The organism is Dyella sp. (assembly GCF_036746095.1).
Lineage (GTDB): Bacteria > Pseudomonadota > Gammaproteobacteria > Xanthomonadales > Rhodanobacteraceae > Dyella_B.
In genome coordinates, this window is sequence record NZ_DAIOEU010000018.1 from 1 (window position 1) to 46,320 (window position 46,320).

General features: G+C 60.4%; 34 protein-coding genes and 3 pseudogenes. 20 read left to right on the plus strand and 17 right to left on the minus strand.

Annotation, left to right across the window (positions count from 1 at the left end; translation table 11 throughout):
• Nucleotides 1–57: 57 nt before the first annotated feature.
• From V7M64_RS09765 to tadA, 4 genes and pseudogenes are all read left to right on the plus strand, one after another.
• Nucleotides 58–183: pseudogene (locus V7M64_RS09765) on the plus strand (YgjP-like metallopeptidase domain-containing protein); the annotation flags it as partial.
• Nucleotides 184–389: 206 nt separating this feature from the next.
• Nucleotides 390–872 carry a helix-turn-helix transcriptional regulator gene (locus tag V7M64_RS09770; RefSeq protein WP_333678948.1) on the plus strand — a complete coding sequence of 161 codons (483 nt, stop codon included), beginning with the start codon at nucleotides 390–392 and terminating at the stop codon, nucleotides 870–872.
• 221 nt (nucleotides 873–1,093) lie between these two features.
• The gene (locus V7M64_RS09775; protein WP_333678950.1) at nucleotides 1,094–2,149 is read left to right on the plus strand and encodes a HipA domain-containing protein; all 1,056 of its coding nucleotides are present in this window, start codon (nucleotides 1,094–1,096) and stop codon (nucleotides 2,147–2,149) included.
• Between the two features lie 293 nt (nucleotides 2,150–2,442).
• Nucleotides 2,443–2,934 carry a tRNA adenosine(34) deaminase TadA gene (gene tadA, locus V7M64_RS09780; RefSeq protein ID WP_333678951.1) on the plus strand — a complete coding sequence of 164 codons (492 nt, stop codon included), beginning with the start codon at nucleotides 2,443–2,445 and terminating at the stop codon, nucleotides 2,932–2,934.
• Between the two features lie 73 nt (nucleotides 2,935–3,007).
• On the opposite strand, the gene V7M64_RS09785 is transcribed toward tadA, so the two are convergent.
• Complete coding sequence (locus tag V7M64_RS09785; RefSeq protein WP_333678952.1) at nucleotides 3,008–3,850, minus strand: NAD-dependent protein deacetylase; 843 nt, start codon at nucleotides 3,848–3,850, stop codon at nucleotides 3,008–3,010.
• A 224-nt stretch (nucleotides 3,851–4,074) separates the two neighbouring features.
• On the opposite strand from V7M64_RS09785, the gene V7M64_RS09790 reads away from it, so the two are divergent.
• On the plus strand, nucleotides 4,075–4,512 hold the full coding sequence (locus tag V7M64_RS09790) for a universal stress protein (RefSeq protein WP_333678954.1): 438 nt from the start codon (nucleotides 4,075–4,077) through the stop codon (nucleotides 4,510–4,512).
• Between the two features lie 6 nt (nucleotides 4,513–4,518).
• Here the strand turns inward: V7M64_RS09790 and V7M64_RS09795 are convergent, their stop codons facing one another.
• The 3 genes from V7M64_RS09795 to V7M64_RS09805 all read right to left on the minus strand — a co-directional run bounded on the left by V7M64_RS09795 (nucleotide 4,519) and on the right by V7M64_RS09805 (nucleotide 7,679).
• Complete coding sequence (locus V7M64_RS09795) at nucleotides 4,519–5,343, minus strand: CHAD domain-containing protein (RefSeq protein ID WP_333678956.1); 825 nt, start codon at nucleotides 5,341–5,343, stop codon at nucleotides 4,519–4,521.
• Nucleotides 5,344–5,526: 183 nt separating this feature from the next.
• A complete protein-coding gene (locus V7M64_RS09800; protein WP_333678958.1) occupies nucleotides 5,527–6,888 on the minus strand; it encodes an alpha-L-fucosidase in 1,362 nt (453 codons plus the stop codon).
• A gap of 17 nt (nucleotides 6,889–6,905) precedes the next feature.
• Entirely contained in the window at nucleotides 6,906–7,679 is a 774-nt protein-coding gene (locus tag V7M64_RS09805; RefSeq protein ID WP_333678960.1) for an IclR family transcriptional regulator, read from the minus strand.
• Nucleotides 7,680–7,871: 192 nt separating this feature from the next.
• Between V7M64_RS09805 and fucP the strand changes: the two genes are divergently transcribed.
• The gene (gene fucP / locus V7M64_RS09810) at nucleotides 7,872–9,149 is read left to right on the plus strand and encodes an L-fucose:H+ symporter permease (RefSeq protein WP_333679007.1); all 1,278 of its coding nucleotides are present in this window, start codon (nucleotides 7,872–7,874) and stop codon (nucleotides 9,147–9,149) included.
• Entirely contained in the window at nucleotides 9,149–9,502 is a 354-nt protein-coding gene (locus V7M64_RS09815; RefSeq protein ID WP_333678962.1) for an L-rhamnose mutarotase, read from the plus strand. Before fucP ends, V7M64_RS09815 begins: the two co-directional genes overlap by 1 nt.
• 212 nt (nucleotides 9,503–9,714) lie before the next feature.
• Here the strand turns inward: V7M64_RS09815 and V7M64_RS09820 are convergent, their stop codons facing one another.
• From V7M64_RS09820 to V7M64_RS09830, 3 genes are all read right to left on the minus strand, one after another.
• Entirely contained in the window at nucleotides 9,715–11,016 is a 1,302-nt protein-coding gene (locus V7M64_RS09820; RefSeq protein WP_333678964.1) for an ammonium transporter, read from the minus strand.
• 73 nt (nucleotides 11,017–11,089) lie between these two features.
• Nucleotides 11,090–11,428, minus strand: coding sequence for a P-II family nitrogen regulator (locus V7M64_RS09825; RefSeq protein WP_333678965.1), 339 nt, complete (start codon nucleotides 11,426–11,428; stop codon nucleotides 11,090–11,092).
• Between the two features lie 56 nt (nucleotides 11,429–11,484).
• On the minus strand, nucleotides 11,485–12,234 hold the full coding sequence (locus V7M64_RS09830; protein WP_333678966.1) for a TorF family putative porin: 750 nt from the start codon (nucleotides 12,232–12,234) through the stop codon (nucleotides 11,485–11,487).
• Nucleotides 12,235–12,965: 731 nt separating this feature from the next.
• Between V7M64_RS09830 and V7M64_RS09835 the strand changes: the two genes are divergently transcribed.
• On the plus strand, nucleotides 12,966–13,631 hold the full coding sequence (locus V7M64_RS09835) for an HAD hydrolase-like protein (RefSeq protein WP_333678967.1): 666 nt from the start codon (nucleotides 12,966–12,968) through the stop codon (nucleotides 13,629–13,631).
• A gap of 47 nt (nucleotides 13,632–13,678) precedes the next feature.
• On the opposite strand, the gene V7M64_RS09840 is transcribed toward V7M64_RS09835, so the two are convergent.
• The 7 genes and pseudogenes from V7M64_RS09840 to V7M64_RS09870 form a co-directional block, all read right to left on the minus strand.
• On the minus strand, nucleotides 13,679–14,167 hold the full coding sequence (locus V7M64_RS09840) for a DoxX family protein (RefSeq protein ID WP_333678968.1): 489 nt from the start codon (nucleotides 14,165–14,167) through the stop codon (nucleotides 13,679–13,681).
• 82 nt (nucleotides 14,168–14,249) lie between these two features.
• Nucleotides 14,250–15,458, minus strand: coding sequence for an alpha-hydroxy acid oxidase (locus V7M64_RS09845; RefSeq protein ID WP_333678969.1), 1,209 nt, complete (start codon nucleotides 15,456–15,458; stop codon nucleotides 14,250–14,252).
• On the minus strand, nucleotides 15,455–16,774 hold the full coding sequence (locus tag V7M64_RS09850) for an L-fuconate dehydratase (protein WP_333678970.1): 1,320 nt from the start codon (nucleotides 16,772–16,774) through the stop codon (nucleotides 15,455–15,457). The genes V7M64_RS09845 and V7M64_RS09850 overlap by 4 nt, the downstream gene beginning before the upstream one ends.
• Nucleotides 16,775–16,828: 54 nt before the next feature.
• On the minus strand, nucleotides 16,829–17,683 hold the full coding sequence (locus V7M64_RS09855) for a fumarylacetoacetate hydrolase family protein (RefSeq protein ID WP_333678971.1): 855 nt from the start codon (nucleotides 17,681–17,683) through the stop codon (nucleotides 16,829–16,831).
• A 15-nt stretch (nucleotides 17,684–17,698) separates the two neighbouring features.
• Nucleotides 17,699–18,445, minus strand: a complete 747-nt coding sequence (locus tag V7M64_RS09860) for an SDR family oxidoreductase (RefSeq protein WP_333678972.1) — start codon at nucleotides 18,443–18,445, stop codon at nucleotides 17,699–17,701.
• Nucleotides 18,446–18,546: 101 nt separating this feature from the next.
• Nucleotides 18,547–19,377: pseudogene (locus V7M64_RS09865) on the minus strand (amidohydrolase family protein); the annotation flags it as partial.
• Nucleotides 19,374–20,402 carry an aldo/keto reductase gene (locus V7M64_RS09870; protein ID WP_333678973.1) on the minus strand — a complete coding sequence of 343 codons (1,029 nt, stop codon included), beginning with the start codon at nucleotides 20,400–20,402 and terminating at the stop codon, nucleotides 19,374–19,376. The pseudogene V7M64_RS09865 and the gene V7M64_RS09870, both read right to left, overlap by 4 nt.
• A 390-nt stretch (nucleotides 20,403–20,792) precedes the next feature.
• Between V7M64_RS09870 and V7M64_RS09875 the strand changes: the two genes are divergently transcribed.
• From V7M64_RS09875 to V7M64_RS09920, 10 genes are all read left to right on the plus strand, one after another.
• The gene (locus V7M64_RS09875) at nucleotides 20,793–21,863 is read left to right on the plus strand and encodes a glucokinase (RefSeq protein WP_333678974.1); all 1,071 of its coding nucleotides are present in this window, start codon (nucleotides 20,793–20,795) and stop codon (nucleotides 21,861–21,863) included.
• Nucleotides 21,864–21,932: 69 nt separating this feature from the next.
• Nucleotides 21,933–24,569 carry a TonB-dependent receptor gene (locus V7M64_RS09880; RefSeq protein WP_333678975.1) on the plus strand — a complete coding sequence of 879 codons (2,637 nt, stop codon included), beginning with the start codon at nucleotides 21,933–21,935 and terminating at the stop codon, nucleotides 24,567–24,569.
• 339 nt (nucleotides 24,570–24,908) lie between these two features.
• On the plus strand, nucleotides 24,909–26,513 hold the full coding sequence (locus V7M64_RS09885; protein ID WP_333678976.1) for an alpha-L-fucosidase: 1,605 nt from the start codon (nucleotides 24,909–24,911) through the stop codon (nucleotides 26,511–26,513).
• A 1-nt stretch (nucleotide 26,514) separates the two neighbouring features.
• A complete protein-coding gene (locus V7M64_RS09890) occupies nucleotides 26,515–27,564 on the plus strand; it encodes a glycosyl hydrolase family 18 protein (protein WP_333678977.1) in 1,050 nt (349 codons plus the stop codon).
• 201 nt (nucleotides 27,565–27,765) lie between these two features.
• The gene (locus tag V7M64_RS09895) at nucleotides 27,766–30,369 is read left to right on the plus strand and encodes a glycoside hydrolase family 3 C-terminal domain-containing protein (RefSeq protein WP_333678978.1); all 2,604 of its coding nucleotides are present in this window, start codon (nucleotides 27,766–27,768) and stop codon (nucleotides 30,367–30,369) included.
• Between the two features lie 110 nt (nucleotides 30,370–30,479).
• The gene (locus V7M64_RS09900; protein WP_333678979.1) at nucleotides 30,480–32,327 is read left to right on the plus strand and encodes a glycoside hydrolase family 35 protein; all 1,848 of its coding nucleotides are present in this window, start codon (nucleotides 30,480–30,482) and stop codon (nucleotides 32,325–32,327) included.
• 118 nt (nucleotides 32,328–32,445) lie between these two features.
• Entirely contained in the window at nucleotides 32,446–33,471 is a 1,026-nt protein-coding gene (locus V7M64_RS09905; protein ID WP_333678980.1) for a sialidase family protein, read from the plus strand.
• A gap of 231 nt (nucleotides 33,472–33,702) precedes the next feature.
• Nucleotides 33,703–34,821 carry a glucokinase gene (locus V7M64_RS09910; protein WP_333678981.1) on the plus strand — a complete coding sequence of 373 codons (1,119 nt, stop codon included), beginning with the start codon at nucleotides 33,703–33,705 and terminating at the stop codon, nucleotides 34,819–34,821.
• Nucleotides 34,822–35,055: 234 nt separating this feature from the next.
• A complete protein-coding gene (locus V7M64_RS09915; protein WP_333678982.1) occupies nucleotides 35,056–38,091 on the plus strand; it encodes a TonB-dependent receptor in 3,036 nt (1,011 codons plus the stop codon).
• Nucleotides 38,092–38,290: 199 nt separating this feature from the next.
• On the plus strand, nucleotides 38,291–40,540 hold the full coding sequence (locus tag V7M64_RS09920) for a family 20 glycosylhydrolase (RefSeq protein ID WP_333678983.1): 2,250 nt from the start codon (nucleotides 38,291–38,293) through the stop codon (nucleotides 40,538–40,540).
• Between the two features lie 380 nt (nucleotides 40,541–40,920).
• Here V7M64_RS09920 and V7M64_RS09925 read toward each other — a convergent pair whose 3' ends face one another.
• Nucleotides 40,921–42,093 (minus strand): glycosyl hydrolase family 28-related protein, encoded by a 1,173-nt coding sequence (locus tag V7M64_RS09925; protein WP_333678984.1) that lies wholly within the window; start codon nucleotides 42,091–42,093, stop codon nucleotides 40,921–40,923.
• Nucleotides 42,094–42,830: 737 nt separating this feature from the next.
• On the opposite strand from V7M64_RS09925, the gene V7M64_RS09930 reads away from it, so the two are divergent.
• Together V7M64_RS09930 and V7M64_RS09935 are read left to right on the plus strand one after the other, a co-directional pair.
• Nucleotides 42,831–43,205, plus strand: coding sequence for a hypothetical protein (locus V7M64_RS09930; RefSeq protein ID WP_333678985.1), 375 nt, complete (start codon nucleotides 42,831–42,833; stop codon nucleotides 43,203–43,205).
• A 31-nt stretch (nucleotides 43,206–43,236) separates the two neighbouring features.
• Nucleotides 43,237–44,292 (plus strand): hypothetical protein, encoded by a 1,056-nt coding sequence (locus tag V7M64_RS09935; protein WP_333678986.1) that lies wholly within the window; start codon nucleotides 43,237–43,239, stop codon nucleotides 44,290–44,292.
• A gap of 188 nt (nucleotides 44,293–44,480) precedes the next feature.
• Here the strand turns inward: V7M64_RS09935 and V7M64_RS09940 are convergent, their stop codons facing one another.
• Both V7M64_RS09940 and V7M64_RS09945 read right to left on the minus strand, forming a co-directional pair.
• The gene (locus V7M64_RS09940; protein ID WP_333678987.1) at nucleotides 44,481–45,929 is read right to left on the minus strand and encodes an FkbM family methyltransferase; all 1,449 of its coding nucleotides are present in this window, start codon (nucleotides 45,927–45,929) and stop codon (nucleotides 44,481–44,483) included.
• 177 nt (nucleotides 45,930–46,106) lie between these two features.
• Nucleotides 46,107–46,320: pseudogene (locus V7M64_RS09945) on the minus strand (capsular biosynthesis protein); the annotation flags it as partial.

The following is a 46,320-nucleotide window of genomic DNA, read 5'->3' on the forward strand; positions in this document are numbered from 1 at the left end:
TGATTTCCATCGTCGAAGTATACGGTCAAGCATCTATAGTGTTAACACGCCCTAGTTCATCTGTTGGAGCCGACCCATAACGAGCGTTTCAAGTCGCTGATGCGAACTTTCCTGCCTGAGTGGGAGGCGCGACGACGTGAATTGAACCAGCTGCCGGTTAGGCATGAGGAGTGGGGTTACTGAATAAGCTCGTTCATCGTGTGAGCTTGTCCAAAATCCTTGGTGCAGCCTTTGCTGAGGGAAGCCAGTTCACTGGTCTATCGGAAGAGAGGCGCGAGACCATTCAGCTGTATTTGCCGCTTTGATGCCAATAACCAGTAGCCTGGGCCGGTGAAAAAAAGGATAATATTTTTTCCTTTTTAGCAACTAAAGGTGGTAATATTGCCCCTATGGCCAAGAAAACCGCCCCTTTGCTGCCTGCCACCGAGCTGCGCCTGCAGCAATTCGGCAAGCGCTTGCGCTTGGCGCGCCTGCGCCGACGCCTGACTGGCAAGCAGGTCGCCGAGCGAGCTGGCATGACGCCGGTAACGCTGCGCAGTCTTGAGCGGGGAAGTTCCGGCGTCACGATGGGAGCTTATTTGGCAGTGATGCAAGTGCTGGGTGCAGAAGGGGATCTGGATCTTCTGTTGAAAGACGACCCTATCGGCCGGGATTTGCAAGATGCCTCACTGACACGAAGCCCGCGTGGTGTCAAAAGGAAGGCGACCGCGATACCGCGCACGACAGACTCACCTCCTGTACAACGCGCTCTGAAAAAGAAGGAGCAGGCCACCACTACGGAGTGGGCCGCAGACGGTAACTTCATCAGTGCCGATAGTCTGGCTTCGCTTATAAAGCCACCCGTACCGAACGCGAAGGGGCGCCGGCAATGAGTGACACGTTTATCGCTGCCTATGCTGATTGGTATGAGCTGACCGAACCCCTGCTGCTTGGTCGCCTGTACACGCATCGCGCAGCCGTGCGCGAAGTTTTCGAGTTCGAATTCGATGACGCGGTACTGAAACGACCGGATATGGTCGGGTTCAAACTCGATCCGCGCCTTGGCCTGTACGCGGGCCGCCAATATCCACCGCAAGGCCAAGAAAACTTCGGCATGTTCGCCGATGCCAGCCCGGACCGCTGGGGACGTCTACTCATGCGTCGCCGTTTGGAGCGCGCGCAGCGTGCCGGCTTGGTCGGCTCCAACGCGCGGTTGTACGAGTCGGACTATCTGCTGGGCGTGCATGATATGTACCGCGTAGGAGCACTACGCTTTCGGCGTAACGATCAAGGCCCTTTTCTGGACGATCATCACGACACGGCTGCTCCACCGTTCGTGCAGCTGCGCGCATTGGAAGCCGCAAGCCTTGCACTGGAACGTGACGAACACAACGTGGCTAGCGAGGCGGATCAGTGGTTGCGCATGCTGATCGCTCCGGGTGGTTCGCTAGGTGGCGCACGCCCCAAGGCGAGCGTGGTCGACCCTGAAGGCCAGCTGTGGATCGCCAAATTTCCTAGCGTCCGTGACGAGCACGATGTCGGGGCCTGGGAAATGGTGGTGTACACGCTCGCCAAAGCGTGCGGACTGAACGTGCCTGAAGCGCTGGTTCGCCGTTTCGGCGGTGATCACCACACCTTCCTGGTGAAGCGTTTTGATCGTACGCCCCAAGGAAAGCGGCGGCATTTTGCTTCAGCCATGAACCTCACGGGCCACCAGGATGGCGATGACGCATCGACCGGCGCCAGCTATCTGGAAATGGCGCGCGTGCTGATGACCGATGGAGCGAGTACTGATGCCGATCTGCGCGAGCTGTGGTCGCGCATCGTCTTCAATGTGCTGGTATCCAATACCGATGATCATCTTCGCAACCATGGTTTCTTATTGGAACCTGGCAGAGGATGGGTGCTTTCCCCGGCATTCGATATGAATCCGGTTGCACATGCCAGCGGGCTCAAGCTCAACATCAGCGAAACCGACAACGCTTTGGATCTGGAGCTGGTTCGGTCGGTAGCCCCTTATTTCAGGGTCTCTGCCGAACAAGCCCACACGATTATCTCGAACCAAATACAAATCGTTTCACAGTGGCATGTGCTTGCTGATTCGCTAAAGATCCTGGCAAGAGAACAACAGCAGATGGAAGCGGCCTTTCGCGTTGCTGCGGTCGCCTGAATATCAGGCAGACCCCAACGCAATCCGCATTTTTTTTCACCGTTCCCGCGCACAAGGGAAAGCACCCCAATTGTGCAGCAGTCCGCTGCACAGATTACAGCTTACTATCGAAGACCTGTATGAAACGCGCTGAAATCGAGGAGCAAAAAACCAGTACCTGCTGAACTTGATCTGCCGGCTGCCGGCAATCCTGCGCCAGCCTGGGGAATGAGGAATGCATGCCGCGGGGCGACTATCCACCGCGGCCGGGCGATAATGCCCATATCAGCGCATCCCCTTGAGCTTTCCCAGGCATGACAGACTTGGTCCCGGACAATACGCCATCCCATTTCAGCCCCGAAGACGAAGGCTACATGCGCCGCGCGCTGCAGCTCGCCGCGCACGCGCGCGACGCCGAAAACGAAGTACCGGTGGGCGCAGTGTTGGTGCAGGACGGGCAAATCGTAGGCCTGGGTTGGAACCGCAACATCACCTTGCACGATCCGACCGCGCACGCGGAAATCATGGCCTTGCGCGCGGCAGGCGAAAAACTCGCGAACTACCGCATCGGTGGCGCCACGCTGTATGTCACCCTCGAACCATGCGCGATGTGTTCCATGGCACTCGTGCATGCGCGCGTCGGGCGTGTCGTTTACGGCACCACCGATCCCAAGACCGGTGCTGCCGGCAGTGTGTTCGATACGTTGATTTCCGAGCGCCACAACCATCGTGTCGAGGTGCAAGGCGGCTTGCTGGCAGAGGAATCGGCAACGCTGCTACGCGATTTCTTCCGCGCACGACGTTAGGCATGAACCTGCCTCGTCCCTCTGCGCAGGTTGGAGCGAAACCCCAGCATCCTCATGCCAATAAAGTTGGGATTCATTCCAGCCTACAAAACGCCAGGGCATCAGCGCAGGAACGTTCCACCTTCAGGCTCAACAGCGGATCGGCACGCGTGCGTCCCAGGTTGACGGCGGCAATCGGCTTGCCTGCCTTGGCGGCCGCATGCGCGAAGCGGTAGCCGGAAAACACCATCAAGGATGAGCCGACCACCAGCATCGCATCCGCCGCGTCCAATGCTTGCATGGCGGTTCCCACGCGCTCGCGCGGCACGTTCTCGCCGAAGAACACCACGTCCGGCTTCAGCACGCCGCCACAGTGCGGGCAGGGCGGCACGATGAAGCTGCTGAAATCATGGCCGTCGAGATCGGCGTCGCCATCCGGTGCGTCGATCGCATCGAGCGTGGCCCAGGCCGGATTGAGTTGCAGCAACGTCCGTTGCAAGGCGTGACGCGGCGAACGCGCTTCGCAGTCCATGCAGCGCACCGTATCCAGCCGCCCGTGCAGATCCACCACACGGCGGTTTCCCGCCCGCTGATGTAGGCCGTCCACGTTCTGCGTGAGCAGCAGCTCCAGCTTGCCAAGTTCTTCCAGGCGAGCCAGCGCGCGATGCGTGGGGTTCGGCAAGGCTTTGCCGAAGCGGCGCCAACCCACCAGGCTGCGCGCCCAATAGCGCTTGCGGGTCAATTCCTCGCCCATGAAGGCCTGGTAGGTCACCGGCTGGGAGCGTTTCCAGCTGCCGTCGGCATCACGGTAGTCAGGGATGCCCGAATCCGTGCTGCAGCCGGCGCCGGTCAGTACGAACAGGCGGCGATGCTTGTCGACGAAGCTCTGCAGTTCGTCATCGCTCCCGGTCTGCGGCACCGCTTCTGCCAGCGTCATGATTATCTCTGTGTGTAAGGACTGCCAAGAAATGGGGCGCCGGGTGGATTAACACAAGCGAAAAGCTGCCCGGCTGCCACGAAACATGTTCCATGCCCTGCCGTTTGCGGGGTGTAAAATCCAACTCAAGTCGGGCCAGGTCGGCGATTTGCCTGTCGCAGCCATGGCCGACGCAACCGAAGAAAACAATGCGCTCGGTAGGGTTCTGTCCCGAAGGAGGCATCATGTTTTCGCATATCCTGGTTCCCACCGATGGCTCCGAGCAAGCCATGCATGCCGCGCAAGTCGGTATCGAGTTGGCGCACGCGCTGGGGGCGCGCATCTACGCATTTCATGTGCTGGCGCCGCTTGCTGCGGTGGCGTATTTCTCCGACGTTATCCGGCATGCGCAGGATTCGCACGAGGAGCGCGCCATTACGCGCGCGCAGCAACGGCTGGCGGAGATCGAGGCGATGGCGAACGAGGCTGGTGTGGAATGCCATGGCGGTTATGCATTTGACCGCCGTCCCTACGTAGCCATAGTCGGCGCGGCCAAGATGCAGCATTGCGACTTGATCGTGATGAGCATGCATGGCTACGCCACGCTGGATCGCATGTTGCTGGGCAGCGAAACGAACCGGGTCTTAGGCTGCTGCGATATTCCCGTGCTGGTGTGTCATTGACCGCCTCTACGCATGCGGCTCGGCCTTTGACCAGCTTGCCGATTTCGATTTCAGTTCACGGCGCAATGCCATTACCTTGGCCGACTCCGGCAACGCTTCGACGGCGCCCAGGAAAATCTGGAAATCCTGGCGCCAGCCGAGCTGGTCGGTCAGCATGGAAAGGTATTTGGCCCGTTCGCCATAGCGCTGCGTGCGTGGTTTTTTCATGCCTGCCATGCGGCGCGCCTTGCGCACGAAGTCGAGCTGATAACGCAACGTCCGAGCGCGTCGCCGCCACCGATGCGACGCTGGCGGCGTGCGCAATGCAAGCGCTTTCTTGCGCGCTTTCTTTACGCGCCGCTTGCTGTGCTTGAGGGTTTGCCTGGCCGATGAAGGCCGGATGTCCTGCCATTGAAGTGCCTGGATCGAGGCTGCGATGCGCTGTGCTTCGGCGCGTCGGTGGCGCCACTGCGGATCCTGCTTGAGCGCGGCGTCGATCATCTGCTCGCAACGCTGGTCGAGTGTCTGCAACACCTCGGGCGTTACCGACCTTGCATGGGCCGTCGCCAGCAGTTTCGCCGTGCGTGCCGCGATATAGGCATCACGCATCGGCCCAAGGCTACGCGCCAGTTCCTGTAGGCCCTGATCCACGGCGTCAATCCGCGGTCCCGGTGGTAGCAAGGGCAAAATGCTGCGCAGGCGGCGGCAGGATTTGCGCGCCTCATGGATGCCTTCCTGCCGTTGCTTGCGCATGCCGAGTGCGCGCAGCAATCGGCGGCACTCACGCCCTGCGAGCGTGCCCAGGGCTGAGCCGATGGTGGGCAGGTTGTCGTGCTTGGCTTTGTTGATCATCCCAGGCTGGCTCCGGGAATACGCCCGAGCGTGCTGCCCGGGCGGCCATCATAAGTCGCCGTTGACCTTGTCTGCAGATGTGGGGGCAGTTTGCTGCCGCCGGGGTAGCTAGGATCGGGCACATTACAGCTCATTCCCAGGCCCCGGCTTGCGCCGGGGCGACGAACTGGTAACCCAGGAATATCAGCGTTTCTGCCCAACGTTGAACAACTGGAACTCTCGAATGCGCGGCGTGCAAGCACTCGAAAGAATGTTCAGTCGCACCTTGGCCGCAGTCACCGGCGCAAAGCGATCGATCTTCATGTGGCCGATTGCCTGGGCGCTGGCGACGGCCTTCCACGCGCCGTTCACCCAGGCTTCCATGGCGTATTTCTGCACGCACTGGCCATCGTTCAACCACTCCATCGTCAGTGCATGATCGAACGTGATGGGCTGCGGGAAATTCGCCTCGAGCACGGCATTGCGCGCACCTTCAGGCGCGGACCAGAACGTGTCCTGGTCACCATCCAGTGCGGCGCTGGTATTGGCATCGGTGAAGGCATGTTTGCGCACTAGGTTCTTGTCCGCGCCATAACGCGCCTGCAACGCTTCACCAAATTCCTTCAGCCGCTTCACATCGGCATCCGGCAACAAGCCACGGCGATTCGGCGCCAGGCCAAGCATCAACTGGCCACCGAGGCCCACGCTGTTTTCCCAGATATCCATCAACTCGTCGACGCTCTTGAGCGTCTTGTCGCTATCCGGATGCCAGAACCATTGCAGCTTGTGCAGCGGCGTATCCACTTCCACCGGACGCCAGCGCAAGTCGCCGTGGCGATCGATCACGTTCCAGTTTTCCCCGTGTATATGGCCATCTTCCTGGCCGACCCAGCGAATGTCGCCGTAGCCGAACAGCGCGACGTCGGCAAACACCATCGTGTTCGATTGATAGGTGCGCAGTTCTTCCAGGTATTTCTTGAAGTCGTACACGTGGCCTGCGCTGCCGGCGCCATCCAGCCACCATTCCACCAATGGGCCATAGTTCTGCACGAGCTCGTCCATCTCCGCCATGTAGTACTTGTCGTAGGCGGCCGAATCCTTGTAACGCGGCTCATGGCGATCCCATGGCGATAGATACACGCCGAATGCCATGCCTTCCTTGCGCACCGCATCGGAGGTCATTTTCACCAGGTCGCCTTTGCCGCCCAGCCATGGGCTGTTCTTTACCGAATAATCGGTTTGCGCAGTGGGCCACAAGGCGAAGCCATCATGATGCTTGGCGACCAGCACCAGGTATTTCGCGCCGGCGGACTTGGCCGCGCGCGCCCATTGATCGGGATCGACATGATCGGGGTTGAATACCTTTGGATCGGCCGTGCCATCACCCCATTCGCGATCCAGGAACGTGTTGGTGCCGAAATGCACGATCACGCCGAATTCCAGGTCCTGCCAATGCGTTTGCTGCGGCGAGGGTTTGACGTCGGCAAAGTTCTGCGCCGCGGCGCTGCCGGCGAGGAGGGTGGCGGCCATCGCGGCGGCCAGCAAAACGCTACGGCGTATCTGCATGGTTTCAATACTCGCTTTCAGGTGGTGCGTGGGGAACCGAACTGCAATGCTTCGGAAATCTCACGCGTGGCGTGGAGCAGGGCGGCGATCACGTCGTCCATGCTCTGCGAAGCGTTCTGCTGTTCGATGTAGGGAATGGTCAGTGCGCACACGGCGCTGCCGTGTTGAAGCACCGGTGCGGAAAGATCGGTGACGGCGTCGACCACGTGGCTGCGTTCGCAGGCATAGCCGCGCGTGCGCAACTGGTTCACCAGCCGCATCAGTTTCTTGCGGTCCAGCGCGGGTTCGAAGCGCGTGATCAGGTCCAGCCAACGCTCGCGCGTCTGTTCTTCCTGAAAAGCCAGCAGCACATGCCCGGAAGTGGATTGCGACATCGGGCGGCGATGGCCCACGCGCACCACCAGGGCGACTTCGCCGGGCGGATCGACGCGCGCCACCACCACGATCTGCTCGCCGGACGGCACCACCAGATGGCAGGCCTGGCCGCAGGTATCGGCCAGGTGGTGCATCACCGGCATGGCGGTTTCGATGGCGCTCTTCACCGGCGGCTGCTCCATGCCGAGGCGGAACAAGCGCGGCGTGACCGAGTAACCCACGTCGCCTTCGCCACGGGCGATGTAATCGCGCTCCTCCAGCACTTGCAGCATGCGGAAGATTTCGCCGCGGGAACGCCCCACGCCCTCGGAAATTTCTGCGATGCTCAGCGGGCGGCTCGATCCAGCCAGCAGCTCCAGGATATCCAGCCCCTTGTCGAGCGCCGGGGCGCGATACTTGGGTGTTTGAGTAGCCATGACTCTCCCCTTGTTCGATTTATTCACATCGCGCCATCTTGCCCAAAATCCGACCCATGTTGCAGCGCGACTTGTGCTATCTATGAATAACCGTTTCATATTTGCACAAATGAGCAGGGTCGTCACCCCGGGGACCTGCTGAACGTGTAGGAGAACCAGGTGGAAGCGCAAACCGTGCCCGAAGACGCCCCCATGCCAGCCACCGATGCATCGCAAGCAGGCCGCATCTGGCTGCCGCTGGTGTTGATCGTCAGCCTGTTTTTCCTATGGGGCGGCGCCAACAACCTCAATGACGTGCTGATCGCGCAATTCAAGAAAGCCTTCGTGCTCAGCGATTTCGAAGCTGGGCTGGTGCAGAGCGCGTTTTACCTCGGCTACTTCCTGATTGCCATGCCGGCCGGCATGTTCATGCGCCGCTTCGGCTACAAAAGTGCGGTGGTGTTCGGGCTCATGCTTTACGGCATCGGCGCGCTGCTGTTCTGGCCGGCGGCGGAAAAAGCCACCTACGGCATGTTCCTGTTCGCCTTGTTCGTGATCGCCAGCGGCCTGGCCTTTCTGGAAACCTCGGCCAACCCGTTCGTGACCTTGCTCGGATCACCGCAAACCGCCACGCGCCGGCTCAACCTGGCCCAGGCATTCAATCCGCTTGGCTCGATCGCGGGCATATTGATCGGCCAGCATTTCATTTTTTCCGGTATCGAACACACGCCCGAACAATTGGGCGCGATGAGCGAGGTTGAGCGCACGGCGTACTACGTCAGCGAAACCAAGGCGGTGCAATGGCCATATCTGGTGATCGGCCTGGTGGTACTGGCGTGGGCGGTGCTGATCCTTGCCACGCGTTTTCCCAAAAGCGCGGCACCGCGCGCCGCGGCAACGCCTGCAGCGGGCTCCGGCGTACTGAGCCGGCTGCTGCGCGACAGGTTTTTCATCGGCGCCATGCTGGCGCAGTTTTTCTACGTCGGTGCGCAAGTGGGTGTGTGGAGCTACACCATCCGCTATGTGCAGGCCACCATGCACGGCACGTCTGCAAGGATGGCGGCCAACTTCCTCACCGCCGAGCTGGTTTGCTTCATGGTCGGCCGCTTTGCCGGCGCCGCCTTGATGAAATACGTGGCACCGGTGCGGCTTCTGTTTACGTTCGCGGCGATCAATGTCGTATTGACGCTATACGCGGTGCTGCACCCCGGCAGCAGTGGCGCTTACGCGTTGGCAGCGTGCAGCTTCTTCATGTCGGTGATGTATCCCACCATCTTCGCGTTAGGTGTGGAAGGCCGCAGCGACGATGAACGCAAGCTTGGCTCGGGTTTGCTGGTGATGACCATCATCGGTGGTGCGGTACTCACCGCAATCATGGGCGCTGTCTCTGATCACTCCAGCATGTCCGACGCCATGATTGTGCCGGCCTGCAGCTTCGCCGTCATCGCCTTGTTTGCCTGGCGCCGCCGCACCGTACGGAGTGCCATCTGATGCAACGCCATTACTACGCCCTGGATCTCAAGGACGATGCCGCAGCTATCGCCGAATACGAATACTGGCATCGTCCCGGCGTGGTCTGGCCGGAGATCGTCACGTCCATTCGTGCGGCAGGCATCGAGGACATGGAAATCTTCCGCACCGGCAATCGTTTGGTGATGGTGGTGAAAATGGCCGACGACTTCGTGCCCCCTGCAAAACGGGAGGTGGGTGACGATGAGAAAACGCAGGCATGGGAAGCGCTGATGGATCGCTATCAGCAACGGCTGCCATGGGCCGAAGCGGGGCAGAAGTGGGTGCTAATGGGGCGCATCTTTTCGCTGCAGGAAGCGCTCAAAGCGCTGTGATCGCCGTTGTCCGTGCGCTCGCGCAAAAACATAGGTTGCGGCGAGACGCAGCCGAATCCCAACGTGGCTTGCAAGCATTCGGGAATGTTGGGGTTCGCGTTCCGCTCCCCCAACCTACGCGGCCATCGCTCGTCTCGGATGCATCAGGTTCGCGTATTGCGAGCATATCGAAAAAGGGCTCGACGAACCCTTTTTCGACACGCTATCGCGGCTCAGCTCTCGTAGGCACTCTCGCCGTGCGAGGTGATGTCAAGGCCTTCACGTTCGGCGTCGGCACTCACCCGCAGGCCGAAGATCGCCCTGACCACGAGGTAGGCAAGCACCGAGACCACGCCGCTCCACACCAGGGTCACGCCCACACCCAGCGCCTGGACGCTGACTTGGTGGCCGATGGAGAAATCGGCGGCGCCAGTGCCGCCCAGCGACGGCGCGGTAAACACGCCGGTAAGGATGGCGCCGACGATGCCGCCCACTCCATGTACGCCGAACACGTCCAGTGCATCGTCGGCACGCAGGATCTTCTTCAATCCGGTGACACCCCACACGCACGCCATGCTGGCCAGCGCGCCGATCACCAGCGAGCCCATTGGACCCACTGTGCCGCACGCCGGCGTGATGGCGACGAGACCGGCCACGGCGCCGGAAGCGCCGCCGACCATCGACGGCCTGCCCTTCAACACTGCTTCTATCAGCAACCACGCCAGCATGGCCGCCGCGGTCGCTACCAGTGTATTGATGAAGGCAAGCGCCGCACCCGCATTCGACTCCAGGTTGGAACCCGCATTGAAACCGAACCAGCCTACCCACAGGATCGCCGCGCCGACCATGGTGAAGGTGACGTTGTGCGGCTTCATCGACTGGTGCCCAACGCCGATGCGCGGACCGATCATGTAGGCGCCAACCAGCCCGGCAATGCCGGCGTTGATATGCACAACCGTGCCGCCAGCGAAGTCCAGCGCACCCTTGGCGAACATGTAGCCGCTGGGGCCGTACCAGACCATGTGGGCGATCGGCAGATAGGCGAAAGTGAACCACAGTGCACAAAACACCAGCACCGCGCGAAAGCGCATGCGTTCGGCGAATGCGCCGACGATGAGCGCGCCAGTGATGCCGGCGAAAGTCGACTGGAACACCACGAACACGTATTCCGGCAGGGAAACGCCCGTGGTGAAGGTCGCCGCCAGGGAATCCTTGGTCACGCCCTTGAGAAACAGCTTGTCGAAGTTGCCGATGAAGGCGTTGCCGCCGTTGAAAGCAAGCGTGTAGCCGTAGATCACCCACAGCACCACGATCATCGAGAACACCGTCATCACTTGCATCAACACTGAAAGCACGTTCTTGGAACGCACCAGTCCGCCGTAGAAAAGCGCCAGCCCCGGCACCGTCATCATCAGCACCAGCAGCGTGGAGGTCAGCATCCACGCCACGTCACCCTTGTCCACCACCGGGGTGGCGGTGGCCGCGGCATGGGAATCCGGCGCCAACAGCAGCAGGCATGGCAGCAGTATCGTCATGACCCACGCCGGAATAGTGCGCGCGGGACGGGAAAGCAGCATTTCTTTCATGGAAAGCCTCGCAGAGGGTGGGTTAAAGGGCGTCGGCGTCGAGTTCGCCGGTGCGGATACGCATGACCTGATCCACCGTGCTCACGAAGATTTTTCCGTCACCCACGCTGCCGGTTTTGGCCGCCTGCTGGATGGCATCGAGCACGCCGTCGAGCAACTCGTCGGATACCACCACCTCGATTTTCAGCTTGGGCAGGAAGTCGACGACGTATTCCGCGCCGCGGTACAACTCGGTGTGTCCCTTCTGGCGGCCGAAGCCGCGCACTTCGCTCAGCGTGATGCCGCTGGCGCCGGCGACGGTGAGCGCGTCGCGCACTTCATCAAGCTTGTATGGCCGGATGATGCAAGTGATCAGTTTCATGCAGGTCTCCCGATGGAAAACCGCAGCCGCAAAGGCTGCGGCAATGGCGGTTCAGGTCAGAACGATTTGCTCAGCGTGAGGATGCCGGTGGCGCGGCCGACGAAGTGGCCGTAGGCATTGGTGTAGACGCTCCGCGAGGCATTGGTGTCGTAGTAGCCGAGCGACACCGAATAACCATGGTTGAAGGCCTTGCTCACGCTCACTCGCCAATCGCTGTAGGAGGCGCCGTCGACGTTGTGCACCTTCTGATGGCCTACATGCGCACCCACCGTCCAGCTTGGCGTGAACTCGTAGCTGTAGGAAAGATCGACGTAGCCGCTGTTCTTGCTGTGGGCGAAGCCGAACAGGTTGGTGAACGCATGCGAGTACTTGAGCGTGACGCCCTTGAAACCGATCGATGCATAAGCCTCGGTGGTATAGGGACGGGTAAAACCGCTCGGGTAGGTGCCCGGGTAGTAGTACTCGTAGAGACCGACGTCGTAGCTCCAGTCGCCGGTGATTTTGCCGCGGAAGCCGGTGTAGAAATCGAGTTCCACGCTGCTGGAAATGGGTGCGGCATCGCTGGATGCATCGGAAAGCCAACTGATGTTGCTGCCCCAGGCGCCGACATACCAGCCGCTGGCATGGTCGTATTCGATGCCCGGCTGCACCGCGGGTTTCCAATTGGTCTGGGAAAGCCCGCGGAACAGATAGTCATTGATCACTGCCACGCTTCCCGCCACCGTGCTGACAGGCGCTTCTTCCGCGCTCGCCTGCATTCCCATGGCTGGTGCGATCAGCGCCACAGCCAGTGCAACCTGCCTCATACATCGTTTCATCGGATACTTGTCTCCCGAACGTTTGCCGTGCATGAATGTGGATCGTATGGACGTATAGACGTCCAATGGCCTCCACGCTTGGCCAATCCCCGGGCAGCCACAACCGCGCTCGGTCGCGCAATTGACGACCGAACTTGCCGCGCTGGCAGGCGCGAACATTCCGGGAAACTCCGGCGAAGGCGACAAAGCAAGATTCAAGAAGAAGCGGCCTGACCAAACGGTCGGTCGTGGAGCGGGGACGCTCGCCGGTTCAAGCGCGGCGGGTCGTAATGCTGGCAGTGCGATGGCGAGGTCAAGCAACGGCCACGGCGCGGATGTCGCGCGCGCTTCTCGTTTGATTCCCCGATCTACCAGCCCTGCGGCACAGCGGGCGCGCCATGGGCGCTGCCACAAAAGTGCGGGCCGGAATCCCGACTGCGCTTTGATCCTATTCCCTGATGCTGCTGCATTGCAATACCGTTACACCATCGGCGTTATCACATTTTTTCTTAAGCCCGTTGCACTGCAGCAGTGCGGCGGCGGTTCGGAGGATGCTCGCTGTGCGTAATGTGCTTTCCAGGCGTATTGCGGCAGATGTATTGGAAAAACGGGACGGCAATTCCAGCCGCTATTAGTTAGATAGCGGTGCCCGCCTGATGCTCAGCTTGAATCACGGGTTAAGCCACAACTTCGATTTGTTTCTTACCCATGCGCAGTGGATCGGCTATCACGCAGTTTGGATGATGGTTATCCTCACAGCCATGACCATCGAGCTTGCCATCTTCGATTTCGACGGCACCTTGGCCGACAGCTACCCGGTGTTTGCCGATTCCGTCAACGTGCTGGCGGCACGGCACGGATTCCGGCAGGTGCAACTGCACGAGCAACACACGCTGCGCGGGATGAGTGCGCGGGAATTGATGCGCGAGTTGCATTTGCCGGCGTGGAAAGTGCCGGCCGTGATGGCGGATTTTCGCGGCATCCTGCAGCGGCGCATTCACGACGTGCATCCATTCCCCGGGGTGCTCGATGCCTTGCATGCGTTGCTGGACAAGCGCATGCAGCTGGCCCTGGCCACCTCCAACACGCTGCAGAATGTGACTGCCGTACTGGGGGAGGCGCTGACCAGTCGCTTCGCCACGCTTGAATGCGGCACCAGCCTGTTCGGCAAGTCGCACCGCTTGCGCCGCATCCTCAAGCACACGCGCATGGCCACGACGGAAGCCATCTATGTCGGCGACGAGATCCGCGACGCGGAGGCGGCGAGTGAAGCGGGCATGATGTTCGGCGCGGTGGCCTGGGGCTACACCACGATGGAAGCCTTGCTGCGCACCAAGCCGGGAAGGATGTTTCGGCTGCCGGCGGACATGCTAGAGCTTGAGGGCTGCGATCGTAGGCTGGAATGAACTCCAGCCTTGATTGGCATGGCGATGCCGGCATTTTTCATCCCAGCTTACGCATTGCGCCGCTTGCTGAGCCAGCCATCCAGCGACAGCGGACCCGCTCCGCCGACGCACAAGGCCAGCAGGCAGGCCAGATAGAGCAGGTCGGTCTCGTAACCGGGCTGCCCAAAGTGTGCGCCTGCGGCGTCATACGACATCAACTTGATCGAACTGAAGCCATAAGGCAGGTGCACGGTGAATATGGCGACCAGCAGGACCACGATCATCGGAACGCTGGCCACTGGAACAAAGGCACCCACGAAGATCATCAGGCCGCCCAGCAGCTCGATGACGATCGTCGCCCATCCGAGCAGGTCGGCAAACGGCATGCCGATCGCATGGAGTATTCCAATGAAAGCGTCTGGACCACGCACCAGCTTGGCGTAGCCATGTTCCATGAATCCGAAGCCAGCGATCAGCCTGAGCGGCAGCGCATACCAGCCATAGGGAAGAGGGAGGGGAGCAATCGCGAGTCTACGAAGGAGGTTTGCTTTGGACATGATCCTTACTGCGCTGTAGCGAGTTTCGTCAGTAAGGGCATTCGACGCGGCGTGTGCCGAGGTTACAGACCAATAAGCGTTTTTACTTACGGCAAGGAACGCCCGGGTCCTCGAACTGCGTGTTGACGACAGGGAACAAGCCATCGCCAGGTTTGCGCCAGATGATGTCTGGCGAAATGCTACGCGCATCGGTCTGCCCGGTCAGCGCCATGCTCACGCTCAGCTCTTTGCGGATCAGCTCGATGGCCTTGCTTACTCCGGCTTCGCCCATCGCGCCGAGGCCATAAAGAAAGGCTTTGCCGATCAGTCCGGCATGCGCGCCGCAGGCCAGCGCCTTGAGCAAATCCTGTCCGCTCTGGATGCCGCTATCGAACAGCACCTGCATGCGATCGCCGACCGCCTGCACGATGGAGGGCAGTACGTCGATCGTGGCGGGCGCACCATCTAATTGGCGGCCGCCATGGTTGGAGACGACGATGGCGTCGACGCCAAGGCTAGCCGCGATGCGTGCATCGCGCGGATCGAGGATGCCCTTGATGATCAGCTTGCCGGGCCACAACTCGCGAATCCATTCCAGGTCTTTCCATTCCAGCGTGGGATCGAACTGGTTGGCGATCCACTGCGCCAGCGTGGTGAGGCTGTCGGTGTTCTCGATGCGTCCTTGCAGGTTGCCGAAGGAGCGGCTCGGTGCACGCAGCATGCTCCACGCCCAACGCGGCTTGCTTGCCATGTCCAGGATATTGCGCAAGGTAATCCTGGGCGGCACCGACAAGCCGTTCTTGATCTCGCGATGGCGCTGGCCTTGCACGGTGAGATCGGCGGTGAGCATCAAGGCGGAACATCCGGCGTCCTTGGCGCGCCGGATCAGGTCGCGCGTGAAGCCGCGATCGCGCATCACGTACACCTGGAACCAGAACGGCTTTGCCACTGCGGCGCGCACCTGTTCGATCGAGCAGATCGACATGGTGCTCAGGCAGAAGGGGATGCCGGCTTTTTCCGCCGCACGCGCACCGAGGATTTCGCCAGCACCGTGCTGCAATCCAGTGAGCCCCGTCGGTGCGATCGCCAGCGGCATCGATACCGGCTGGCCGACGATATCGGTGGCCAGCGAACGGTTGTCCACATTGCTCATCACCCGTTGCCGTAACGCAATGCGCTCGAATGCGGCGCGATTGGCGCGCAGCGTGACTTCATCGTATGAGCCGCGATCGGCGTATTCGAAGAAGGCACGCGGCACGCGGCGCTTGGCGAGTTCGCGCAGGTCGGCGACGTTGGTGATCGGTGTCGTCATGGGACGGTTGCGGTATCCAGCGGTTGGCACCACACGGGGCCATCCGGGAAACGATACTGCGCCAGCGTCTCGGTGTGCATCTGCGCGGAAAAACCCGGCGCGGTAGGTACTATGTAATGTCCGTTGCGGATCACCACCGGATCGACGAAATGCTGGTGCAGGTGATCGACGAACTCGATGGCGCGATCTTCCTTCTTGCCGGTGATCGCCACGAAATCGGCCATCGCCAGATGTTGCACCAGCTCGCACAGTCCGACGCCGCCGGCATGCGGATACACGCGCACGCCGAACTTGGCCGCCAGCAGCAGGATCGCCAGGTTTTCGTTCACGCCGCCGACGCGTGCGGCATCGATCTGCACCAGATCCACCGCACCGGCCTGGAACAGCTGCTTGAAGATCACCCGGTTCTGCGTGTGTTCGCCGGTCGAGATCGGCACGGGGGCCACCGCGCGGCGGATCGCGGCGTGGCCTAGCACGTCGTCCGGGCTGGTCGGCTCTTCCACCCATTCCAGGCCTACGTCCTTGAGCCGGCTCAACCAGGCGATCGCATCGGGCACGTTCCAGCGCTGGTTCGCATCGACGGCAATGGCGATGTCCGGCCCCACCGTGGCGCGCGCGAGACGGCAGCGGCGCACGTCGTCTTCCACGTTCATGCCGACCTTGAGTTTGATCGTGCGGAAACCCGCCGCCACCGCTTCGCGCGCCAGGCGCTGCATTTTTTCGTCGGAGTACCCCAGCCAGCCGGGCGAGGTGGTGTAGGCGGGGTAGCCTTCGGCCAGCAACTGCTCGATGCGCGTGGCCTTGCTGGGCGCAGCGGCGTACAGCATGGTCAATGCTTCTTCCGGCGTGAGTGCGTCGGTGAGATAGCGGAAATCAATGGTGGCGACGAGCTGTTCCGGTGTCATGTCGGCAATAAAGCGCCACAGTGGCTTGCCGGCCATGCGCGCGGCAAGGTCCCACGCCGCGTTGACCACGGCGCCGATCGCCATGTGCATCACGCCTTTTTCAGGCCCCAGCCAACGCAGCTGCGAATCGCCGACCATGCGCATCGAAAAGCCGCCGAGATCATTGACGACGTCCTGCAGATCCAGGCCGACGACATGGTCGGCCAGCGCATCGATCGCCGCCTTCTGCACGTCGTTGCCGCGGCCGATGGTGAACGCCAGGCCATGGCCGGCCAGGCCGGGCTGGTCCGTGCGCATGACGACGTACGCCGCGGAATAGTCCGGGTCAGGGTTCATGGCATCCGAGCCATCCAGTTCGCGCGACGTCGGGAAGCGAACGTCGTAAGTATCCAGCGCCGTGATCTTGCTCATCGAGTGGCTGTCCTTGCATCCAGGAAATGTGGTGTGGGTGCGGTCATGCGCGGCTTATCGGTCATTCGGATGCGCGAGCACGCGCTGCCGCTGCGTACCGAGTCCGTCGATGCCCAATTCGATCTTGTCGCCAGGACGCAGATACACCGGCGGTTTCAGGCCCAGGCCGACGCCGGAAGGCGTGCCCGTGCTGATCACGTCGCCGGGCAGCAACGTCATGTAGCGGCTGATGTAGCTCACCAATTGCGCCACGCCGAAAATCATCGTGCGCGTATTGCCGTTCTGGTAGCGATGCCCGTTCACTTCCAGCCACAGGCCGAGCTGCTGCGGATCGGACACTTCGTCGGTGGTGACCAACCAGGGGCCGATCGGGCCGAAGCTGTCGCAGCTTTTGCCCTTTACCCATTGGCCGCCATGTTCGAGCTGGAATTCGCGCTCGGAAAGATCGTTCACCACCACGTAGCCGGCCACGTGCGCCAGGGCGTTTTCCACGCTGACGCTGCGCGCGGTTTCGCCGATCACCACGCCGAGCTCCACTTCCCAGTCGGTTTTCACCGAGCCTTGCGGAATGATCACATCGTCGTTGGGGCCGTTGAGGGCGCTGGTGGCCTTCATGAAAAGAATCGGCTGCTCCGGAATCGGTGCGCCGGTTTCGGCCGCGTGCTCGCTGTAGTTGAGCCCCACGCAGATGAATTTGCTGACGTGCGCCACCGGCGCGCCGTAGCGGTGCTCGCCGGAAACCAGCGGCAAGCTGCGCGGATCGATCGCGGCAAGCCGTGCGCGGCCTTCGCGGCTGAGCGCTTGCGCATCGATGTCAGCGATGACGGCAGACAGGTCGCGCAGTGCGCCGTCCTGGTCGATCAGGCCGGGCTTTTCCTGGCCGGCGGTGCCATAGCGTACGAGTTTCATGGCGTGTCTCTTGGATCAGTTGGACCAGCCGCCGTCGATGACGTGCACGGTGCCGGTGGTGAAGGACGATTCGTCGGAGGCGAGATACAGCGCCAGCGCGGCGATTTCTTCGGGCTCGCCCAGGCGGCCCATCGGCTGGCGCTGCACGAAGCTGCGCCAGTTGCTGTCTTCATCGCCAGCCAGCGCACGCACGCGATCGCCGAGCGAGGGCGTTTTCACCGTGCCGGGGCAGATCGCATTGCAGCGCACGCCGCGCGTGACGTAGTCGGCGGCGATCGAGCGGGTGAGACCGATCACGGCCGCTTTCGTCGCGGTGTAGGCGAAGCGGTTCGGCACGCCCTTGATGCTGGAAGCCACCGACGACATGTTGATGATGCTGCCCTTGCCACGCTCGAGCATGCTGGGCAGCACGGCTTTGCAAAGATGGAACATGCTGTCGACGTTGATGGCGAACGAGCGGCGCCAGCTCACCTCATCGGTATCCAGGATGGTGCCGGCGTGCACGTAGCCGGCGCAGTTGAACAGCACGTCGAACGGTGCGCTTTCGGTGACCAGCGCCTGGATCTGCTCTGCTTGCGTCACATCGAGCGTACGCGTGGCGATCGACGCGTGCTCGGCGGCAAGGCTGGCCAGTGCCTCGGCGTTGATGTCGGTAGCCAGTATCTTCGCGCCTTCTTTTGCAAAGGCGAGCGCCGTCGCGCGGCCGATGCCGGCGCCTGCGGCGGTGATGAGTGCGTATTTGCCTGATAGGCGGCCGCTCATGGGTTTTTCTCCTTGCTTTGGTGCGCGAGCGAAGTCGCTGGGTCCTGGCTTTCGCCGGGACGAGGGTTCAAGGTCTTCGGCTGGGATTCCAGATCGACGTCCAGCGCATAAAAGCGCGCCGCATTGGCCGCAAACACTTGTGCCTGCGCGCCGCCCGCATAGCGCGCGGTCAAGATCATGGCGACGTGCAGCCAGTGCGCATAGCCGGCGCGCATGGTCACCACCGGCCAATCGCTGCCCCACATCAGGCGTTCGCTGCCGAAGTGCGCAAACAGGTCGGCGACATAGGGTTCGATGGCATCTTCATGCACCGGCTCGCCAAGCAGTGTAAGCAGGCCGGAAAACTTGCAATGCAGCGATGGATGCTGCGACAGCTCGTCGATCCAGCACGTCCACTGGTCGAAACGCCCATCATCGATCGCCGGCTTGCCGGCATGGTCCAGCACCACCTTCAACTGAGGATGGCGCTTCAACCGCCGCAGCAGGGCAGGGAAATGACGCATGTCCACCAGTGCGTCGAAGCTGAGACCGGCATCCTGGATGCAATCGAACGCGCGATCGAGCGATGGTTTGGCCAGCCATTCCGGATCGGCAAGGTCCTGCGCCATCGGGCGCAAGCCGCGCAACAGGCCGTTGCCGTCGCGAACCAGCGCATCGATGCTCGCTTCGACGTCGCTCGCTTCCATATCGACCCAGCCGACCACGCCTGCGATGCCGGCATCTTCACGCGCGAGCTCGAACAGATAGCGTGTTTCCGCTTCGGTCGGCGCCGCTTGCACCAGCACGCTGTATCGCACGCCGGCTGCCGTGCGCTGCGCACATAGATCACGTGGCAGAAACGCCCGTTGCAGCATGGCCGGCGCTTGCGCGAGCCAGCCGTAATCGCCGCGCTCGGGTTGCCAGTAATGCTGGTGGGCGTCGACGATGATCATGGCGTCGGCACGCTCTCCTGCAACAGGCCGGCTTCGCGCAGGGCGCGCCATGCGTCGGCGGGAATGGAGGCCTGGATGCGTGCCGCAGCCTGGTCGACTTCCTCGATCGAACGCAAGCCGCACACCACGCTCGCCACCGCCGGATGCGCCAGCGGAAACTGCAAGGCTGCCGCGCCCACGTCGGTATGCGTGCGGGCGAACACGTCATAGAAGCGTTGTGCGCGCGCCACCGTTGCTTCATCGGCAGGCGCGTAGTTGTAGAACTTGCCAGGACCTTGTGCATCGCCAAGCAAGCCGGAGTTGTACGGCCCTGCGGCCAGCACGGCGACACCGCGCGCTTGCGCCTGCGCCATCACGGCGTGGCTGTCTTGCTGCTCGAACAAGGTGTAGCGACCGGCGAGCATGATCACGTCGAGCGGAAAGCGTGGCATCACTTCCAGGCACACCGCTTCTTCGTTCACGCCAATGCCGATCGCGCTACACAAACCTTGTGCACGCAGTTCCGCCATCGCCGGCAGCGCTTCTTCCAGCGCCTGGCGCAAGATCGCTGCGTGATGCTCGCCATGCGTGAGTGCGCCAATGTCATGCAGCAGCAATGCGTCGATATGGTCGGTGCGCAAACGCTGCAGGCTTGCTTCGAACGAACGCAGCACACCGTCGCGGCTGTAGTCGAAGCGCGCGCGATGGCCGTCGACGATAAAGCCATCGCTGTGGCTGGTTTGTTGCGCATCGTCTTCGATCAGGCGTCCCACCTTGGTCGACACGGTAAAGCTCGTGCGCGGCACGCCGCTCAATGCGGTGCCGAGCCTGCTTTCGCTGAGGCCGTAGCCGTAGTAGGGCGCCGTATCGAAATGCCGGATGCCGCGTTGCCATGCATGCGCAATCGTGGCGGTGGCGGATGCATCGTCTACCGATGCGTACAGATTGCCGACCGGTGCGCCGCCGAACGACAGCGCTGAAGCGAGCCAGGCATGTTTCCGAGTGCTGGCTTGGTCCAGATCCGGCTTGGTCGTTGATACCGCCATTCGTCCTCACGATGACTTGCTGAGCCGCCCACGGCAAGGCGGTTTCCTCGCCTTGCCATCCCCTTATCCGCGCATCATCGCGCATCTCTTTACCTGTGTATATATAAACAATTGATTTACAGGTGCTGAGGCCTGTCCTTGTAGGCCAACTGAAAAAAGTTGTTGCAATTGGGTTTTGCTCGATCTAAAACATATATGAAATTCCATTTTGCTAATGAACATGTGGCGGCGAGAGATCGCCAGGCGGGGGCGGGAGAAGGGCAGTCCTATGCGATTTTCGAGAGAAAGGCCCGGCCATGGCGCCGTTTTGGGCGTTCCAGCACGTGGTGTCGAGGCCTGAACAAGATGGCCGCGACCGCGCTACGGCTGGCTCCCCCGACCAATCACCGGATGGCTCTTGGCAATGCGGCTGCCGCAAACGGCTGCGAGGACAGCTTTCTGGCCGCCGATATCGGCGGTACCCATGCCCGGCTCGCCCTGATGACGCGCGCAACGGGGCAACTCCCGAGCATGGCCGCCTATCGGGTCTATCCATGTGCCGATCATCCTCATCTGGAAGACATCGTTCGTTGCTTCTGCGCTGATGTCGGGGTGCAGCCGCGCGAGCTGGTGCTGGCGTGCGCCGGCTACGTGCATGCCGGTTCGGTGATCAACAAAAACCTCGCATGGCCGGTGCTGTTGCATGCGCTGAAAGAGCGGTTGCGGCTGGACCGCGTCTGGTTCCTCAATGATCTGGAAGCGCTCACCTATGCCATCGGCCATGGGGCTGTGAACGATGCCGCCGTGCTGAAAGCGCCGATGGCGAGCGAGGCCGTTGCCGGACCGGTGGTGGTGATTGGACCTGGCACCGGTCTTGGCGCTGCCGTATGGCTGCCAGGCAAACCGTCGCGCGTCATGGCCACCGAGGCCGGGCAGGCGCAACTGGCTGCGCGCATCGGCAGGGAGCAGCAGGTGCTGGCGCATCTGGCGCAGCCCGATACGCACGTCTCGTATGAAACGGTGCTGTCAGGTCCTGGCGTACATCGCATCTACCTCGCGTTGTGCGCCATCCATGATCGCTATCCCTCCTTGCATGAGCCTTCTGCGGTAACCGCCGCGGCCATCGCCGGTCGCGACGAGATAGCGCGCGAAGCGCTCACTTTGTTCTGTGGCTGGCTAGGTTCGTTCGCGGCGGATCTGGCCATGCTCTACAGCGCCACCGGCGGCATCCACCTCGCCGGTGGTTTTCTTTTTCAGATGACCGATTTCTTGCGCAGCAGCCCGGTGCTCGAGCGCTTTCTCGACAAGGGCGTGATGCGTCCGTTCTTGCAAAACGTACCGATCCGCGTGATCGACCACAGCCATCACGGCGTGATGGGCGCAGCAGGTTGGCACGTCGATACGCATAACGACGCTCGTACGGGAGACGAGCGCAACGCCTGCATCGGCCACAACGATGCAGTTTTCACTCCAGGCCGCTGAGCCGGTCGCGGGGACACTCGACAGCCTGGATCAACTAGCAGAAGTACTTAAGCTCGGGGAGAGTAAGGTATGACGTTTCGCAGGTCGGTTTTGACCGTAAGCATTCTTTGTGGGTTGAGTCTCGGAGTTCACGCGCAGGACGCGGCACAAAACACCAGCAGCACCACCAACAACACCTCGTCACAACAGCAGCGCGAGAAAGACACCAAGACGCTGCAGGCGGTCGTCGTCACCAGCTATCGCGGCAGCTTGGACAAGGCGCTGAACATCAAGCGCGAAGCCGGCGCCATCGTGGATGCCATCAGCGCGGTGGATATCGGCAAGTTCCCCGATACCAACGCGGCCGAATCGCTGGCGCATCTGCCTGGCATCACGGTCGATCGCCAGTTTGGCGAAGGCGAGAAAGTAAGCATCAACGGCACTGATCCGGCATTGAACCGTGTGTTGCTCAATGGACAGACCATCGCCTCCGGCGACTGGGGCGGCAACCCTACCGACACCAGCGGGCGCACCTTCAACTACACCCTGCTGTCGCCGGAAATCATCGACACGATGGAAGTGTACAAGTCGCCCGAAGCGCGCATCGACGAGGGCAGCATCGGCGGCACGGTGATCATCAAGACGCGCAAGCCGCTGGATCTTCCTGCCAACACGCTGCGCGGTTCGGCCGGCTACAACTACAACGATCGCTCGGGGCAGGGCAATCCGCGTGGCTCGGTGCTGTATAGCTGGAAGAACAGCAGCGATACCTTCGGCGCGTTGCTCTCGGTCACGCATGACAAGGAAAACCTGTCGCGCGCAGGTGTCGAGTTCTTCGGCTACACCACCGGTAGCGGCATTCCCGGCACGGCTGCCGTTACCGGCAGCGGCGACGTGGCAACGGCGAAGTTGCCAGTCGGTATCAACAGCTCCTACTTCCAGCAGACGCGTGAGCGCAACGGCTTGCAGACGGCGTTGGAATGGCGTCCGAACGACAAGAACGAATTCAACCTCACCGGCCTTTACATCAAGGGCACGTACAACAACTACAGCGAATCGGAGTACGTGTGCCCTGGTTGCGGCGACCTAAACAAGATCACCGCGGCGAACGTCAACAGCGGCTACATAACCTCGGCAACGGTATCGCCGAACACCGGCAACGGCCAGCCTTACGCCGAGCTGGACGCGAACTACCGCGTCTCCCACGTCGACACCAAGAGCCTCAACCTCAAGCACGATTACTACGGTGACGTGTGGGCCTTCGAAAGCCAGGTTGGCTACACAAGCGCCAGCGGCGGCAAGGATCCCGAGTACCTGATGAAGTACCTGCTGCAATCAGGCGGCTATAACTTTGCGTACAACGGCGTCAACACCAGCGTCAATTATGACGATCCAAGCGCCAGCAATTGGGGCCTGAAAGCGGGACAGCAGGCAGGAGGCATCGGCTACCAGCGCACCGGCGATCGCGAGAAATACGCACAGTTCGATGCTACGCGCGATTTGAGCTGGGGGCCGTTCAACGAAGTGTTGCTGGGCGCCAAGTACCTGGACCACGACAACGACACCAATGCGTACGGCAATTCGATCTACGCTACCAACAATATCCTGCTGACACAGTTCAATCCGGGTGGCACGCCCAATGGCCTGTTCGACGGCCTTGGCGTCGGCGGCAATCTCACCAACTGGGCCACCGCTGATCTTGGCGACGTGCAGAGTTACCTCAAGTCGCTGCCGCAGGGTGCTTACCGCATCGACTACGGTTCGTCGTTCAACGTGCGTGAAGTCACCAAGGACGTGTATGCGCAGCTCAACTTCAAGAGCGACATCGGCCTGCGTGGCAACTTCGGCCTGCGCTATATCGACACCATCGATCATGCGTACTACTGGAACAGCCCCGACAACGGCACCACCTGGGATCAGGCCAGCAAGAGTTCCAGTTTCAAGCGGCCGTTGCCCAGCGTCAACCTGATCTACGATCTGGACAGCGACAAGGTGCTGCGTTTCTCGGCCTCGAAGGTGATTGCGCGTCCGCGTTATTCCGATCTTGCCGGCTCCTACAGCATCGACGACAGCCAGCACACGGCAAGCGGCGGCAATCCGAACCTGCGTCCGTACCAGTCGACCAACTTCGACTTCTCCGCCGAGTGGTATTTCGCGCCGACCAGCTTGTTGTCTACCGAGTTCTTCTATCGCCACATCGGCACTTACATCATCACCAAGACGACCGATCAGCAGCTGTATGACGTAACCACCAACCAGGTGGCGACCTACAGCGTCAGTTCGCCAGTCAACGCCGCCAACGCCGACGTCCGTGGCATCTCGCTGCTCTATCAGCAGGAACTCGGCCTGGGCTTTGGCGTGCAGACCAACTTCACCTATGCGCACGCCAATACCACCAACGACTACAACATGCCGTACCTGTCGCGCGACACGATCAACATCATTCCGTACTACGAGCATGGTCCGTGGTCGGCGCGCGTCAACTACAGCTATCGCTCGCCGTACTTCACCCAGGTTGGCCGCCTGGATTCGCAAGTATTCACAGATGGCTACAAGGAACTGGACTTCACCGTCGCCTACCAGCTCAACAGTTGGATGGGCGTGACGGCCAGCGCCACCAACCTGCTCGATTCCACCTACTACTGGTACAACGGCGTGAAGTACGCGCCGATCGGCATGTACAAGAACGGCCGCACGTTCTCGCTGGGGGTGAACTTCAAGCTTTGAGTTTCGCAGTACCGATCGCGGACAGCTCTCTTCCCCTTACTGCCGCGATCGGTTTTTTTTCTTTATCTGCCACAGATTCACTGCGCGTCATTCCGGCGAACGCCGGAATCCAGTGAAATACGTCGTGCGAAGCACTCAAAACCTTATATATCGTGTGCTTCGCATGTCATTTTCGACTGGATTCCGGCGTTCGCCGGAATGACGAATGAGGGTTTTCGTCGAAGGCTGGCTTGTGATCTTTTCCGAAATCTCGCAAAGCCAGTTATGAAACTCGTTACTTGTCATCGTGCAGGGTGCTGGCATGATGGGCCATTCACATCGGATCGGAGAGGGTCGAGCATGAAACGGTCGTTGTTTTTCTTGGGCATCGCCTTGGTTTGCGCAACAGGCATCGCCACCGCGCAACAGTCGCCGACGGCGCCTACGGCCAAGACCCTTTCTCCCGAACAGGCCGATCTGATCTGGCAGAAGGCGACCGCCAAGTTCGAACCGCAACGCAAGGCCATTCTTGCCCGCGTCGCTCAGCACCAGAGCGATGGACCGTTCCGCCCCGACTGGGTTTCGTTGCAGCAATACAATGCACCGCAGTGGTACGACGATGCGAAGTTCGGCATCTTCATTCATTGGGGCGTGTATTCCGTGCCGGCCTTCGGCAGCGAGTGGTACTCGCGCAACATGTACCAGCAGAACATGCCTGACTATGCGCATCACGTGGCTACCTACGGTCCGCAATCGAAGTTCGGCTACAAGGATTTCATTCCCATGTTCAAGGCGGAACATTTCGATCCGCAGGCATGGGCCAAATTGTTCAAGCAAGCAGGCGCGCGCTACGTCATTCCCGTGGCGGAGCACCACGATGGCTTTGCCATGTACAACTCGCAGTTGTCGGAATGGACGGCGGTAAAGATGGGGCCGCATCGCGACGTGATTGGCGAGCTGGCGAAAGCGGTTCGCGCCGAAGGCATGCATTTTGGCGTGTCGTCGCATCGTGCCGAGCACGATTGGTTTTTCGACGGCGGCCGCAAGTTCGATTCCGATGTGAACGACCCGCGCTACGCGGGTCTGTACGGCCCGGCCGAAGCGCACCTGGCCAAGGACGATCAGGATCTCTATCACGACTGGACCTACGTTTCGCAAGCGTGGCTGGACGACTGGCTGGCACGCACCGCCGAGCTGATTGACGACTACCATCCGGACATCCTGTATTTCGACTGGTGGATCGGCCATCCCACCTTCCGCAATACGTTGCCGAAGATGCTGTCGTACTACTACAACGAAGGCGCCAGGCGCGGCGGCGTGGTGGTCAACTACAAGCTCGGCGAATTTGCCGATGGCGCCGGCACGCTGGATATCGAGCGCGGACAACTCACCGGCATCCAGAAGAATCACTGGCAAACCGACACCTCGATCAGCAACGCTTCCTGGGGCTACATCAAGGGCGATACGTACAAGTCGCCGAAAGAGTTGATCCACCTGCTGGTGGACGTGGTCAGCAAGAACGGCAACCTGCTGCTCAATATCGGCCCGCGTTCTGACGGGACGATCCCGGAAGACGCACAGAAGATCCTGCTGGCCATGGGTGGCTGGCTGAAGGCCAACGGCGATGCCATCTACGGCACCACGCCATGGCGCACGTTTGGTGAAGGCCCCACCGAAGTGGTTGGTGGCACCTTCCAGGACACCAAAACCAAGCCGTATACCGCCGAGGATTTCCGCTTCACTACCAAGGACGGCATCTTGTACGCCATCGAGCTGGGCTGGCCGGAAGGTGGCACGGCAGTGATTCACTCGATCAAGCCCGACGACCATGTGCGCGCAGTCAGCCTGCTCGCCAATGGCAAAAGCATCACGTGGCAGCAGCAGGCAGATGGTTTGTACCTGACGCTGCCAGCACGACCGGTGGGCGACTACGCCTATGTCTATCGCATTGAACTGGCCAGGTAACATGAAAAAGCTTGTGTGTTTTCTTGCCGCTGCCCTCGCATGCAGCGTGGCGTATGCAAAGCAGCCGACCGCGTTGTTCTATTTGATGAGCACGCAGAAGTCGACCAATTCCTTCACCGCAAACATCGACAAGATCGGCTTGCTGGTGCCCACGTGGTACCAGGTCGATGGCCAGGGTCTGGTAAACGGTGCACCGGACAACTATGTGCTTGGCCTGGCCGGGCAGCATCGCTTGCCGGTGACGCCGATCATGTCCATGTCGGCCGGGCGCAAGGGCTTCCACGATCTGCTGCATGACGAGACCGCCAAGCAGCACCTGATCGAGTCGATGCTGCAACAGGCGGCCGGACATGGCTATGCGGGCTACCAGTTCGACTTCGAAAGCATCTCCTGGACCGACCGCGATGCGTACACCTTATTGGTGAAGCAGACTGCCGAGGCCTTGCACAAGCATGGGCTGACGCTGTCCATCGCCGTGGTGCCCAATGCGCCAGGGCATGCGGGGCAAGGCGAGTTCTCCAAATGGATGTGGCAGTACTGGCGTGGTGCTTACGACCTGGCCGCGCTCGGCAAATACGCCGATCTGATCTGCCTGATGACCTACGATCAGCACACGCGCTGGACCACGCCGGGTCCGGTGGACGCCATGCCATGGATGCTCGATCAGCTGAAATACGCCTTGACGCTGGTGCCCAAGCAGAAGCTTTCGCTTGGCATCGCGCTGTACGGCTATCGCTGGTATACCGGCAACCCGGTGCGTGCAGACGGCAGCGAGGCTTCCAATATCTCCGCCACCTATATCGATGCGGACGAGTCGATTCCGTTGGCGAAGGAACAAAAGGCCGTTGTGCAATGGGACCCGGTGGAGGACGAGTCCTGGTATTACTTCTACCGCGACGACATGCGTGAGTGGGTATTCATGCCGGATGCGCACAGTTTCCGCGACCGTTACGCGCTGGTGAAACAGTACGATCTGGAAGGCTTTTGCTCCTGGGTATTGGGGGCGGAAGATCCGAAGGTGTGGGATGAGTTGCCGGTGGTACAACGGTAAGTTTGCGAGTAACCGTGAAGGTCGACTCCACTTGGGCGTCGTTCCGGCGAAGGCCGGAATCCAGTTTAAATAACCAATGCGAAGCACTCGATGATTGGTGTTTGTGTCCTCCGGACGCCTATTTGAACTGGATTCCGGCCTTCGCCGGAATGACGCTGAGGGTAAGGGCGGCCGCGCGAACAATGGAAAAGGGTTCCAAATATGCGCATGAACCTTCAGCGCCTTGTGCTGTGCGGCTTTCTGCTCTCAGCCGCCAACGCGACTCCTGCACAAGAGGCGTCTCCTGAGGCAAAGGCCGCAGCACTCGTCGCCAAGATGACGCTGCCCGAAAAAGTCGCGCAAGTGCAAAGCGGCGCCCCCGCCATCCCGCGCCTCAACGTGGCTGCTTACGCCTGGTGGAGCGAAGGTCTCCATGGCATCGCGCGCAACGGTTACGCCACCGTGTTCCCGCAAGCCATCGGCCTGGCCGCCAGCTGGGATACGACATTGCTGCAACAAGTGGGTACCACCGTATCCACCGAAGCGCGCGCCAAGTTCAACGCCGCTGGCGTCGGCCACGATCACGCACGCTATGACGGCCTCACCATCTGGTCGCCCAACATCAATATTTTCCGCGACCCGCGCTGGGGCAGGGGACAGGAGACCTACGGCGAAGATCCATTCCTCACCGGCCAGCTTGCCGTGCATTTCATTCGCGGCATCCAGGGCGACGACCCCGATCATCCGCGCGCCATCGCCACGCCCAAGCACCTTGCCGTGCACAGCGGCCCGGAAGCCGGGCGGCATGGTTTCGACGTGGACGTCTCGCCGCACGATCTGGAAGACACCTATCTGCCCGCGTTCCGCGCAGCAGTGACGGAAGGCCATGCCGATTCCATCATGTGCGCCTATAACGCACTGCATGGCACGCCGGTGTGCGCGAGCAGCGATCTGCTGGCGGCGCGCCTGCGCCGCGATTGGGGCTTCAAGGGTTTTGTTGTGTCCGACTGCGATGCCGTGGACGACATGACCAAGTTCCACTACTTCAAGCCGGACAACGCACAATCGTCCGCCGCCTCCATCCAGGCCGGCACGGATCTGGACTGCGGCAATGCGTATGCCGATCTGCTTGAAGCGGTGCACAAGGGTTACGTGCAAGAGCCGGTCATCGATACCGCGCTTGCCCGATTGTTTGCGGCACGGTATCGCCTGGGCGAATGGGGCGGCGACCACAGCCCGTATGCCGATATCGGCATGAACCAGGTCGACAGCTCCGCGCATCGGCAACTGGCTTTGCAAGCCGCGCTGGAATCGATCGTGCTGTTGAAGAACGAGCATGGCACGTTGCCCTTGCGAGCCGATGCGCGCCTTGCCGTGATCGGACCCAACGCCGACACGCTGGAAACGCTGGAAGCCAACTATCACGGCACCGCGCGCGCGCCGGTGACGCCGCTGGCCGGGCTGCGCGAGCGCTTCGGCGCCGCGCGCATTCGCTACGCGCAAGGCGCGCCAATTGCGGAAGGCGTGCCGGTTACGGTTCCCGAAACCGCGTTGCAGACCGCAAGCGGCAGCGCCAGTCTCACCGGCGAGTATTTCGGCAACGTCGATTTCAGCGGCAAGCCGGTCTTGAAGCGTACCGACCGCGTGATCGATTTCGACTGGGATCAGGTCACGCCGACCGATCATCTGCATGAAGGCCCTTATGCCGTGCGTTGGACCGGTCAATGGCTGCCACCCGGCGTGGGCGATTACACCTTGGCAGTCCATGTGGATCGCTGCTTCGACTGCAACAAGCAGCACGATCCAGTGCGGCTGTACATCGATGGCCGTGAAGTGCTTGACGACAACGGCGACGATGCACATCTGCAGGCCGTGCTGCATATCGCCGATACCCATCCGCGCTCGATCCGTCTTGAGTATGTGCACAGCGGCCAGGACCAGGGCGTGCGCCTGCAATGGCTGGCGCCGGAGCAGGCGCAACTGGCCAAGGCGGAAGCTGCCGTGCGCGATGCCGATGCCGTCGTCGCATTTATCGGCCTGTCGCCGGACGTGGAAGGTGAAGAATTGAAGATCGACGTGCCCGGCTTCAACGGCGGCGACCGCACCGATATCGGCTTGCCGCAGCCGCAACAAGCCTTGCTTGAGCGTGCAGCAGCGAGTGGCAAGCCGCTGATCGTGGTGTTGATGTCGGGCAGTGGGGTGGCATTGAATTGGGCCAAAGCGCACGCCAACGCCATTCTGGCGGCGTGGTATCCGGGCGAGGAGGGCGGCCGCGCCGTGGCAAAGGTGCTGGCCGGCGACTACAACCCGGGCGGGCGATTGCCGGTGACGTTCTATCGTTCCACGCGCGACCTGCCGCCGTTCGTCAGTTATGCCATGAAGGAGCGCACCTATCGCTACTTCACCGGCACGCCGCTTTATCCGTTCGGCTATGGCCTGAGCTATACGCACTTCGCCTATGCGCAACCGCAACTCTCCACCGTGGAATTGGAGGCGGGCAAGACGCTTACCGTAAACGCCGTGGTGCGCAACGATGGCGATCGCGATGGGGACGAAGTGGTGCAGGCGTATCTCGACGCGCCCGATGATGCATCGGCCCCGCAGCATGCGCTGATCGGTTTCCAGCGTGTGCACCTGCGTGCGAAGGAAAGCCGGCGTGTGACGTTTGAGCTGGCGCCGCGGCAACTCAGCCAGGTCGATGCCTTGGGGCAGCGCGCGGTAACAGCTGGGCACTATCGCTTGTTTGTCGGCGGCGGCCAGCCGGGTGATGCAGAGGGTGTGACGGCAGCTTTCACCATCAACGGCAGCATGTCATTGCCGAAATAATCCGGCTGACGACCGTAACCAAATGGCCGTCCTTCCTGCTTTTCGCCGGAATGGCGGCCATCCATCAACGCCGGGATTTCATCCCGGCCTACCAGGGCCGATCGATCAGCATGTCGAAAACAATCCTGACTCTTGCAATGGCATGCATCATGGCATGGGCCGGCACACCGGCGTGCGCGGCCGTCGCCCATACACCCATCACCATCGAAGGCGCGCATTTCATCCGCGCCGGCAAGCGGCACCAGATCATCTCCGGCTCGATGGATTTCCAACGCATCCCACGCGCCTACTGGCAGGATCGCCTGCGGAAAGCGCGCGCGATGGGCCTCAATGCCATCACTACGTATGTGTTCTGGAACCTGGTCGAACCCAAGCCGGGACAATTCGACTTCAGCGGCAACAACGACGTGGCTGCGTTCGTGCGCATGGCGCAAGCGCAAGGGCTGGACGTAATCCTGCGCCCGGGCCCTTACGTTTGCGCCGAATGGGAAGCGGGTGGATTCCCGGCGTGGTTGTTTGCCGATCCACACCTGCACGTGCGCACGCAGGATCCAAAATACCTGCAAGCGATGGAGCGTTATTTCCAGCGCCTGGGCAAGGAAGTGTCGCCGCTGATGGCCGCACACGGCGGGCCGATCATTGCCGTGCAGGTGGAGAATGAATACGGCTCCTACGGCGACGACCGTACCTATATGGAAGACGTCCATCAGGCGCTGGTCCGTGCCGGGATGGGCGCCGATATCCTGTTTACCTCCGACGGCGCCGAGGAACTGCGCAACGATACGCTGCCCGGCGTGCTTGCCGTGGTGAATTTCAACACCGGCGAAGCGAAGAGTGCCTTCAAGGCGCTCGCCGCATTTCGTCCCGATCAACCGCGCATGGCCGGCGAATACTGGGCCGGCTGGTTCGATCACTGGGGCGAACCGCATGCGCACACCGATGCGAGCGTGCAGGCCAAGGAACTTGCGTGGATGTTGAGCCAGGGCTATTCGCTCAACCTTTTCATGTTCGAGGGCGGCACTAGCTTCGGCTTCATGAATGGCGCCAATTTCCAGGGCAATCCCGGCGACCATTACGCGCCGCAAACCACGAGCTACGATTACGACGCGCCGTTGGACGAAGCCGGGCGGCCCAAACCGAAATTCGCAACGTTTCGTTCGGTGATCGCCAAGGCCACCGGTATCACACCCCCGCCATTGCCTGCACCGACACCTTTCATGGATGTGCCCGCGTTCACGCTGGGCGAATCGGCATCGCTGTGGGACAACTTGCCGACGCCGATCGCCATCGAGCAACCGCAACCGATGGAGCAGTTTGGCCAGGCTTACGGCTACATCCTGTATCGCACGCAAATCACTGGCACAGTCCATGGGCAACTCTATCTGGGCGAAGTACGCGACTACGCATCGGTGTACCTCGATCACAAACTGATCGGTACCGTGGACCGCCGGCTCAAGCAGGTGAGCCTGCCTGTCGACGTCGATGCCGGCGAGCACACGCTCGACGTGCTGGTGGAGAACACCGGACGCATCAACTACGGAGCGCATCTTGCGGATGGCCGTGCGGGCCTGGTCGATCCGGTCCTGCTCGATGGCAAGGCTCTGCATGGCTGGCAGGTGTATCCACTGCCGATGACTTCACCGGATGCGATCCATGGCTGGACCACGCAGCCGGTAGCAGGGCCTGCCTTTCATCGTGGCCATTTCAAGGCGACGTCACCGGCCGATACGTTTCTGGATGTGACGGCGTTTGGCAAAGGGTTTGCGTGGGTCAACGGACATAACCTGGGGCGCATCTGGGATATCGGTCCGCAGCGATCGCTTTATTTGCCGGCGCCGTGGCTGGAGCAGGGCGATAACACGGTGGTGGTGTTCGATTTGAGGACGCCGAGCCAGGCGGTGGCGCGTGGGGTGATGCAGCCGATCTGGTATGTGCCGGATGTAAAGACGGCTGAATGAAACGGAAGGATCTCCTGGCTGCCAGGAGCCCATGTTCGTCATTCCGGCGAAGGTCGCCGGAATGACGATACGGCAGAGCGAAATATCCCTACGAACGGGTGGTCCCTTGTTCTTTTCAATGCGAACGACACGGTATTTCCTGCTGCCGCTTGCCATGCCGCTAACCGCGATGGCCGCAAACCCTATCGTCCTGCGCGAATTCATCACCACCGCACCGCCCACCAAGCAAAGCCACGCCTCCACCATCGTCGAAACACCCAGCGGGCTCGTCGCCGCCTGGTTCGGCGGCAAGCAGGAACGCGATCCCAGCGTCGGGATCTGGCTCTCGCGCCAGGTGCAAGGCCATTGGAGCGCGCCACTCGAGGTAGCCGACGGCGTGCAATCCGATGGTCATCGCGAGCCGACCTGGAATCCCGTGCTGTTTCTTCCACGCCACGGACCGCTGACCTTGTTCTACAAAGTCGGCCCGGATCCGCAGCATTGGCGCGGCATGGTCAAGACATCCAGTGATAACGGCGTGCATTGGTCCAAGGCGCATGCGTTGCCGGATGGTTTGCTCGGACCGATCAAGGACAAGCCGGTGCAGCTCGCCGACGGCGGCATCGTCAGCCCATCGAGCACGGAGTTGGGGCGCTGGACGATTCATTTCGAGCTTTCCAGCGATGGCGGCGCGACCTGGCAGCAAAGCAACGCGGTGCCCAACCCCGCGGGCATCGAAGCCATTCAGCCCAGCCTCTTGCCTTGGGGGCATGGCAAGCTGCAGGCGATCGGGCGCACCAGGCAGAATCGCCTGTTCGATACCTGGTCCTCCGATGGCGGGCACACCTGGTCTAGCCTGAAGCTGCTCGACGTACCTAATCCCAACTCGGGCATCGATGCCGTGATGCTCGCCGACGGCCGTGCCTGCCTGGTCTACAACCCGACGGAGCACGGCAAGCAATGGTGGGATGGCCGCGGCACGCTGGCCGTCGCCATCTCACCGGATGGAATGCACTGGAAACAGGTACTTACGCTGGAAAATAGCCCCGGCGCCGAGTTCTCCTATCCCGCCGTCATCCAGGCCCGGGACGGCCGGATCCACATCACCTATACGTGGAAGCGGCTGCGCATCGCCCACGTGGTGCTCGATCCCCAGCAGCTTTGAGTTCTGCCTGATCGTTCAGGCGAGCACAAGATACAGAAAAAGTTCCATTTCTGTTGCGTCGCGACTTGCCACGATCTAAACAACGCATATAAGCTTCAGATCACATATATATGAACTGGAAGTTCGTATATGAATGATCGGGACGATCAGCGTTTGGGGGAGTTATGAGGGTTGCAGTGCCACTGCCGAAGATCAGCACAACGCGACCGGTTTGCGGAGCGGGGCGGCAACATGCGTGATGATGGCAATTATGAAGGTTTTCGCGCCGTGCGACATGCTTCCGCCGCCGATGCCATTCTTGCTGACGTCACCTCGCACGCCGAAACCGTATCGTCGGTATCCGTGATGGCCTCTCCGGGCAAGCAAGACGTTTTTCTCGCCGCCGACGTCGGCGGCACGCACGCGCGTATCGGCCTGATTGCTTTTCAGCCGGGGCAGGGCGTTCCCACCACGCTGGCGTACCACGTGTACAAGTGCGCGGACTTTGCCAGCTTCGATGCGATCGTGCATGCCTTTTGCGATGACTTCTCGACCAGCCCGCAGCGCCTTGCACTGGCATGCGCGGGCTTTCTGCACGAGGGCGAGGTAGTCAACAACAATTTGCAGTGGCCCATCGTTCCGGCCGAGCTGGAAAAGGCGCTGGCGCTGCGCGAAGTGAAAGTACTCAACGACTTCGAAGCGCTGGCCTACGGTACGGCGTATCTCGACCCCCTCAGCATGGTCACGTTGCATGCCCCCCGCCGCAGCAAACAGGCCGAAGAAGGCCCGGTGGTGGTGGTTGGGCCGGGTACCGGCCTTGGCGTAGCGGTGCGCCTGCCTGGTGCGCCGCCGCATGTGCTGGCCACCGAAGCGGGCCACATTCAATTGGCAGCGCGCGTCGGTCGGGAGCAAACTGTGCTCGGCGAACTGGTGGCGCCCGATACGCATATTCCTTACGACTCGGTGTTGTCTGGTCCTGGCCTGCTGCGTTTGTACCAGGCAGTGTGCCGTCTCGATGGCGTGCCGTGCGAATGCGACGAACCGGCCGCCATCACTGCCGCTGCATGCGCCAACACCAATGCGCAAGCGGTAGAAGCATTGCAGCTGTTCTGCGGATGGCTGGGTTCTTTTGCCGGCGATCTGGCCATGCTTTACGGCGCGACAGGTGGCATCTACGTTGCGGGTGGCTTCCTGTCGCGCATGACCGATTTCATGGCGAAAAGCAGTTTCGTCAGCCGCTTTCTGGATAAGGGAGTGATGCGTCCGTTCCAGCAGACCGTACCCGTGCATGTGGTGGATCACGCGCAACTGGGCGTGATCGGTGCGGCGAGCTGGCTGATGAATCACGCCCCACAGGCTTCGCAGGATTGACTTCGAACGCCTGCGTGCAGGCGCTTCATTTGGCGCATCGACGGGAAGACGATGTTCTGAACACCAGACCGGAGGAACATGCAGATCTTCCAATACCCGATGCCGTTTGACCATGAAGCTTCGGCTTGACCGAAGCACGTATAAACAGACCCACACATGCCAGCATCGACTTGATCGTGAAATCAGGGGAGTTGAGGTGGCGAGCAACATCATTTTTTACCGGGAGGGGACAACATGAAAACCATTCACGTACGCCGCGGCGTATTGGCTAGTTCATTGGCGTTGGCGCTGTTCGCGCCGTATGCCGTCGCGCAGACGTCGACCACGTCGGGCAGCGATCAGCAGCAGAGCACGTCTTCCAATAACCAGCAGAACCCGAAAGAGCTGAAAACGGTCGTCGTGACCGGTTCGATGATTCCGCGCGTGGAGGTCGAAGGGCCGACTCCGGTGGTCTCCCTCACCGGCACACAGATCAAGGACCAAGGCTTCACCACGCTCTATGAATTCCTGGATTCGTTGCCGCAAGTGGGGCAGCAGACGTCTGACCCCTCCTCTTGGGGTTCCAGCTCGGTCAATGCGCGCTCGGTCAACCTGCGCAACGTCGGTCCTGGCTTCAGCCTGCTGATGATCGACGGCCATCGCATCGTCGATTACCCGCAGCCGCTGAACAAGCAGAGCAACTTCCAGAATTACAACAATATCCCCATCGGCATGGTCGATCGTGTCGAAATCCTCGCCTCCGGCGCCTCGTCGATCTACGGTTCGGATGCGGTGGCGGGCGTGATCAACGTGATCCTGAAGAAGAACTACCAGGGTGACGATCTGCAGGTCACCGGCGGTGGTTCCACCCGCGGTGGCCGCGCCTACGGCGACATCAACCTCGTCGGCGGTAAGTCCGGCGAAAACTGGCACGTCACCTACAACCTGGAAAAGTCCAACCGCACCGCGTTGTGGGGTTCGGATCGTCCCTATCAGGATTCGGTGGCCGATGCGGGCTATGGCTCATGGAGTCCGGCGTCGCGCATGTTTGGCTACCAGTATGACGCGGTAGGTTCCATTGCCCTCTCGGCCATGGATGGATCGGGCCATTACATTACGCCGCCGACGGGCACCTGCGGCAAGTTCACGAACTCGCAGCTGAGCCACTCGCACAGCGTCACCACCAGCGGCACCCAGATCGCCAGCGTGACCGACAATGGCTACTACTGCTCGCAGCCTACGATGTGGCAAAACTGGGTGCTGACGCCAGGTAGCCGCAGCAACAATGCTTACGTCGCCGGCGAGTACGACTTCAAAAATGGTTTGCAGGTCTATGGCTCTGTGGCCTTGTATGACACGGTGGGTATTTCCAACACCCAGTTGATCGCTACAGGCACTGGCGCGTTCTACGACCAAACCACCGGACAGGCCATCAGCCAGGCGGTCCGCCAGTTGACCGCGACCGAAATGGGTACGTCGGCCAATACCCATGACCGCGAGCAGAACTGGAACCTGCAGACTGGTCTACGCGGAACCCTTTTCGACAGCCGATTCAACTGGGATTTGAATCTTAATTCCCAGAAGTACACGGTGCGTGAAGACTACACGGGCATCAACCAAGACGGCATCAACAATTTCTTCCTTGGAAAGCAGTTAGGCACCACCACGGTCGCCGGCAACAGCGCCATCAATGGTGGTGCCTCCACCACTCTTCCCGTCTACGCCATGAACTGGCAGCAGTGGTGGAATCCGATCACGCCGCAGCAATACAGTCAGTTCGCAGTCAATGGCGAGGATACGGCGGTGTCGTGGCTGAACCAGGTGCAGTTCCACATGAACGGCGACCTGTACACGTTGCCTTGGGTGCATGACCAACCGATTGGTTGGGCGGCAGTGCTGGAAGCTGCGGACAATGGCTATCGGCTCTCGCCCGACTCGCGCGGCGCCAACCCGAGCTCGTTCGTGAATCCGTTCTACGCGTATATCCTCGGCGGCGGTACCCGCCAGCGCTATTCGTTCGGCAATGAGTTCCGCGTGCCGGTGCTGGACTCCGTGACCTGGACTATCTCCGGCCGCCTCGACAAGTACCACGACGCCAGCAGCGCCGATATCGCCCGCACCTGGGGAACGGGCCTGGAATGGCGTCCGTATGATGGCCTGCTGCTGCGCGGCAGCTACGGTACCAACTTCAAGGCGCCGGACATGCAGGCTATCTACCTGAAGGGTTCCTCCTCGCCGACCGGTGACTACATCGACCCCTTGCAGTGCATCAACGCGATCAAGTCGGGCCAGTCCAACAGCACGTGGTGTAACGTGGTGCAGCGTCCGCAATCGCAGTGGTACACCGTGAACACGAACGGCAGCCCGTACTTGCAGTCGCAGACTGGCCACTCCTGGACCTACGGTTTCGTGTGGCAGGTTCCGGGCGTGCAAGGGCTGTCGGTGTCTGCCGACTACTGGCACATGGGCGTGGACAACGCCATCGAGTACCTCAGCCCAGACCAAGTGTTGGCCGACGAGGCAGGCTGCCTTACCGGCTACCAGGTAAACGGCTCATCCTCTTTGTCGTCGTATACGGCGCATGTGCCTGGCTCGGCGTATTGCCAGTTGGTGACCAAGTATGTTCAGCGCGTGAATGGCAACGGCCAGATCATCTCGGAACAATCCGGCCCGATCAACGAGGCTTCGCTGTACGTAAGCGGCATCGACGCCTCGCTGGATTACAAGCTGCACACCGACGATTGGGGTGACTTCCGCGCCAACATCAACTACACCGACAACCTCGAGTACAAGCAGCGTGTGCTGGCTTCGGACCAGTTGCAAAACACCCGCTATAACATGGTGGCAAGCAGGATTGCGTGGATCGGTGACTGGCACAAGGGCGCTTGGGACGTGTCGATCTCCGGCGTGCGCGATGGTGGCATGCGCGCCCCGAACTACGGCAGTTGCAACACGTTGCCCAACGGCATCCAGCCGAGCATGGTTACGGTGCAGAATGGTACTGAGACGGTCGCTACCGGCGTTTGCCAGGTAACGGTCAATGGCGCCACTGTCAATGTTGCCGACACCGAGTACCAAGGCCACACGCCGGTGTGGATCACCTGGAACACCTCGGTCGCGTGGCAGATCAACCATATGACCAAGCTCAAGCTCACGGTGAACAATATCTTCGACCGCGTCTCCTCCATCCCGTACTACGCGGGTGGCTTCGAGTACGTCACCACCGGCCAGACCGGTAGTGAATACAACGGTCGCGAGGTATTCCTCACGTTTGACTACAAGCTCGATTGACGTAACAAAGCGAGCCCAGCCCAAAGCCGGGCTCGCTGCTTTTTTGATGTAATGATCGTGTCGTTATAAAAGAACACCTTGCCTCATGGTCGTCATTCCCGCGAAAGCGGGAATCCATTTTCGTAGGGTGTATCAGAGCTAATGGATTCCCGCTTTCGCGGGAATGACGACCTCCAGAAACTGTTAGGGAGTTCGACGGATGCTTAAACCCCTCCTGGCCTGGTGCCTCGGCCTGTCCCTCATCGCCGCAAGCACGTCGGCTATCGCGGACATCAGCATCATTCCCAAGCCGCAGCAGATGGAAACAGGCGAGGGGAGCTATCAGCTCGACGCGCACACCGGCATCGACGCGCCCAAATCCGCGCGCGTCCAGCAAATCGTCGGCTTTCTGCGCGATTCGATCCGCGAACAGACCGGCATCGAGCTTTCACGCAGCGCGCACGCGCACGGTATCGTGCTGGCGTTCGATCCCACCGTGAAAGGGGATGAAGCTTACCGGCTGCTGGTCACGCCGCGCGGGGTAGTAATCCAGGCATCCAGCGACAAGGGCTTGTTCTGGGGCGTGCAGACGCTGCGCCAACTGTTGCCGCCGGAGCATGCGGCATCCGTCGATATTCCCGCCGTCAGCATCAAGGACGCGCCGGCGTTCGCGTACCGCGGCTTCATGCTCGACGTGGGGCGCCATTTCTTCCCGGTGTCCTTCATCAAGAAACAGCTCGATCTGCTGAGCTACTACAAGATCAACGCCTTCCACTGGCATCTCACGGAAGACCAGGGGTGGCGCATCCAGATCCATCGCTATCCCAAGTTGACCGACGTCGGTGCGTGGCGCACGGAAGAAGACGGTAGCCGCTACGGCGGTTTCTACACGCAAAAAGAGATCCGTGATATCGTCAATTATGCGCGCGAGCGCAACATCACGGTCATTCCCGAAATCGAAATGCCAGGGCACAGTACCGCCGCGCTGGCCGCCTATCCGGAATATTCCTGCACCAGGCAGCCGCTGGCCGTGGCGCATACCTGGGGCGTGTTCAAGGACATCTATTGCGTCGGCAATCCGCAAACCTTTGTCTTCTTGCAACACGTATTGGATGAGGTGATCGCGCTGTTTCCCTCGCCGTACGTACACATCGGCGGCGACGAAGCTCCCAAGGATCGCTGGAAAGACTGTGCGTCCTGCCAGGCGTTGATGCACGAACAGGGCCTGAAGGACGAAGACGGGCTGCAGAGCTATTTCGTCAAGCATTTCCAGAGCTACCTGGAAGGCAAGGGCAAGACCATGATCGGCTGGGATGAGATCCTGGAAGGTGGCGCGGACAAGAACGCCATCGTGGAAGTCTGGCGCATGTGGCTGGGCAACAGCGTGATGCACAAGGCGCTGCTCAACGGCAACCGCATCATCATGTCCGGTCCGTTCTACCTGGATTCGCCGCTGGACAAGCTGACCGTCAAAGACGTCTATCGTACCGACATTACCAAGCCCGCCTCGCCAAGCACGCCGGAAGACGACCAGCTTTTTGCCGAGCACCGTGCGCAGATACTGGGTGGCGAAGCGCCGCTGTGGAGCGAACACGCCAATCCCTTCAACGCCGAATCCAAGATCTATCCGCGCATGCTCGCACTCGCAGAAAACCTCTGGACGGCCAAGCATGATGACGCTGACTACGACAACTTCGAGCAGCGCTTGCAAGCGCAATACCGTTGGCTGGATGCGCAAAACGTAGCTTATGGCCCCGAGAGCGCACCGGTCGTGGCTTACTCAGTCGACTACGATGCGCAGCATGGCGATTGGCAGCTCCGTGCAAAGCGCGGCTTCGACAATCTGCAAAATCACTATACGCAAGACGGCACGGATCCCACGTCGCAATCGCCATCCTTCACTGACCAGATGGCTATCCAGCAGGCCGGTACGCTCAAGATCGTGCCGTATCGCAACGACCTGCGTTACGACAACGCAACCAGCTTCAGCTTGGTGCATAACCTGGCATCCGGGCATGCCATCACCCTTGCGCAGCCGGCCGACACTTCCTATGCACCGGCCAGTGCCTTGGTGAATGGCGTGCTGGGTACCTCGGAGCTCCACGACGGCCGCTGGGTTGCCTGGCATGACAGCAACCTCGACGCCACTATCGATCTACAGAAGGACACCGCCATCCACGCCATCGATGTCGGTTTCCTGCAGTCGCTCGAGTCACGCGTGCTGTTGCCCGAGAACGTGACGTTTCTCGCCTCGTCGGACGGGCAGCATTGGACCACCCTGTACACGCATGCTCCCGCTTTCGATCCGGCGCTGCGTGAGGGTACGCAGCGGTTCCGATTTCAGCCGCAGCAACCCGTGACGGCGCGTTACATCCGGGTCGAAGCGGATCAGCGCAAAACCTTGCCTGGGTCGTTCTCGGACGGCGCCAAAGATATCTGGCTGTTCACCGACGAGATCGTCGTTCAATAAGCCATGCTGTACGCATTTAGGCTGGGATGAAAGCCCAGCCTACTTTCTCGCTGCCTGCCAGCGCGAGGGGGTGGACGCCTAGGCTGCCTCAATAGTCATACGTCGCCGTCAAGCGTACATGGCGCGGTTGTTGCCGCGTCACCGCCGATCCATACAATGGATCAGGCGTCCCTGGCGAAATCTGAAAATACGGATACGCTTTCAGGATTGCTTGCGAGTTGAACAGCCGGAACCGGCGGCAGGTATGTCACGCCCACATCGCCTGTTTGAACCACGGTAACCGATGCGTGCCGAGCGGGAATGGCTGGCCGCCGCACGGCAGGCGTAGGCTGAAGACATTCCAGCCTACGCAGCCGCTCGCGCCCATCGAAGTCACGTCATTATTTTTTCAGCGGCGAGAGCAGAAGGTAAGATTCCGTAACGTTCGTTACCGTGCTGGCGATGCTGATGTCGCGCAGCTCCGTGCCGGGCGTAAAGATCGACACGTTGTGCGCATAGAACCAGGCATCACCGTTCCATTGGAGGGTGTTGCCGACGATCTGGACGTTGCTGGTCGTGCTGTCGAGGGTCACACCGAAAAGGTAGTTCTGGCTCAGATTGCTGTTGGTGATGGTTACGCCGTTCGGGCCACCGGCATACACGCCACTGCCGTGGTTATTTTGAGAAGTGATGCTGTTGGCCACCACGTTGGATACGTTGTCGTGTATTTCGAGCCCGTTGCCGACGTTGTCCGTCAGCGTGACGTTCTCCAGGCGCACTTGCTGAGTCGTGCCCTGCGTTTGTGGCTCGATGTCGATGCCGGACTGCGGAGCCGTGCCATTGGATTGGGAAAAGACGCTGTTGGCCACGTACACCCGTGTCGCGGGCAGGATCGACAAACCCTGGCGACGGTTGTTGGACGACCGCACGTGGTTGAGTGTCACGTCGGTCGATGGCACCACTGTGGCGCCCGACCCCGTTCCGCCGACCAGCACGCCATCGCCCCAGGCGTTGGAGATCTGAATGTCATGGACGTAGACATGGCTCGATCCTGAGATGTTGAGGTCGTAGCCCCACTCACCACCGGTGCCCGTGTGTTGCGTGCGTTCGCCGACGATGTGGCCGCCGGAGATTTCGACGTTGTTGACGTTCCACGCCTTCACCACCCAGTAGCGCTGTGCGTTGTTCGGAATGGCCTTGAGATAAGCGTTGCCCCACATCGCCAGGTGCACGTTGGAGCGCAGGTTGATGGCCTGCAGCGCGTTGATCATGTAGGTGCCGTCGGGTACCACGACCGTGCCGCCGCTGGCGGGTAGCGCATTGATGGCGGCCTGGATGGCAGCGGTGTCGTCGGTCGTGCCATTGCCCATGGCACCGAAGTCGCGAACGTTGTTCCAGCCAGGGCCGACCGAAATGGTTGGCGTCGGATTCCACCAGTTGGCGGCCGAGGCGGGAGCGGCTGCGGCACAGAGCGCGAGCGAGACGGCGATGGCCACCAGAAGCTTGTTGCGGGCATTGCCGGACTTTTGGGTAAAGCGAGCTTGGGCGCCTTTCGGCACTGAGTGGGTATTCATGAGTTTTCCCCTGTTCCTGTTTTGTGTTGTGGTGTTGTGTTGTGTACAGCGATTTGTTTATCGCGTGGCTAAGATGCGTCATCGATGCGCGACGGCGCAAATGTGAATTCTTGGCCGTGCTTCACAGTTGGGCAGGTTTTTAAGGGGTGGGGGCGACACTGTGAATTGCATCAAACAACGGCGTTATTTTTTTGACGCGAAGGTAGACGTGCATCACATGCAATCCGAGAACGGCTGCCTGGTATCGCGAAAACTACGGCCAAAGTTAAGACTGAAAAGCTTGATGCATCGGTGGTTGTTTCCTCCCCAGTGCAGTTGGGGGTGCGCTGAGGTTTTTTTCTGTTTTTTTTGCAACTCCAGAAATCCTTGGGTTTCATGGAGCCCATTTCGAAGCGAACGTCGAGCAGCACGCATTTTTTCCTGACAGAAGTGGGCTTTCGCTGGAATGACGATTTGCTCTGAAACAACTTGCGGTGAACGCCGATTACCTACTATGGCAGCGGAAACCAGTGTGCGCATGACAAGTGATATTACGTTCTAAGCCGATGTGGCGATCATCGCTCGATGGCGATTAGTACCAATACGTAAAATTGGAAATATTTCACGGCCGCGCTTGCATGCCATTTTCACGTTGTCGCGAGTAAATACCAAGCAGGGACCCGGGGAATTTTTTTGCACGCCATTTTGATCACCGACTTATTTCACTGATTGCCTTTGTCAAAGAGGAGTTGGTTGTTATGAAAACGGCTCAAGTAACGATTTTTACCGCGTTGCTATCAGTTGGTGTTGCGTCCGCGCAGGCGACTACCGCGCAGACTTTTACTCCTGTCATCACGACAGGAACTGTGGCTGAAATTGAAGCGGGAGGTGATGGCACTTTCAGCTTTGCGCTCACCAATGCTCCAGCCATGTGCACGAATGGCAATTCAACCAATACACGGGGCGCGGTGGTTGTAGGCGTTTCAAGAGTCAGTATTGATGGCGCGAAAATGCTCTATGCGACGTTGGTTACCGCCTACACGACGGGAAGAAGCATCACGGTATATGTCGACCCGACCGTGGTAACCACCGGATATGGTTGTACGGTTTATGCGCTGGATCTGGATAATTGACCAAAGCCGCCGTCAACGAGGGAGAAGATCAATGCGACTATCCTCTTTGCTATTTTGTTTATGCGTGGCGTCGTTTCCGGTGATGGCGGCCGGCCAGGGCTTGCAACGCAGTGGACCGATGCGCTTTCTGTATGACATGGGGGTTTCCGACACCGACACCAGCGATCCAACCATGCGGCAACAGCTACTCCAGTTGAGAGAGGCTGGGATCAATGTGCTTTCGCTTGACGGTTGGGATGCAGCCGCATTTCAGAAATTGCTACCGACCCTGAAAGCCGATCCGCTGTTTTCGCGCTTCAAGTACGTGCTGAAGATACATCCGCACGTCAGTTCCAATTGGGCAGCCAACCCGACGCAGGTTTGCAGCGATGCTGCAAATGGCGTGCTGCCCGCAGACACTGCCCAGTTGCTCGATGGCGTTGCCGCCTTCGGCAAGCAGAATGCCGATTACGTGGTGGGTTACTACACGTTCGACGAACCTTCGAATAAGGGCGTCAACAATGGAACAACTATTTGCTGGCAATACCAACAACTGGTGTATCAACGGTTGCGCAGCGGCGATCCTGACTCCACTGACCGTCCGGTCATCACCGCCAACACCCTTTACCCGGTGGCTCCTGAAGATATCAAAAATTCCGTGAGTCCGAACGCTCAGGATATTGTATTTGTTGACCAATACTCCACGGACCCGGCAGTCCAGGCCACGGAATATAAGGATTGGGGGAACATGTTGAAAAAGGTAGTGCCGGTCTTTCCTGCCTTTAGCAACAACATCACTACTTGCCAGGATCCCATGTTGCGTACGCAGTTCAGGCCGGCAGTCCAATCTGGACTCAATACCGCGTATGGCGCCAACCAGCCTGCCGTCGCTGGCATAGCCTATTTTGCTTTCTATCCTGGACGCACGTATGCCTACGACGCACAGAATTGCGCTCCCATTTTCAACTCCGTGGTTGACGATCTGCAGCATGATCCGATCCCGGTGATGACCAAGATCGAACCTTCGCTCAATTTAATTCTAAGTTGTCCCGCCAGTAGTTCCACTGCGCCCGCCAGCAGTTCTACCAGTTCCGAGCCATGCCAGTGACAACGCTTTTGATTCCCCACGAAAATCGAGAATTATGGTGAATTCAAGGCGAATCGTCATTACGTCGAAAGCCGGAAGCCATTTCTGATCTTGCGCGGTGTTCAACTATGTTGCCTTAATCTTGACCCTGCGCTTGGCATTCGATATGAATTCCGGCCTTCGCCGGAATGACGTCAGCGCCTCAGCTTTCACGAATGCCTGGCGGCAGCCCACCGATTCATCAGAACCAGGCTACTGGTGGGCGTGTTTTTCCCAGTATTCAGGACGGCAGCAAGTTCAATGGGAATAGGGTGGCCGTTGCGGCCCAAGTAATAAGCTCGATATCCATACGCGCAAACTTTCTGCAAGGCATCCAGCAAAAGCAGCCATGATTTGCCGGATAGTTGCTTGATGGCCTCGATCATCACGTAATCGACGCATTGACGGCTGAGCAGGCGTTCTGCGCCACGCAGCACGGAGGCTTCGCTTCCTCCGACGTCGATTTTCAGGAATTTGATGGGAAGGTCGTATGGGAACTCGGTTGCCAACGTGGCGACGGACGCAGGCATGGTAACGGCACTGCCGGCCCGTTCGCCGATGGTCATGTTGGATACGACCAATTGCTCGTGCATCACGTTCATCGTTGCCGAGCTTCTAAGCAAGTCTGCCGCAAGCGGATTGGGTTCGTAGGCGTACACGCGGCCGAAGGGACCGACCAGGGAGGCGGCAAGAAGGCTGAATGTGCCTACGTTGGCACCCACATCAACAAAGTAGTCGCCGCCACGCAAGACTCGTTTGATGAAGAGTTCTTCGCGAAGTTTGCCATACCCTCGCTGCGCCATCGCCGGCGTCACTGAGAGATCCTGCCCGGATAGAACGATGCTGTGCCCATGGACGGTCTTGGTGGCCAGCTTGTCGGACATGGAATAGGCGGGCGTTCTGACCGATAGCCTCTTGAGCGCCCATTCCCTTGAATGCAGCCATCGCTTGCATTCAAGGCTCAGCACCGACGGCGAACTGAGCGCCATCAGATACCTGTGCAGACCAAGCCCGATGATGAGCTTGACCCATTTCTTTATCCATGAGCCTTCCCAAAGATGGGTGCCATAGCTGAAAGGGTGAGGTGGTGTGGGCTTTTCGTTCCAGTTGTAGGGGTAGAACGTTTCTCGCGGAAGCACCGTGATGTCCTTGCGCGTCTCAAGTATGCGGGTGAAGAAGCATGGACCTGTCGTGACGTTGGGTGGAAGCGACCAGTCCGGCGGATGACGGTCCAGCTCGTCAATCATGTCGGCCAGCGCAGGATGTCCCACCGTCGATCCAAAGGCGGCGTTCGTCAAAACTTGCCCATCTTCGCTGGCGATGAAGAAGCCGCAGGCTTCCGCGAGTTCGTCCAGCGGCCTGTGCACGATCAGGTCGGAATCGAGGTACACGCCGCCGTATTTCCACAGGACCTCGATGCGAATCAAGTCGGCTACTTGCGCGCCGCTTCTTGCCTCTTCCCAATATCTGGCGAGCTTGAATCCATCGGGTTGGACAGGGTCCTGCCAAATCATGATCTGCCAGTCAGGATGAAATTTCCTGGCGGTATCGATGACCGCTTGCTGGCTGTCGGTGATATGGCGCGGTACCTTGAAATGGATGATTTTAGGGATAGGCATGTCCTGAGGCTTCTCGTCGATGCGGGTGCCGTCGTCACGGGATGATGACGGCGAAATGTTTCCGCAACACCTGCGGTTTCAGTTTTTGCGGCAGATTCGCTCTAGATAGCGGCCGAAAAAAAGGCGTCGATCCTACGACGCCTAAGCAAGGTAGACAAAGAGGAAGAAGGCCAGCGGTCAAAGGCCGCTGCCATTGTTGCCGTGTGCGAGTGCGGCGCTACCCACCAGGTTGCCTAGCGGCACTAGCTGGTTGAGGAAGCGGCCCCACTGGGTGATCGCCGCCGCGCCTACCCAAACCACGTCGCCGGCTTGCACATGGAAGTTGTCGGCCAGTGCAAAGGAGGCAGGGGAACGGGCGTTGAGGTGGTAGACGGTTGCGGGCCGATGCGCG

Bases quoted from the DNA above. Each gene is read 5' to 3' on its own strand.
- V7M64_RS09770 (WP_333678948.1), top strand. From the start codon at position 390: ATGGCCAAGAAAACCGCCCCTTTGCTGCCTGCCACCGAGCTGCGCCTG.
- V7M64_RS09775 (WP_333678950.1), top strand. From the start codon at position 1,094: ATGTTCGCCGATGCCAGCCCGGACCGCTGGGGACGTCTACTCATGCGT.
- tadA (WP_333678951.1), top strand. From the start codon at position 2,443: ATGACAGACTTGGTCCCGGACAATACGCCATCCCATTTCAGCCCCGAA.
- V7M64_RS09785 (WP_333678952.1), bottom strand. From the start codon at position 3,850: ATGACGCTGGCAGAAGCGGTGCCGCAGACCGGGAGCGATGACGAACTG.
- V7M64_RS09790 (WP_333678954.1), top strand. From the start codon at position 4,075: ATGTTTTCGCATATCCTGGTTCCCACCGATGGCTCCGAGCAAGCCATG.
- V7M64_RS09795 (WP_333678956.1), bottom strand. From the start codon at position 5,343: ATGATCAACAAAGCCAAGCACGACAACCTGCCCACCATCGGCTCAGCC.
- V7M64_RS09800 (WP_333678958.1), bottom strand. From the start codon at position 6,888: ATGCAGATACGCCGTAGCGTTTTGCTGGCCGCCGCGATGGCCGCCACC.
- V7M64_RS09805 (WP_333678960.1), bottom strand. From the start codon at position 7,679: ATGGCTACTCAAACACCCAAGTATCGCGCCCCGGCGCTCGACAAGGGG.
- fucP (WP_333679007.1), top strand. From the start codon at position 7,872: ATGCCAGCCACCGATGCATCGCAAGCAGGCCGCATCTGGCTGCCGCTG.
- V7M64_RS09815 (WP_333678962.1), top strand. From the start codon at position 9,149: ATGCAACGCCATTACTACGCCCTGGATCTCAAGGACGATGCCGCAGCT.
- V7M64_RS09820 (WP_333678964.1), bottom strand. From the start codon at position 11,016: ATGACGATACTGCTGCCATGCCTGCTGCTGTTGGCGCCGGATTCCCAT.
- V7M64_RS09825 (WP_333678965.1), bottom strand. From the start codon at position 11,428: ATGAAACTGATCACTTGCATCATCCGGCCATACAAGCTTGATGAAGTG.
- V7M64_RS09830 (WP_333678966.1), bottom strand. From the start codon at position 12,234: ATGAGGCAGGTTGCACTGGCTGTGGCGCTGATCGCACCAGCCATGGGA.
- V7M64_RS09835 (WP_333678967.1), top strand. From the start codon at position 12,966: ATGATGGTTATCCTCACAGCCATGACCATCGAGCTTGCCATCTTCGAT.
- V7M64_RS09840 (WP_333678968.1), bottom strand. From the start codon at position 14,167: ATGTCCAAAGCAAACCTCCTTCGTAGACTCGCGATTGCTCCCCTCCCT.
- V7M64_RS09845 (WP_333678969.1), bottom strand. From the start codon at position 15,458: ATGACGACACCGATCACCAACGTCGCCGACCTGCGCGAACTCGCCAAG.
- V7M64_RS09850 (WP_333678970.1), bottom strand. From the start codon at position 16,774: ATGAGCAAGATCACGGCGCTGGATACTTACGACGTTCGCTTCCCGACG.
- V7M64_RS09855 (WP_333678971.1), bottom strand. From the start codon at position 17,683: ATGAAACTCGTACGCTATGGCACCGCCGGCCAGGAAAAGCCCGGCCTG.
- V7M64_RS09860 (WP_333678972.1), bottom strand. From the start codon at position 18,445: ATGAGCGGCCGCCTATCAGGCAAATACGCACTCATCACCGCCGCAGGC.
- V7M64_RS09870 (WP_333678973.1), bottom strand. From the start codon at position 20,402: ATGGCGGTATCAACGACCAAGCCGGATCTGGACCAAGCCAGCACTCGG.
- V7M64_RS09875 (WP_333678974.1), top strand. From the start codon at position 20,793: ATGGCTCTTGGCAATGCGGCTGCCGCAAACGGCTGCGAGGACAGCTTT.
- V7M64_RS09880 (WP_333678975.1), top strand. From the start codon at position 21,933: ATGACGTTTCGCAGGTCGGTTTTGACCGTAAGCATTCTTTGTGGGTTG.
- V7M64_RS09885 (WP_333678976.1), top strand. From the start codon at position 24,909: ATGAAACGGTCGTTGTTTTTCTTGGGCATCGCCTTGGTTTGCGCAACA.
- V7M64_RS09890 (WP_333678977.1), top strand. From the start codon at position 26,515: ATGAAAAAGCTTGTGTGTTTTCTTGCCGCTGCCCTCGCATGCAGCGTG.
- V7M64_RS09895 (WP_333678978.1), top strand. From the start codon at position 27,766: ATGCGCATGAACCTTCAGCGCCTTGTGCTGTGCGGCTTTCTGCTCTCA.
- V7M64_RS09900 (WP_333678979.1), top strand. From the start codon at position 30,480: ATGTCGAAAACAATCCTGACTCTTGCAATGGCATGCATCATGGCATGG.
- V7M64_RS09905 (WP_333678980.1), top strand. From the start codon at position 32,446: ATGCGAACGACACGGTATTTCCTGCTGCCGCTTGCCATGCCGCTAACC.
- V7M64_RS09910 (WP_333678981.1), top strand. From the start codon at position 33,703: ATGCGTGATGATGGCAATTATGAAGGTTTTCGCGCCGTGCGACATGCT.
- V7M64_RS09915 (WP_333678982.1), top strand. From the start codon at position 35,056: ATGAAAACCATTCACGTACGCCGCGGCGTATTGGCTAGTTCATTGGCG.
- V7M64_RS09920 (WP_333678983.1), top strand. From the start codon at position 38,291: ATGCTTAAACCCCTCCTGGCCTGGTGCCTCGGCCTGTCCCTCATCGCC.
- V7M64_RS09925 (WP_333678984.1), bottom strand. From the start codon at position 42,093: ATGAATACCCACTCAGTGCCGAAAGGCGCCCAAGCTCGCTTTACCCAA.
- V7M64_RS09930 (WP_333678985.1), top strand. From the start codon at position 42,831: ATGAAAACGGCTCAAGTAACGATTTTTACCGCGTTGCTATCAGTTGGT.
- V7M64_RS09935 (WP_333678986.1), top strand. From the start codon at position 43,237: ATGCGACTATCCTCTTTGCTATTTTGTTTATGCGTGGCGTCGTTTCCG.
- V7M64_RS09940 (WP_333678987.1), bottom strand. From the start codon at position 45,929: ATGCCTATCCCTAAAATCATCCATTTCAAGGTACCGCGCCATATCACC.